38 protein-coding genes (1 of these 38 running past the window's edge) are annotated in these 51048 nt (G+C 54.6%); 12 read left to right on the plus strand and 26 right to left on the minus strand.

Annotation, left to right across the window (positions count from 1 at the left end; all coding sequences use genetic code 11):
- On the plus strand, window positions 1–346 hold the 3' portion of the coding sequence (locus B3075_RS02740; RefSeq protein WP_290489368.1) for a YifB family Mg chelatase-like AAA ATPase. 1190 nt of this gene lie to the left of the window's left edge; 346 of the gene's 1536 nt are visible here — the last part of the coding sequence; the start codon falls outside the window, past its left edge; it ends in the stop codon at window positions 344–346.
- Between the two features lie 106 nt (window positions 347–452).
- Here B3075_RS02740 and B3075_RS02745 read toward each other — a convergent pair whose 3' ends face one another.
- The 10 genes from B3075_RS02745 to lysS form a co-directional block, all read right to left on the minus strand.
- Window positions 453–1034, minus strand: coding sequence for a PEP-CTERM sorting domain-containing protein (locus B3075_RS02745; protein ID WP_290492015.1), 582 nt, complete (start codon window positions 1032–1034; stop codon window positions 453–455).
- Between the two features lie 458 nt (window positions 1035–1492).
- On the minus strand, window positions 1493–2782 hold the full coding sequence (locus B3075_RS02750) for an aminotransferase class I/II-fold pyridoxal phosphate-dependent enzyme (protein WP_094136967.1): 1290 nt from the start codon (window positions 2780–2782) through the stop codon (window positions 1493–1495).
- Window positions 2783–3045: 263 nt separating this feature from the next.
- Entirely contained in the window at window positions 3046–4293 is a 1248-nt protein-coding gene (locus B3075_RS02755; RefSeq protein ID WP_290489363.1) for a radical SAM protein, read from the minus strand.
- A complete protein-coding gene (locus tag B3075_RS02760) occupies window positions 4286–5347 on the minus strand; it encodes a radical SAM protein (protein WP_290489361.1) in 1062 nt (353 codons plus the stop codon). The genes B3075_RS02755 and B3075_RS02760 overlap by 8 nt, the downstream gene beginning before the upstream one ends.
- 70 nt (window positions 5348–5417) lie before the next feature.
- A complete protein-coding gene (locus B3075_RS02765) occupies window positions 5418–6236 on the minus strand; it encodes a hypothetical protein (protein ID WP_290489359.1) in 819 nt (272 codons plus the stop codon).
- A gap of 141 nt (window positions 6237–6377) precedes the next feature.
- The gene (locus B3075_RS02770) at window positions 6378–6812 is read right to left on the minus strand and encodes an exosortase system-associated protein, TIGR04073 family (protein WP_102735582.1); all 435 of its coding nucleotides are present in this window, start codon (window positions 6810–6812) and stop codon (window positions 6378–6380) included.
- Window positions 6813–6869: 57 nt separating this feature from the next.
- Window positions 6870–7880, minus strand: a complete 1011-nt coding sequence (locus tag B3075_RS02775; RefSeq protein WP_290489356.1) for an NAD(P)H-dependent glycerol-3-phosphate dehydrogenase — start codon at window positions 7878–7880, stop codon at window positions 6870–6872.
- Between the two features lies 1 nt (window position 7881).
- Entirely contained in the window at window positions 7882–8526 is a 645-nt protein-coding gene (gene plsY / locus B3075_RS02780; protein WP_094136671.1) for a glycerol-3-phosphate 1-O-acyltransferase PlsY, read from the minus strand.
- Between the two features lie 251 nt (window positions 8527–8777).
- The gene (locus tag B3075_RS02785; RefSeq protein ID WP_094136670.1) at window positions 8778–9563 is read right to left on the minus strand and encodes a PP2C family protein-serine/threonine phosphatase; all 786 of its coding nucleotides are present in this window, start codon (window positions 9561–9563) and stop codon (window positions 8778–8780) included.
- 16 nt (window positions 9564–9579) lie between these two features.
- Window positions 9580–11061 (minus strand): lysine--tRNA ligase, encoded by a 1482-nt coding sequence (gene lysS, locus B3075_RS02790; RefSeq protein WP_290489353.1) that lies wholly within the window; start codon window positions 11059–11061, stop codon window positions 9580–9582.
- A 308-nt stretch (window positions 11062–11369) separates the two neighbouring features.
- Between lysS and nifJ the strand changes: the two genes are divergently transcribed.
- Window positions 11370–14948, plus strand: coding sequence for a pyruvate:ferredoxin (flavodoxin) oxidoreductase (nifJ, locus tag B3075_RS02795; protein ID WP_290489351.1), 3579 nt, complete (start codon window positions 11370–11372; stop codon window positions 14946–14948).
- A 431-nt stretch (window positions 14949–15379) separates the two neighbouring features.
- Here nifJ and B3075_RS02800 read toward each other — a convergent pair whose 3' ends face one another.
- A complete protein-coding gene (locus B3075_RS02800; RefSeq protein WP_290489349.1) occupies window positions 15380–15817 on the minus strand; it encodes a cupin domain-containing protein in 438 nt (145 codons plus the stop codon).
- Window positions 15818–15941: 124 nt separating this feature from the next.
- Here B3075_RS02800 and B3075_RS02805 point away from each other — a divergent pair, with 124 nt between their 5' ends.
- Window positions 15942–16262, plus strand: a complete 321-nt coding sequence (locus B3075_RS02805) for a winged helix-turn-helix transcriptional regulator (protein ID WP_094136664.1) — start codon at window positions 15942–15944, stop codon at window positions 16260–16262.
- Window positions 16263–16340: 78 nt separating this feature from the next.
- On the opposite strand, the gene B3075_RS02810 is transcribed toward B3075_RS02805, so the two are convergent.
- From B3075_RS02810 to B3075_RS02820, 3 genes are read right to left on the minus strand one after another with little or no spacing between them, the layout of a single operon-like run.
- Entirely contained in the window at window positions 16341–18473 is a 2133-nt protein-coding gene (locus tag B3075_RS02810) for a glycoside hydrolase domain-containing protein (protein WP_290489346.1), read from the minus strand.
- A 53-nt stretch (window positions 18474–18526) separates the two neighbouring features.
- The gene (gene hisF, locus B3075_RS02815; protein ID WP_094136662.1) at window positions 18527–19294 is read right to left on the minus strand and encodes an imidazole glycerol phosphate synthase subunit HisF; all 768 of its coding nucleotides are present in this window, start codon (window positions 19292–19294) and stop codon (window positions 18527–18529) included.
- A complete protein-coding gene (locus B3075_RS02820) occupies window positions 19258–19593 on the minus strand; it encodes a hypothetical protein (RefSeq protein WP_290489344.1) in 336 nt (111 codons plus the stop codon). Before B3075_RS02820 ends, hisF begins: the two co-directional genes overlap by 37 nt.
- An 8-nt stretch (window positions 19594–19601) precedes the next feature.
- On the opposite strand from B3075_RS02820, the gene B3075_RS02825 reads away from it, so the two are divergent.
- Both B3075_RS02825 and B3075_RS02830 read left to right on the plus strand, forming a co-directional pair.
- Window positions 19602–21350 carry a TrkH family potassium uptake protein gene (locus tag B3075_RS02825; protein ID WP_290489342.1) on the plus strand — a complete coding sequence of 583 codons (1749 nt, stop codon included), beginning with the start codon at window positions 19602–19604 and terminating at the stop codon, window positions 21348–21350.
- A gap of 10 nt (window positions 21351–21360) precedes the next feature.
- Window positions 21361–22065: a potassium channel family protein gene (locus B3075_RS02830; RefSeq protein WP_094136660.1), complete on the plus strand. Its 705-nt coding sequence runs from the start codon at window positions 21361–21363 to the stop codon at window positions 22063–22065.
- Window positions 22066–22154: 89 nt separating this feature from the next.
- Here B3075_RS02830 and hrpA read toward each other — a convergent pair whose 3' ends face one another.
- The 3 genes from hrpA to B3075_RS02845 all read right to left on the minus strand — a co-directional run bounded on the left by hrpA (window position 22155) and on the right by B3075_RS02845 (window position 28024).
- Window positions 22155–25850 carry an ATP-dependent RNA helicase HrpA gene (hrpA, locus tag B3075_RS02835; protein ID WP_290489340.1) on the minus strand — a complete coding sequence of 1232 codons (3696 nt, stop codon included), beginning with the start codon at window positions 25848–25850 and terminating at the stop codon, window positions 22155–22157.
- A 67-nt stretch (window positions 25851–25917) separates the two neighbouring features.
- Complete coding sequence (gene ilvN, locus B3075_RS02840) at window positions 25918–26400, minus strand: acetolactate synthase small subunit (RefSeq protein WP_094136658.1); 483 nt, start codon at window positions 26398–26400, stop codon at window positions 25918–25920.
- Between the two features lie 121 nt (window positions 26401–26521).
- Window positions 26522–28024: a trypsin-like peptidase domain-containing protein gene (locus B3075_RS02845; protein ID WP_290492016.1), complete on the minus strand. Its 1503-nt coding sequence runs from the start codon at window positions 28022–28024 to the stop codon at window positions 26522–26524.
- Window positions 28025–28211: 187 nt separating this feature from the next.
- Here B3075_RS02845 and holA point away from each other — a divergent pair, with 187 nt between their 5' ends.
- Both holA and mnmG read left to right on the plus strand, forming a co-directional pair.
- The gene (gene holA / locus B3075_RS02850; RefSeq protein ID WP_218824898.1) at window positions 28212–29342 is read left to right on the plus strand and encodes a DNA polymerase III subunit delta; all 1131 of its coding nucleotides are present in this window, start codon (window positions 28212–28214) and stop codon (window positions 29340–29342) included.
- On the plus strand, window positions 29342–31228 hold the full coding sequence (gene mnmG, locus B3075_RS02855) for a tRNA uridine-5-carboxymethylaminomethyl(34) synthesis enzyme MnmG (protein ID WP_290489336.1): 1887 nt from the start codon (window positions 29342–29344) through the stop codon (window positions 31226–31228). The genes holA and mnmG overlap by 1 nt, the downstream gene beginning before the upstream one ends.
- A gap of 458 nt (window positions 31229–31686) precedes the next feature.
- Here mnmG and ribD read toward each other — a convergent pair whose 3' ends face one another.
- A complete protein-coding gene (gene ribD / locus B3075_RS02860; protein WP_290489334.1) occupies window positions 31687–32757 on the minus strand; it encodes a bifunctional diaminohydroxyphosphoribosylaminopyrimidine deaminase/5-amino-6-(5-phosphoribosylamino)uracil reductase RibD in 1071 nt (356 codons plus the stop codon).
- 521 nt (window positions 32758–33278) lie between these two features.
- On the opposite strand from ribD, the gene B3075_RS02865 reads away from it, so the two are divergent.
- Window positions 33279–34001: a hypothetical protein gene (locus tag B3075_RS02865; protein WP_290489332.1), complete on the plus strand. Its 723-nt coding sequence runs from the start codon at window positions 33279–33281 to the stop codon at window positions 33999–34001.
- Window positions 34002–34070: 69 nt separating this feature from the next.
- On the opposite strand, the gene B3075_RS02870 is transcribed toward B3075_RS02865, so the two are convergent.
- Entirely contained in the window at window positions 34071–34799 is a 729-nt protein-coding gene (locus B3075_RS02870; protein WP_290489330.1) for a LamG-like jellyroll fold domain-containing protein, read from the minus strand.
- Window positions 34800–35082: 283 nt separating this feature from the next.
- Here B3075_RS02870 and dnaN point away from each other — a divergent pair, with 283 nt between their 5' ends.
- Window positions 35083–36183: a DNA polymerase III subunit beta gene (gene dnaN / locus B3075_RS02875; RefSeq protein ID WP_094136651.1), complete on the plus strand. Its 1101-nt coding sequence runs from the start codon at window positions 35083–35085 to the stop codon at window positions 36181–36183.
- Between the two features lie 158 nt (window positions 36184–36341).
- Here the strand turns inward: dnaN and B3075_RS02880 are convergent, their stop codons facing one another.
- The 5 genes from B3075_RS02880 to B3075_RS02900 all read right to left on the minus strand — a co-directional run bounded on the left by B3075_RS02880 (window position 36342) and on the right by B3075_RS02900 (window position 40667).
- A complete protein-coding gene (locus B3075_RS02880; protein WP_290489327.1) occupies window positions 36342–36782 on the minus strand; it encodes a hypothetical protein in 441 nt (146 codons plus the stop codon).
- A 102-nt stretch (window positions 36783–36884) separates the two neighbouring features.
- Complete coding sequence (locus B3075_RS02885) at window positions 36885–37937, minus strand: hypothetical protein (protein ID WP_290489325.1); 1053 nt, start codon at window positions 37935–37937, stop codon at window positions 36885–36887.
- 609 nt (window positions 37938–38546) lie between these two features.
- Window positions 38547–39278, minus strand: coding sequence for a L,D-transpeptidase (locus tag B3075_RS02890; RefSeq protein WP_094136648.1), 732 nt, complete (start codon window positions 39276–39278; stop codon window positions 38547–38549).
- 30 nt (window positions 39279–39308) lie between these two features.
- Window positions 39309–39782, minus strand: coding sequence for a LysM peptidoglycan-binding domain-containing protein (locus tag B3075_RS02895; RefSeq protein WP_290489323.1), 474 nt, complete (start codon window positions 39780–39782; stop codon window positions 39309–39311).
- A gap of 69 nt (window positions 39783–39851) precedes the next feature.
- Window positions 39852–40667 (minus strand): TatD family hydrolase, encoded by an 816-nt coding sequence (locus B3075_RS02900; protein ID WP_290489321.1) that lies wholly within the window; start codon window positions 40665–40667, stop codon window positions 39852–39854.
- Window positions 40668–40790: 123 nt separating this feature from the next.
- On the opposite strand from B3075_RS02900, the gene B3075_RS02905 reads away from it, so the two are divergent.
- Window positions 40791–41852, plus strand: coding sequence for a lipid A deacylase LpxR family protein (locus B3075_RS02905; RefSeq protein ID WP_179218429.1), 1062 nt, complete (start codon window positions 40791–40793; stop codon window positions 41850–41852).
- Window positions 41853–42045: 193 nt separating this feature from the next.
- The gene (locus tag B3075_RS02910; protein WP_414631730.1) at window positions 42046–45783 is read left to right on the plus strand and encodes a glycoside hydrolase family 2 TIM barrel-domain containing protein; all 3738 of its coding nucleotides are present in this window, start codon (window positions 42046–42048) and stop codon (window positions 45781–45783) included.
- 187 nt (window positions 45784–45970) lie between these two features.
- Here B3075_RS02910 and B3075_RS02915 read toward each other — a convergent pair whose 3' ends face one another.
- Entirely contained in the window at window positions 45971–46657 is a 687-nt protein-coding gene (locus B3075_RS02915) for a PEP-CTERM sorting domain-containing protein (RefSeq protein WP_290489316.1), read from the minus strand.
- Window positions 46658–46663: 6 nt separating this feature from the next.
- A complete protein-coding gene (locus B3075_RS02920) occupies window positions 46664–47644 on the minus strand; it encodes a hypothetical protein (RefSeq protein WP_290492017.1) in 981 nt (326 codons plus the stop codon).
- 717 nt (window positions 47645–48361) lie between these two features.
- Between B3075_RS02920 and clpB the strand changes: the two genes are divergently transcribed.
- Window positions 48362–50944 (plus strand): ATP-dependent chaperone ClpB, encoded by a 2583-nt coding sequence (clpB, locus tag B3075_RS02925; protein ID WP_094136641.1) that lies wholly within the window; start codon window positions 48362–48364, stop codon window positions 50942–50944.
- The last annotated feature ends 104 nt before the right edge of the window (window positions 50945–51048 follow it).

The raw sequence follows: 51048 nt of genomic DNA on the forward strand, positions 1-51048 counted from the left end.
TCCCTCTATTCTGGCCTCCGCGCCTGCCGGAGAATGTTCCGCCAGTATCCGGGAACGCGTGGCGGCCGCACGGCGGCTCCAGGCCAGCAGATACGCAGGAACGCCTTTCCGCAATAATGCGGCCCTTTCCGGAAAAGCGCTCCAGAAATATTGCCGCCTGCAGCCGGAAGGACGGTCCATCCTGCTCCGCGCCGTGGAAGAGCTGGCCCTTTCCGCCAGAGCCTATGACCGCATTCTCAAGGTGGCCCGGACCATCGCGGATTTGGAAGGAACTTCCGATATTCAGGATGCACATTTGTACGAAGCCGTGCAGTACCGGGCTTTCGAACAATCACTGAGGGATTAGAGCGCCATTAATCCCTTTTCTTTCGCAGCCAGCCAAAAATTATTCTCGTGCTGAAAATAAAAAAGAGGCAGCTTTTCAGCTGCCTCCCGAATAACGAAGGTATTTACTATGAGCGTCTGCGGCGCAACAGCACAGCTCCCAGACCCAGCAGGCCCAAAGACGCGGCGGCAGGCTCGGGCACCGTTTCATAGGAAACCTGTATACCGGTAATTGTATAAGCGGAAGTAGCGGTTCCAGCGCCACCGCGCACCCCGGCGACTACCTTATACCCTTCTTCCCAGGTAAGGGGAGCATCCGACATATCCAGGGAAACTGTTGTTGTTTCCGATGTAGAAGTAAATGAAAAATCCTGTACCCTGGAGAGCTCCTCAACCAGACTGCCGGTTGAGTCATATACGGCAAGCACCATGGAATAACTGGTGATGACGGAAGAAGGAGTATTGCAGGAAAACGTAATGGAAGAAACGGAATCACCCTGCTGCGGCCCTCCAAGAACCATGGCGAAGGAATCCCCGCTAACTCCGGCACGTCCGCATAATGTAATGGTTCCTGCATTGTCCTCATTCACCCAAGCGCCTTCATTATTTATCCCCCAATTTGAAATGGAATTGTTATTGCCGCCGGCATATATTCCATTTTGCAGGTCCTTTACTTTGTTCAGAAGCTCTTGCCCTGATGTTCTCGCCATAGTGTCCGTCTGTGTTACGCTTTGCGATTCAGGAAGCTCGGCAATAACCGTAGCCGCCTGGACGGACATCATACATGCGCAACTGGCTGACAAAATATAATGATAGACTCTCATAACGCTTTGCGTTAGTTAGAGGATTGTTAATCCGCTCTTTTTCTTTGCGCAATATCAGGAGGGAAAACCTGAAACTATTTCCTTCAAGAATAGTTCGCAATATCTTATTGATTGATAATAATCAATGATTTATGAAATGATATACAGCTGTTAAAATGCAAGAAACGCAAGGAGTGGTCTCTATAAGACACTTACCTCAAAAAAGAAGTCCCCTGCCGGAATACCGCTCTTTCAATTTTTTATGTTGACAACGGATTAACAATCCGCTGTTCCTTTTATCCAATCCCTGATGATGAAAAAAGCCGCCTCAGCAACAGTGAGGCGGCTCTCTCCAAGAAGAAACTTTAACGAATAACTTCCAAAGCCTGTTTGAGATCCGCAATAATGTCTTCCGCAGCTTCCGTCCCTACGGAAAACCGGATGAGGTCAGGCCGTACGCCCGCCTCCATGAGCTGTTCATCCGTCAACTGACGGTGCGTATGGCTGGCGGGATGGAGAACGCAGGTGCGGGAATCTGCTACATGGGTCACGATAGCGGCCAGTTTCAGACTGTCCATAAACTTGATGGAACGCTCACGGCCTCCCTTGATGCCGAAGGTTACTACGCCGCAGGATTGGCCGCCGCGGAATTGCTTCTGCGCCAGTTCATAATACTCATTGGAAGAAAGCCCCGGATAATTGATCCAGGCAACATCTTCCTGCCCTTGCAGGAATTCCGCCACTTTTTGCGCGTTTTCACAATGCCGCGGCACGCGCAGGTGGAGGGTTTCCAGGCCCAGGTTGAGCAAAAAGGCGTTCTGCGGGGACTGGATGGAACCCAGGTCGCGCATGAGCTGGACAGTCGCCTTGGTGATGTAGGCGCCCTTGCCGAAGCTTTTGCTGTAGGAGAGACCGTGGTAGGAGGGGTCCGGTTCCGTCAACCCCGGGAATTGATCCCTGTGCGCCTCCCAGTCAAAGTTGCCGCTGTCCACAATCACGCCGCCTACGGCGGCGGCATGGCCGTCCATGTACTTGGTGGTGGAGTGGGTGACGATATCCGCGCCCCATTCAAACGGACGGCAATTAATGGGAGTGGCAAAGGTATTGTCCACAATGAGGGGAACGCCGTGCGCATGGGCAATGTCCGCCATTTTACGGATATCCAGCACGCAAAGCGTAGGATTGGAAATAGTCTCCGCAAAGAAAGCCTTCGTATTGGGACGGAACGCTTTGGCGATTTCCTCCGCCGGGGCGTCCTGGTCCACGAAAGTAACTTCAATGCCCATTTTCCGGAAGGTGACGGCAAAGAGGTTGTATGTGCCTCCGTAAATGGCCGCAGCGCTGACGATATGATCTCCAGCCTCGCAAATATTGAAAACGGCAAAGAAGGAAGCCGCCTGGCCGGAAGACGTCAGAATGGCGGCCACACCGCCTTCCAGTTCAGCGATTTTTCTGGCAACCGCCTCGTTGGTGGGGTTCTGGAGGCGTGTATAAAAGAAGCCGGATTCTTCCAGATCAAACAATTTTGCCATTTGTTCGCTGGTCTCATACTTGAACGTCGTGCTCTGGTAAATGGGCAATACGCGGGGTTCGCCCTTTTTAGGCGCCCAGCCCGCCTGCACGCACAGGGTTTCCGGTCTCAATTCCCGATTCATCATGCGGGGCATGCTATGCCATGCCGCCTGCCTTGTAAAGCAGGGAAAACCAGACGTATGGCCAAATCCGTCCCATTCCCCGCCGAAGCGCGCTCCCGTGTTTTTTCCCGGCATAAAACTCCCTGTCCCCGGCAAATCAGCTGCAAAGGCAGGGGCGTTTTACCTGCGCGCGGGACGCTCCTACGATGGAATGAAACGGTAATTCCGCCAATGGCCTTTTCCCGGAACCAACCGTTTTCCGGCAAATGAAGCCGGGCGCATGATTACCTGATTTCCGGCAGGGGGGTGGAAATTTCCTCTTCCGTCAGATAGCAGCCGGGATCTGATCCGTACCAGTGCCCATTGGCAAACGCGGCACGGGTGCGGAAGCCTCCGCCGCACAGGGCGAAGTGAACGCAGCGGCCGCAACGGCCTTCAATCTTTTTCTGCCGTTCCAGAGGGTCGTCAGAGCCGCGCAGCTCAGGCAGCATCTCCACCGCGGCTCCGGCCCTGGCGTCCCATAAATCGGAAAACCGGTCATTCTTCACATTGCCCAGAGTAACGGATTGCCAGAACTGGTCCGGATGCACGGCTCCCTGCGTGTCAATGTTGGCGATGCCCCGGCCGGAACTGTTCGCGCCGCCGCCATTCCACTGGAGCAGGCCAAGGGTTTCCTTCGCCAGAGGGGAGCCTTCCCGGAGCTGGCGCAGAAGCAGGTAAATGCCGTCCGCAGGCTGAGTCACAGTCAGCACTTCACGGTTTTTTCCCTCCGCTTTCCATTCCTCCACACGGGCAATCAGCGTATCCATGGCATTCCGCGCTTCTTCCTGGGTCAGGGTTTGCACTTCCACGCCGCGGCCAGTGGGAACCAGATGGTAAAAACAGACGCGCTGGATGTCGTTGGCGTCAATAAAGTCCAAAATCCGGCCCATGCACTGCACATTGTTGCGGGTCAGCGTCAGGCGCAGGCCCGTCTTCTGCCCCACTTCACTGCAAAGCCTGAACCCGCGCACCGCCTGTTCAAAAGAACCTTCCACGCCGCGGAATTTGTCATGAACGGCGCCTATGCCGTCCAGGGAAATGCCTACGTACGCCACGCCCAGTTCCTTGAACCGCGCTGCGGCCTCCGGCGTGATGCGGGTGCCGTTTGTGGAAATGGTCACCTTCAGCCCTTTCCCGGTGGCACGTTCCAGCAGTTCCATAAAGCGTGGATGCACCAGCGGCTCCCCTCCGGAAAAAAGGAGGGCGTTCACCTTGTAGCCCGCCAAATCATCAATGACCGCGCAGCACTGGTCCCAATCCAGCTCCCCCTCAAATTTCCGGGCTGAGGCATCCGCATAACAGTGTACGCATTTGAGATTGCAGGTGCGCGTAATGTTCCAGACCACAATGGGCTTGCGCACGCGGGACGAAGCCGGCGTACAGGAATCCACGGCGCCCCCTGCAAAACGGCCGTGCCCGTGGCCCTGTCCGTATCTCAAATGGTCCGCGGGCTGTTCCGCCCCTGTCCAAAGTCTGGTAATATTAATCATGGTGTTGTGAAAGCCTGGGCTGATAAGGGCAAAGGTTGTCTTCCGCCATCATGTCTCCGTAAACGGCATAGGCGCGGGACCGGGACCCTCCGCAGATGGAACGGTACTCACACCGTCCGCATTTGCCCTGCAACGCATTGTCATCCCGGAGCTTGAGGAAAAGAGGGTGTGTACGGTAGATTTCTCCAGGGTCATCCGTCCGGACGTTCCCTGCCGTCATGGGCAAAAAACCGGAGGGCTGGATTTCCCCGGTATGGGAAATAAACATAATGCCTTTGCCGTCCCGGGTGGGGATGGCGCGGCGGGCAGGCTTGCTGCCCTGGGCGCGGGCTTCCTGAAGCGCCACGCGGCGGTAATGGTGCCCTTCCGTAGTTTTAACGCCGAAGGATACCTCGCGGCTTATCCTGCTCAGTTTTTTCCAGACGGCTTCCACTTCTTCCGCGGCAGGCATTTCATCCATGGCGGCGCGGCCTGTGGGCACCAGAAGAAACACGCTCCACATGCCCGGTTTCATCTTATTCATCAGCTCCACAAAGTCGTCAAATTCTCCCAGCGTGCTCCTGGTGATGGTGGTGTTGATTTGCAAGTGCATGCCGGCTTCCTTCGCCATTTCCGCAGCCCGGAGAGTCCGTTCATATGTGTGGGGAACGCCGCGGAAAGCGTCATGGGTACTCTCATGCGCGCCGTCCAGGCTCAACGACATGCTCTGGACTCCGGCTTCTTTCAACGCACGGAAATCCGTGTGCAGCAGCCGGGCGGTAGCAGCAGGGCTCAATGCCACATGCAGCCCCTTGCCGGAAGCCGCACGGATCAATTCCAGAATATCCGGCCTCATGACCGGGTCGCCGCCCGTCAGCACCAGCATGGGAGGCCGCAGTTCCGCCAACTGGTCAATCAGGCGCAATGCCTCCTCATGGGTCAATTCATCCGGGTGGGGACGCGGCTGGGCTACGGCGCGGCAATGTCTGCACGCAAGCGCGCAAGCGCGCGTCACTTCCCAGAAAACCAGGAAGGGGCGTTCATTGAGATCTGTTTCACTAAAAACCGGGCGCATTTCTCAGGACAGTCAATTTAGAACAATTATAATTTTTGACCAGCTCAAAAGGACGTATCCCCTAAAAAGTTCACTTAACCGCCTCTTCACGGATTTTTTGAACTTCCTTAGGCAATTCGGAAAGGGAATTCACAGCTTCCTTCAAGCTCCTGGAAGCATCCGGAGAAAGCATGATGGCCGTCACATGCTTGACAATGGGCTGCATCATTTCCACAAGCTGCTGCTGCACTCCCATCAGCTTGGCCTGCTGGTTGCGGGTGAGAGGCGGCAGGGCGGCCTGTTTTTTGGCGATGTCCAGCAGAGCCTCCCGGTAACGGCCTATCTGTTCCACAGCAGCCTTGCTGGTTTCTTCATCCTTTGCCTTGGCCAGGGAATCATGAAGCTTTCTGACTTCATCCACAGTTTTGACCAGCAGGGTTTCATGCGTGTTGCCCTCCGCATCCTCCGGGAATGGCTCCGCATGCTCGGCCTTGTCCCGGGAAGCCTGCGCCAGTTCTGTCTGGACAGACCGCAAATCCGCCAGGGCCTTTTGCAAATCGGGCGTAAGCAGTCCTTCCTTCTTTAAACGGGCCAGGGATTCTACCAATTTGCCGGAAATTTTCTGCACTTCCGTCATCTGGGCAGAAACCTGAGCCTGCTCCTGGAGTGTAGCGCCGGGAAGTTCCAGCTGCCTTTTTCCAAGATCCAGTAGTTTTTCGCGCACTTTTTTAACTGTTTCCACAGCAGCGGCCGCGCCGGGTTCATCCGTCACCTTATCCAGGGCTGCCGCAATTTCATGCATGCTGGCAACGCTCTGTCTGGTCAGGGAAAGATGGGAATCCTGGGCAAATGAGGGAGCTGTCATGAAGACGGCAGCGCCCAAGCCGATGAAAGCAGCGGTTTTATTCATAATATGGAAGCCTTTCCGGCATGGAAGAATACGTTTTCCTCCCTTCCCCGTCAATGGCGGCTATTGTCAGGGCTACTGCATGAAAAAAGGGCTGCCCGCAAGCAAACGGACAGCCCTTCTGAGATTTTTAACAGCCCGGCTTTAGTCACGCTGCTGGCGTGAATACTTGTAGTAGCTCTGGAAGCTGAGTTCCGCAGGGAATTCGCTCAGACCGCCATTGGGATTGTACTCCTTGAGGCCGCTCATGCCGCAACGTCCCTGATACGGAGGCTTGTACGTGCATTTGTAAGTGGGAGCCCAGAAGGTGACAAGTTCATAGATTCCGTAGCCCATGCGCTCAAACATGGTAGCGGTGCCATCAACAATGCCTACGGAAAAACCGGCATAATCTCCTTCGCGGCTCGTCCAGTTGATGATTCCCAGCGGAATTTCTTCAACGGAATAAATAAGGTTGGCGATGGCGCGGCCCAGCTTGCGAGTGGGGGTGTATTCGGAAGCGGGGGGAGCCTGAATGTCCGCGCTGGCGACGCCAAGGACGCCGGCGGCAAAAAGAGCTGAGATGATGGCACGTTTCATACTGATTGTTTATATAGTATAATTTGTCGAGGAAAAGCAACTCAAAAAAACAGAAAATCAATCCGACTCCGGCCGGGGGTCACGCGTCATAAGTTCCGCAAGCGCTTCCATCGGCGGCTTGGATTCATAAAGAACGGAATAAACGGCGTCAATCAGGGGAGTCCTGACATCCAGCTTCCGCGCAATTTCATAGACGGAAAGGGTGTTGGGCACCCCTTCCGCCACCATGCCCAGGGTATCCAGGATTTCCTGGAGGCTTTTCCCTTCCGCCAGTCTCCGCCCCACCGTCTGGTTGCGGGAGTGGCGGGAATAGCAGGTAACGATCAGATCGCCTACTCCGGAAAGGCCCATGAAGGTTTCCCTGCGGCCCCCGCTGGCGACGCCGATGCGCGTCATTTCCGCCAGGCCGCGGGTCAGCAGAGCGGCCTGGGCGTTGTCCCCCAGATTCAGCCCTTCACATAAGCCGGCCCCGATGGCAAAGACGTTTTTAATGGTTCCGCCCAGCTGCATGCCGATGATATCCGTAGCGGAATAAACACGGAAGGTTTTGGATGCAAATATCTGCTGCGCCCAATCCGCATATTTGGGATCTTCAAATCCAATCAGGGAAGCGGACGGAAGGCCCAGGCAGATATCTTCCGCATGATTGGGACCGGAAAGCACGCCTATGGGGTTGGAGGGCAGATATTCCTGGAGGATTTCCGTCATTCTTTTATGGGTTCCCTGTTCAATGCCCTTGGTGCAGGAGACGATGACGGCATCCGGCAGCACCGGCAGGCTGCGCAGCTGCTGGGCCACGGAACGCATGGCTACGGAAGGGACCACTACCACAATAAGCTCCGCGTCCCTTACCTGATCCAGGTCGCAAGTAGGATGAATATTGGGGGCCAGAGGAAGGGCGGTTTTCGAAAGGACCGGGCTGCGCCTTGTTTCGGCCAGCTGCCTGGCCTGAGCCTCTTCCGGCGTCCACAGGACGACTTCACATTCCCGGGTCGCCAGAACCATGGAGAGGGCCGTGCCCCAGGAACCGGCGCCAATGACTGCTATTTTATGTAACCGATTCATCATCTTACTTGGACTTTTTGGAATAGAAGGAGTGCTCCGTTCCGTTGAGAAGCCTGATGATATTGGAACGGTGCTTGAGTATCACCAGCGCGCCCACTAACGTGAAAAAGGCGACGTAAAGTATCTGGGGGGAAACTGCCCCGGCCTGGCAAAGCGGATAAATCCACCATCCGGCGGCGATCATCACCACAGCGGCCACCAGGCTGGCCAGGGACACGATGCCGGAGATTCCCATAACCACCAGCCAAGAAGCCAGAGCCACACAGGCCACCACCGGATTGAGGGCAAATAAAACCCCCGCGGTTGTCGCTACGCCTTTTCCTCCCCTGAATTTCAGGAAACAGGTGTAAGTATGACCGAGTATAACCGCGAAACAGGAGAGAACGACCAAAACGTTGAAATCCCAGCCGCCCGCATCCCCCGTCAGGAACGGCAGCCAGTTCAAAGCGCCGAATACAGGAATGAATCCCTTTAAAAAGTCCAGAATGAAAACGGAAAGGCCCCATTTCCAGCCCAGCACGCGCCACGCGTTGGTAGCGCCTATGTTGCAGGAACCTTGCTGCCTCAGGTCAATTCCTTTGACTCTGCCGGCAAGGTAGCCGAACGGAACCGCTCCAATCAGGTAATAGAAAACTATCCAGGCGATCATGTTGTGTGGATTGTATTCTACCCCTCCGCCGGTCAAATGACAATGGGGAAATCAATTCCGGCCCAGTTCTTTCCGGAGGAGCTGCTCCCGTAAAAGAGCTCCATGCCTGAAGCTTCCTTCAACTCCGCATCTTCAGCATTCTCCGTCTCCCTGCCTGCGGAAAAAGCCTTGTTCAAAGCGCAATAAAAACAATACGGACATTTTCCGCCCGTACAAAACCATGCTCCCGCATTTCCTTTGCCGGAATCAGCTTATTTCGCGCCCGCACAGGGTTTTCGCATGACAGCGGCCCAGACGGAGGCATTATCCTGCTGGGGCTCCAGCATATCTTTCACCTGTTCCATGATAGTTTCCACCAGCTCCCGGCTGGAACAATCCCTGGCCTTTTGAAGAGCCAGGAAAGAAGGTTCTCTCAACAGCTCGCTCCAAACCTGCAGGCCATCCGAACAGGCCAGCACCGCATCTCCCGGATGCAGAAGCAGGGGCATGGCGCTGATATCCACCAGTTCCATGGGGCCGCCCATGACGGCGGAACGGAGAACGGAACGCTGCCGAAGCGCGCCTTGAAGGGACATTTTCCCTTTCCGGTAAAGGCAATCCGCAATCGGTCTCATGGAATGGTCTTCATTCAGGCGGTCCATGCGGAAACTGTCTGCCCCGCTCCATAAATAAAGGGGGGAGTCCCCCACACTGATCCACCACAGGAAATGGTCGCGGATGAAGACGGCCAGCAACGTGGTCCCGGATTCCTCCGGTTCCTTCTGAATGGCGGCCAACGCCCTGTTGGCCGCATGCAGAGCAGCCGTTAAACGTTCCGGGATATCCTCTATGCCGCTTTCCGCAAATACTGCGGCAAATTCCTGCGCTACCACACAGGAGGCGCGATCCCCGCGAAGATGCCCTCCCATGCCGTCGCACACAATGCCCAGCGTCCCGCCGGCTGCGGGAAGACTTTTAACCACGTCTTCCTGTTCGCGGCGTTTGCCGATCCATTGGGCGGAAGCGCAATCCAGAATATCCAGGGTGCTGGAAGCCATGCAACGGTGGTTTGGATTAACTGTCCTTACGTTTCAGCTGCGGGAAGAGCAACACGTCGCGGATGGAGGAAGCCCCCGTCAGCATCATGACGACGCGGTCGATACCGATGCCGATGCCGCCTGCGGAGGGCATTCCGTATTCCAGCGTTTCAATGAAATCATAGTCCACACGCTGGGTCTCCCCGGCAGCCTGGTGCTCCAGGCGTTCCTTTTGCACGTCAGGATCGTTCAATTCCGAATAGCCGGGGGAAATTTCCTGCCCGTTGATCACCAGTTCATAAACGTCCACCACATCCGGATTTTCCCGGTTCAGTTTGGCGAGGGGGACCAGATCCTTGGCCACGTGGGTAACGAAGCAGGGGTTCATGGTCTTTTCCTCCACCAGTTTTTCATAAACCTGCTGGGAAACGTCCACATCTTTCATATCCGGGCTGATTTCCACTCCCAGCTCTTCACAGCGGGCGCGGCGCGCTTCGGGGGAAATGTCAAACCAGTCTTCTCCCGCCACGCCGCGGATCAGGTCCTGATAGTCGGCGCGTTTCCAGGGACGGGTGAGGTCGATGGTGTAAAGCACGTTGCCCTCCGCGTCCTTGTGGTCAATCTGAAGGCCCCCGCAGAATTTTTCCGCCAGATGGCAGATGAGTTCCTCCACCATATTCGCCATGGTTTCAAAATCGCCGCAGGCGCAATAGGCTTCCAGCATGGTGAATTCCGGGTTGTGGCGGCGGTCAATGCCTTCATTGCGGAAGCTGCGGTTGAGTTCGAAAATTTTGGTGAAGCCGCCCACCATCAGACGCTTGAGGAAAAGCTCCGGGGCAATGCGCAATGTCAACGGCATATCCAGCGCGTTATGGTACGTTTCAAACGGCTTGGCGGCGGCGCCACCGGCCACATCCTGAAGCATGGGGGTCTCCACTTCCAGATACCCGCGTTCCTGGAGAAAGCGACGGATTTCCGCAATCATGAGGGAGCGCGTAACGAACAGGGAGGCGCTTTCCTCATTGGAAATAAGGTCCAGGTGGCGCTTGCGGTAGGTGACCTCCTTGTCCGCCAATCCGTGCCATTTGTCCGGCAGGGGGCGGAGGCTTTTGGAAAGAATGGTCAGTCCGGATACCTTCACGGTAGGTTCTCCGGTACGGGTCAGGAACGTGGTTCCCTTAATGCCGACCCAGTCCCCGCGATCCAGAAGCTTCCAAAGCTTCCAGGTAGTTTCATCCACCTCATTCTTATGCAGGAACCCCTGGATTTTCCCCCGTACGTCCCCAATGACGAAAAACTGGGACTTGCCCATGTCGCGAATAGCCAGAAGGCGGCCGGCGACGGCTACCTGTTTGTCTTCCTGGAAATCGGCTTTCAACCCGGCGGGAGTGGTGGTCACGTCAAATCTTGCGCCATAGGGATCAATTCCCAGCTCGCGGATTTTGGCGAGCTTGTCGCGGCGCACGGCAATAAGTTCGGATTCCGTCGTGGTCGGATGTGCCTGCTGTTGTTCGGACATAGTGCGGGGATTCTAAAGGCTTGCTTCCGTTTTGGCTAGCGCATTGTCAGGCAGAGGAGCATTTTTGACAGCCGGGGTTGATCCGGAACACGCCCCGGCCTTCCCGCCGCTCTTGCAAAAAGCCCGGACAGAACCACATAAAACACGATATTCAAAGGAATTGAAAAGAAACTGGTCTTATTATTAAAAAATGACCCGCAAAACCCCACATACGCATAATTGCTTTTACCTTTGGCATCAGACATGTTATAAATATCCTCGTTAAGACGCACCTTATTTATCAATCTTATAACTATCCGTGCAGACTTATGAGTGATCAGACAACCGTAACTTACAGCACGATTGACGCTAACGAAGCCGTAGCCTCCGTAGCCTATCGTTTTTCTGAAGTCATTGCCATTTACCCCATTACACCATCTTCTCCGATGGGCGAATCAGCTGAAAGCTGGGCCGCCGTCAACAAGAAGAACCTGTGGGGCACCGTTCCCTCCGTGGTGGAAATGCAGAGTGAAGGCGGCGCGGCAGGCACCGTTCACGGCGCCCTCCAGACCGGAGCGCTGGCAACCACGTTCACCGCATCCCAGGGGCTCCTGCTGATGATCCCGAACATGTTCAAAATCGCAGGGGAACTGACTCCCGCCGTGTTCCACGTGGCCGCCCGCTCCCTGGCCTACCAGGCCCTCTCCATCTTCGGCGACCACAGTGACGTGATGAGCGCCCGTTCCTGCGGATGGGCCATGCTGTGCGGCTCCTCCACCCAGGAAGCGGCGGACTTCGCCGTCATTTCCCACGCCGCCACGCTGGAATCCCGCATTCCTTTCATCAACTTCTTTGACGGTTTCCGCACGTCCCACGAAATCGGCAAGATTGCAAACATCACGGACGACACCCTGAACGGCATGATCAAGCAGGAATGGCTGGATTCCTTCCGGGAACGGGCCCTGACTCCCGATGCTCCCGTCCTGCGCGGCACTGCCCAAAACCCGGACGTTTACTTCCAGGGACGTGAAACGGTCAACCGTTTCTATGAAGCCACCCCGGCCATTGTCCAGAACGCCATGGACAGGTTCGCGGAACTTACCGGCCGTTCCTACCATCTGGTGGACTACACCGGCGCTCCGGACGCCGAACGCGTCATTATCCTGATGGGATCCGGCGCTGAAGCCGTGGAAGAAACGGTAGAAGCCATGATGACCCGGGAAAACGCCAAAGTGGGCGTGCTGAAGGTGCGCCTGTTCCGTCCCTTCCCCGCCGCCGAACTTGTCAAGGTGCTTCCCGCTACGGTCAGGAAAATTGCCGTGCTGGACCGCACTAAGGAACCCGGCTCCCAGGGAGAACCGCTCCACCAGGACATCATCCAGGCCCTCTTCGACGCCCAGGCCAACGGCACGCTGCCCTTCACCGACGGCATGCCCAAGGTGGTAGGCGGACGCTATGGCCTCTCCTCCAAGGAATTCACCCCCGCCATGGTCAAGGGCGTCTATGACAACCTGGCTCTGGACACTCCCAAGAACCATTTCACCATCGGCATCAACGACGACGTGCTGGGAACCAGCCTTCCGTATGATGAAGATTATTCCACGGAAGCGGACGACGTGACGCGGGCCATGTTCTTCGGCCTCGGGTCCGACGGCACCGTGGGCGCCAACAAGGACGCTATCAAGATCATCGGCCAGCATACGGACCTGTATGTGCAGGGCTACTTCGTATACGACTCCAAGAAATCAGGCTCCTCCACCATTTCCCACCTGCGCTTCGGCCCCCGTCCGATCAAGTCCACATACCTGATCACCAAGGCAAACTTCCTGGCTCTGCACCAGCCCTCCCTGCTGGATCTGTTCGATTTCCTGAAGAATGCCGCCAACGGCGCCACTTTCCTGATGAACAGCCCGCATCCTGCGGACAAGCTTTGGGACACGCTGCCCGCCCGCATGCAGCAGCAGATTCTGGACAAGAACATCAAGCTCTACACGATTGACGCCTTTGCCGTAGCGCGTAAGACAGGCATGGGCGGCCGCATCAACATGATCATGCAGACCTGCTTCTTCAAGCTGGCCAGCGTGATTCCCGCGGATGAAGCTATCGGCTACATCAAAAAGGCCATTGCCAAAACCTACGCCAAGAAGGGGCAGGATGTTGTTGACAAAAACATTGCCGCCGTGGACGCCACGCTGGAAAATCTGCATCAGGTGGACACAACCGGCAAGACTGTCAACGGACACGCCATTCCGTCCGCCATGTCCCCGGACGCTCCGGACTACGTCCAAAACATCCTCGGCAAGATGATGTGCGGCGAAGGCGACAGCATCCCGGTCAGCCAAATGCCTGTGGACGGCACGTTCCCGAACGGCACGTCCCAGTACGAAAAGCGCAATCTGGCCCTGGACCTGCCGGAATGGGATCCGACCCTTTGCATCCAGTGCGGCAAGTGCACCGCCGTTTGTCCGCACGCGGTCATCCGCAGCAAATTCTTCTCTCCTGACGCCCTTGCGAACGCTCCGGAAGGGTTTGAATGCCTGGATGCCAAGCATCCGGACTGGAAGGGAGAAAAATTCGTCATTCAGATTTCCCCGAACGACTGTACGGGCTGTACGCTCTGCGCGGACGTCTGCCCCGCCAAGAGCAAGACGGACCCGACGCACAAGGCCCTAACCATGGTTCCGGCCGGGAAGATTCACGACAAGGAAGAAGCCAACTGGAACTTCTTCCTGAGCCTTCCGGACGTGGACCGCACCAAGGTAAAGACGGATAACATCCGCTCCATGCAGGTGCTGCGCCCGCTGTTCGAATTCTCCGGCGCCTGCGCCGGCTGCGGTGAAACCCCGTATGTAAAAATGCTCTCCCAGCTCTTCGGCAACCGCCTGGTGGTAGCCAACGCTACGGGCTGCTCCTCCATTTACGGCGGCAACCTGCCCACCACCCCGTGGTCCCATGACTCCGAAGGACGCGGCCCCGCCTGGGCCAACTCCCTGTTTGAAGATAACGCCGAATTCGGTCTTGGCTTCCGCGTCTCCCTGGACAAGCAGATGGAACATGCCATTGAGCTTCTTCATGAAGCCGCCGGCGTCGTGGGCCAGGAACTGGTGGACCGGATACTGTCCAATCCGCAGAAGGATGAGGCGGACATCGCCCAGCAGCGTGAAAACATTGAAGAACTCAAGAAGAAAATCGCCGGCAAGCCGGAATGCGCTCGTCTCCTGACCCTTGCGGACAAACTCGTCCGCAAGAGCGTGTGGATTCTGGGCGGCGACGGCTGGGCCTACGACATCGGCTACGGCGGCCTGGACCACATCCTGGCCAGCGGACGGAATGTGAAGGTGCTGGTCATGGATACGGAAGTATACTCCAATACCGGCGGCCAGTGCTCCAAATCCACCCCGCGCGCCGCAGTAGCCAAATTCGCCACGACCGGCAAGCCCGGCGTGAAGAAGGATCTGGGGCTCATGGCCATGACTTACGGCAACGTGTACGTGGCCTCCGTCGCCCTCGGCGCCAAGGACGAACACACGCTGAAAGCCTTTGTGGAAGCGGAAGCCTATGACGGCCCGGCTCTCATCATCGCCTACTCCCACTGCATCTCCCACGGCATCAATATGGCCAAGGGCCTGCAGCAGCAGAAGGCATGGGTGGATTCCGGCCGGGTTCTGCTCTACCGCTATAATCCGGACCTGACCCGCCAGGGCAAGAATCCGCTGATTGTGGAAGGCAAGGGCCCGAAGGGCGATCTGCGTGATGTGCTGCTCAGCGAAAACCGCTTCAAGCTTCTGGCGAAGACCAATAAGGAAGGATTTGAAAAACTCCTTGAAGAAGCCCAGAAGGATGTCTGGCACCGCTGGAACCTGTACCAGAGCATTGCCGGCATGGGTGCCGACAAGCCCGCAGAATAAGGCAAAGGCCGCTTAACTTCAACGCCCCTGTCCGGTGTATCCGGCAGGGGCGTTTTTTACTGCCGGATATTTCATGGGAAACAAACCATGAATATTTGGGAAGGGCCGTTTTTCCACCATGAAGCCGTGCAAGCAGGCTTTCCGAGCCAGAGCCGCCTTCCCTGAAAACCGGAATTCAGTCTTTCCACCCCTGCAACACAGAATAAGAACGCCCTATTATAGGGCTCCATTTCCGAACGGAGGTTCTAAAGGTCTTCCAATACAGCCGCAGCCTCCGATGCCGGCTATGCCCAGGGCAAAGGCGAGCACTTCATGCGGCCAGGGAAATACCGGTTCCCTCGCGCCCTCCCACCAGAAAAGCGCGGCCCTTCTTTCCTGCGGGCCGCGCCAGCGGAGAAACCGGAAAAAGGCGTTAAAGCAGGAATGCCTCTTCAAGATTCCCGGAAATGGTGCACACCGGAGGAAGAGCATACCATTCCGGATGCCGTATCCGGAAAGTGGACCACATCGGGCGTCAGGCGGGTGCCCACATCCAGATAAACCAGCTTCTCCGTTGCGGATCCGTTGCGGATAACATGCGCTCCCTCCGGGCTGGCGGGGAATGCAATCGCATCCCCTTCTTTCAAACTTATTTCACCCTCAGGAGTACGCACAACGGCATGGCCCCTGATGATATAAAATACCTCTTCATTCACTTCATGGTAATGATAGCCATAGGCGTACGCCCCCGGCTCCACTTCCACGAAACTGGCCGCACATTTTCCGGCATCCGCTTCCTGAATGACGGGTTTTACCGCAAAGGAATTGCCGTTCCGGCTGATAACCTGAGGCTCCGCCTCCCTGTAATTGGCTGTGATGATCTTGTTCATGGCATTATCTGTTGATGCTTGCCGTAACGGCAGGCGCTTATTAAAATAGGCGGCAACATTCTTTCTGTAAAGTAGGCAGAAAATAGTGCCCTAGGTTCCTGAAAGAAACCATCTCTTAAAATAAATGACTTATCATATTTCATCATGTCCTGTTGAAACGACTCTCCAACTGATTTCCTCCCGCTGGAAAGTGCTCATCCTCCGTGATCTGCTCCAAGGCACCCGGCGGTTTGGAGAGCTCCGCAAGTCCGTTGGTCCTGTGACGCAGAAGGTCCTGACCGCGAACCTGCGTTCCATGGAAAAGGATGGTCTCCTTACGCGAAAGGTGTACGCTGAGGTGCCTCCGCGCGTGGAGTACACTCTTACGGAACTGGGACGAAGCCTGCGACCTATCCTGGCCTCCATGGAGGAATGGGGATCGCAATACCAAAGAAGAAACCGCTGATTCCCCCTGTCCGGCGTCTGAACCAAGCTCCCGGAAAGAGATGGAAATGCAGCGGTTTCTTTTTCCTCCGCGGAAAAGTCAGCGGGAAATTTCCGCCGTTTTACGGATAATTTCACGGGCTTTCCGCACATCATCCTCATGGGAATTCCCACGGCTTTTTTCCACGGTAAAGAGCCTGGAAAGCTCTTCATCCATGCGGGCTACGGCGGCTTTCGCCTTGGGATTTTTCGCGGCCCGGGCGCGCAGGATATTGACCTTTTCAAATTCTTCCAGGCCATCCCGCAGTTTTTCAAACCGCAGGGAACTGAGATTGCCGGGATAAACCAGGTAGCAGTCTCCCGCGGGCCAGTTACCAAAATCCGTTTTCTCAAACGGATTGCGGTTCCAGGAATTATAAGCCCATCTCAAAAAGCCGTCCAGATGATTGGCGGCCGCAAAGAGGGGAAGCCATTCCGCCTCCGCCAGCGGGGAAATAGTGAAGGTGTTGGGCTTTTTGGGATGAACACAGACGTAGAACGTCGTCTTTTTCCCTTCCTTCTTGCGCTGCGCCAGCAAATCGCCCGTGACCGTGCCTGCATGGTCAATAACGGGAGAGACGTCATAAACGTCCCGGGTCATGGCCGTAGGCCGGTTGACGGCGGAAACGATTTTGAATTCCGGGGCATACTTGTCCAGCACGTTCTTGGCCGCTTTGACCATTGCGTCCGGCCGTTCATCCAGTCCGATGCAGGTTTTGTCCAGCCATCCTTTGCTCTTGACGTGTTTGCGGAAATCCGTCAGGAAAGGCCCCCAGATAGCTTCGTAAGAGGGATCATTCGGTTTAAGGTCCAGAAACTTGTACTTTCCGGTCGCCTCATCCAGATAACGGATTTTCATGTTCCAGGGAATCATGGTGTAGCAGGATATCTGCCCCTTGACGCCCACCTCGTTCATCATGAAAGAAACCCACTTGTCAAAATTGGCGTAATTCCAGCGCATGGTTCCGTTTTTGCCTCTGACCCATTCAATCATGGGCGGGAACCAGTCATAAGTCTGGGCATTCCAGGCTTCATCAATCAGGGAGCATGTAATGGCCTTCTGCCCGGCGTCCGCCAGCCTCTTCATCACCGGTTTCATCAGCGCGAAATGCTCCGGAGACCACGGTTCCACATCATGCCAGCGGGCCACGGCCTGCGGATGCTGCCACAAGTCCAGATGAACTTGCCAATGGGCGGGAGCGGGCAGGGATTCCGGCGCCACCTCCAGAATTACCGGCACGCTGACGGGAGAGCCGCTTTCAGCGGAAACCACTATTTTTCCTTTGTACACGCCGGGTTTGGCAGACGGGGGTATATTGACTTCCACCCACACCGGACGCACGCCTCCGGCCTGCAGATCGCAGCTGTTTTCGCTGCCGATGATATCTGAAATCAGCCTGTTGCCGCCCCTGGTGTAGCGTATCATGGCCGTCCGGACAGGGATAACCTGTCCGGCAGCGTTTTTTACCCCGGCGCAGGAGGCCGATAACTGGGGCTGCGCCCGGGCAGACCAGACGGCAATCTGCCCGCCGGCGCGTTCGCCTCTCCAGCCGGAGAGACGCACGGCATCCTGAAGCATTTCCTGCCCGGGAGCGCCGTTGTAAGGAATACGGTCATAATCCTTCACCGCTGCAGCTTGCAGGCTCAGGGCGGCATCGGGGCCGTACCCTTTGATTTCCACCAGGTGCCCCCCCTTATCATTGCCGGCGCTATTGTCTAAAAAAGTGATTTTAACGTAACGGACCGTCTGCGGATTGAATTTGAAGGGAACGCCTTCCGAAGTGGCGGCAATGCTGTTGGAAGACTGATCCGCCAACATGTTCCAATTCTTCCCGTCTTCGGATCCTTCTATTTTATATTTGTAAATGCGCCCTCCCTCCCAATAGGGCCATACATGCAGGGCGGAAAGTGTGCGGGGTTTTCCCATATCTATCTGAAGCCAGACGGGAATGTCCTCGCAACCCCAGTATTTGCCGGCGTTATTCGCCTGCCCGTCCACGGCCAATTCCGGACGGTCACTGCCGTAATGACCGGAAGCGGTTACTTTGGCTCCGGCAAATAAATTACCCGCATCGCTTGGGGTTCCTGCGGAAACCAGGGCGGGTTCATACAGGGGATGCCTCTCCAGGGACTGGGCCTGGACAAAAGACGTTAAGGCAATGGCGGAGCACAGAGGGAAAAAAAGACGGCGCATACTTTATATATACGCCGGAATTCCCTTTTCTTTCAAAAGAAAAATCATCGCCGCTATTCCGCCAGAGGACGTACGGGTATCCCTTTGGAAGCAAAGTAAGCCTTGGCTTCCGGCACCGTATATTCCCCGAAGTGGAAAATGGAAGCCGCCAGCACGGCATCCGCCTTTCCTTCCACCAGCACATCCACCATGTGGTCCAAATTACCCGCTCCCCCGCTGGCGATTACCGGAATGCGCACCGCACTGCTTACGGCGCGGGTCAATTCAATATCATAACCTGTTTTGGCCCCGTCCGCGTCCATGCTGGTCAATAAGATTTCCCCGGCCCCGCGGCGTTCCGCCTCCACGGCCCATTCCACGGCATCCAGCCCCACGAACTTCCTTCCCCCATGGGTGGAAACGCCCCACTTGCCGGAAGTCTGGCGTTTGGCGTCAATAGCGACGACGATGCACTGGCTCCCGAAAGCCGCCGCACCTTCATTAATCAATTCCGGCCGATTGATAGCCGCCGTATTCAGGGAGACCTTGTCCGCACCCGCCAGAAGCATTTCGCGCATATCCTTCACGGAACGGATGCCGCCGCCCACCGTCAGCGGCATAAAACAGCATGCCGCCGTGCGGCGCACAACGTCCGCCATGGTGGCACGGCCATCGGAAGAAGCGGTAATATCCAGAAAAACAAGTTCGTCCGCCTGCTGGGCATCATACGCCCTGGCGCATTCTACCGGATCCCCGGCATCCCTCAGATTGATGAAATTGGTCCCCTTGACGACCCTGCCGTTCGTTACGTCCAGACACGGAATAATTCTTTTAGCCAGCACGGCCCTATCAAGCCATCACGGCCGCTAAAGGAAAAGCCTAAAATACGGCTTGCCGCGGGATGCCTTTTGATAAAAAATCTCTCCTTTTTGACCTGATGCCCTTTTCGGCAGCCCTGCCGCCCGTATACGCCAATAAGAAAAATTGATTGAAATTTATCAATCCCATTAACCCATTTTCCAGCGGCCCTGCCCCGCCGTGAAACAACGCAGCGCGGCATCCGCCCCTTCTCGCCCGCATGTATAAAACGGCCTAAGAGCTTTTCTTCCCATGCCCAGGTGGTAAACTCCGCATCAGGCATCTCCATCCATGACTACCACACGCTCGGGATTCACCAAACTTGCAGCCGTCTGCATTGCCATTCTTCTGGGGGCGGTGGTCTGGGAGCTGGGATGGCCCCTGACGCGAACGGAATATGAATGGTCACGCCTGATTGCAGCCGTCGCCACGCTGGGCCACCTGACGGGCATTCTGGGATCCTATTTCCGGAAGGAAATCAACCGCCCTTCCCTGAGGCTCCTGATTTTCCAAATCGCCAGCTGCCTCATGATTTTCCTCCTGATTGCCAGGGAACAACAGGAAGCGGGATACATGAGGTTCACGGAACTTTCCCGCCTGGTGATTACGGCCGGGCTGATTGCCATTCCCACGCTGATGTCCCTGACCAGGATTTTTGAATGGCTGGTGGGCAAGCAAAAGAGAGGCCGGCCTCTCATGGCCCCCGCCATGCAGTTTGTAACCTCCCTGGGTGTGGTCATTCTGGCAGGCGCCGGATTGCTTCTGCTGCCTAATTCCACATATCCGGGTATTACGCTCAGTTTTACGGATGCCCTGTTCACCAGCACCAGCGCAGTATGCGTCACCGGTCTGAACACCGTAGATTTTGCCCATACTTTCACCCCGCTGGGAGAACTGTTCACGCTTGCCCTTATCCAGATTGGCGGATTCGGCATCATGACGTTCGCCTACTTCGTAGCCATGGTGGCGGGCCAGGGTTTTTCCCTGAGGGACCGCGTGCTGCTGACGGATCTGCTTGATGAAGACAATCTGGGAGCCGTCGTCTCCTTTATCACCACTATTGTGGTCAGCACGCTGTTCATTGAACTGTGCGGCGCCGTCCTTCTTTATTTCTCCTGGGAAGGGAAGGACATCAACCTGATGGGGGAACCTTTGTGGTGGCATTCCCTGTTCCACTCCGTTTCCGCCTTCTGCAATGCGGGTTTTTCAACTTTCCCGATGAATTTGATGGAACCGGGCATACGCCTGTGCCACAGCGGGCAGGCGGTTATCATGGCGCTGATCATATGCGGCGGCCTGGGATTCGGCATTTACAAGGAAATCAATTCACGTCTGGCGAACCGCTTCTTTTCCAAACACCGCCGCCTGCACATGCAGTGGACCCCTTATTTCAAGCTGGTGATGATTTCCACGGGGATTCTTCTGGCGGGAGGCGCCCTGGCCATCTTCGCCGTTTCCTCTCCCCATGCCGCGGAACCGTTGTGGGAACACCTCTGGATTTGTCTTTTCGACAGCGTTACGGCCCGCACGGCGGGATTCAACATCAGTGATTACAGCCGCTATCTGCCCGCGGCCAGCCTCATTATGTGCGGTCTGATGGTGGTGGGAGGCAGCCCCGGCGGGACGGCAGGCGGCATGAGAACCACTACCTGCGCCATTGCGGGCGCGGAAATACTGCGCATCCTCCGCGGCAGGGATCATGTGGAATTTTTCCGCCGCCGCATTGACCAGCGCACCGTAGCGCGCTGCGTGATTACCGTAGTAGTCTCCTGTGCCTGGATTGGCTGTTTTACCGTCCTGATCTGCGCCCTGGAGCCCTCCATGAGCTCGCTGGATATCTTCTTTGAAAACTGCAGCGCTTTTGCTACGGTAGGCGTGTCGCGGGGCATCACCCCAGATTTAAGCGATCCTTCCAAATATCTTCTTATCATCAACATGCTCGCCGGCCGCGTGGGACTCTTCGCTTTTCTCATTGCGCTGGCCGGCGCCCCCACTCCGCGGCATTACCGCTATCCATCCGTCAAAATCCCGTTAACCTGAATATACCGTTATGAGATACACCGTTATCGGCCTGGGCCAGTTTGGACAGGAACTCTGCACAGAACTTTCCGCCCGCAATATTGAAGTAGTGGCTGTCGCCTCCACGGATGAAGAATTGGAGCAAATCAAGGATCTGGTGACCTATGCCGTGGTGACGGATTACACTAATCCGGCCGCTTTGCGTGAATTGGAACTGGACGACCAGTCCGCCGTCATCGTCGCCATCGGGGACAGTTTTGAAGAAAATCTCCTCGTCGTCACGCACCTTCAGAAAATGGGCGTCCGCTATATTTACGCCCGCGTCATGAGTCCGGTGCACGAACATATTTTAAGCCAGATGAATGTGTATGCGCTCATCAACCTGTCCCGCGTGGCTTCCAAGCAGCTTGCCAGCCAGCTGGAATCCCCGGAATTCCTGCGCGTGTCACCCATGGATGAAAACCACAGCATCGTGGAAATAGCCGTGCCGCGCATCTGGGTGGGCAAGCTCCTGCGGGATGTGGGTCTGCGCACGGAACACCACCTCAACCTGCTCACCATCCGCCGCGGGGAAGCCCAGACTCCGCAGGGCCGCCGGGAAATCCTGTCCATCCCGCGCATTCCCGTCATCGGCACTCCTTCCCCGGATCTCATTTTTGAAGACCACGACATTCTGGTCCTGTTCGGCAAGGAAACAAACCTGATTGAATTCGCCCAATTATCCAAGGGATTGTAAACCATTCTCCGCAAGTAAACTGGGGGGGGTACTCCTCCCCATTTCAGAAAAACGGCCAAGCTGCCTTACCAGTCAGCCGCCAGTCTGTTTTACTGGTTTGATAACGCCTCAAAAGAAGCTATCAGACGTTTTTCAGAGACGCGGCCTTTGACGGAAATGGCGGGAGCGAAAATGGCCAGGCGGTATTCTTCCAGCAAATAACCGTATTGCATCCAGCGCAGGTCTCCGGCATGTTCCTCCAAAACCTGACGCCAGGGAAAATAGACGCGTTCAAAGAGGTCCAGGCGTTCCAGCTCCCTGGCAAGGGGTTGCTGGCCGATGCGCCTGATGCGCTCCGCAATTCCCTGCATGTACCGTTTCAGGTCCGGCAAGCGTTCCGCTCCATGCGCCCACAGGAAACGGGGGCGCAATAACCAGTCAAGCTGGCGCCGAAGGTCAGCCGTGATGCGCTCCGTATGGCGCACGCCCTTTTGCAACGCCATAAAGTCTCTGACGGCATGTTCCGTACCTGCCACCAGTTCCCATATATCCGCCACGTTATGCGCCGCATCAAAAAGGTTTTGCCGCAGATTCATTTCCGCAGCAGCGAATTGTTCCGCCGTGCGCGGCAAAGGACGGCCCATAGCTGCCTCCGCGGCAACGTCCACGAGGTCTTCCGCATTGGTAGACGGTTCCCGTCCGAGCATCTGGAGAGAGAGCTTTCCTTCCATCTTCAACGGAAATTTTTTGCGGAGATGGTTAAGCTGGTCCGTCTGGCGCAAGCGCATGAAACGCAGGCATCCTTCCCGGTGGGATTCCGCAGCGCGCAGTTCATCCTCAAAAACACGGACGCCCACGGATGCGCCTTCATCCACCAGAGCCACATAACCCGGCCTTCCCGCCACATCCACCGTGTATTCCAAATCTCCGCAGAGCCATTCCCTCATGCCGGTTACGGACATGATATCCTCCGCTGTTTTCTGGAACCGGCGGGAAAGCTTTTTACCCAGGCGGTTATTCAGTTCCGCAACATCCGTGCCCATGGCAAGCTCTTCTCCTTCATCATCGCACACCCATATTTTCGTAACCAGCTCCGCAGGAAGACGGTTCATATCAAAAAAGGAGGGCGCGCAAAATTTTCCCGTTTCCACTTCCACAAATTCCGCCAGTTTCCCTGCCAGCGGTCCATCCGGTTCCAGGCCATGCCTCAGTTCCGCAAAGCAGGCTGCCTTTTGGCTGATGGGTTGGAGAAAGACGCGCAAATCCTTGGGAAGAGTGCGCAGCAGACATTCCGCCCGCTGGGCCAAATGGCCCGGAACCCCCCACTCCGGCAACCATTCGGGAATATCCGGCAACTGGTCAATGTGAACGCCCAGGGTCACGCCGTCATCTTCCGCGCCGGGATCGTTCTGGTAATACACGACGTATTCCGCGCCGTTACAGGTGATTTCATCCGGAAAACCATCCAGCAGATCTTTCCCCCAGAATTCGTACATGGCTTCCTGCGGCGGAACATGCAGAGCTTCCGGGTTTTTCTTTTCCACACCGGCGGCCCATCGCAAAAAGGCCCTGGCCGTACAGCAGTCCGACGGAACAAGCCTGTTAAAGAATTCAAAAACTCCTTCCTCGCACCAGACCTGGTCCGGGCGGCGCAATTTCAGTTCTATCTGCCGAACTTCCTCCCGGAGCGTTTCCAAATGCCTGATACAGGCGGGTTTCGCACGGAAACCGCCGCCCAACAGCCCTTCGCGTATCATGATTTCCCGCGCATGGACGGGATTGATACGGCCATAGTGCACACGCCTGTTATCAATGATGCGCAAGCCGCCGCACACGATGCGTTCCACGGCGTAAACGGCGCCCTGTTCCCTGTCCCACCGCGCTCCGGAATAGTGTGATTCGCACAGATGGGGCGCTACCTGTTCCACCCATTCCGGTTCCAAAACGGAGGCGCGGCGCATCCACAGGCGCGTGGTGTCCACCAGCTCCACGCCCATGACCCACTCACTCCTTTTTTTACGACGGAACAGAGCAGAACCGGGAAAAATGCCGAAGGAACGCCCTCCGGCGCCGCGATATTCCCGGTTGTCTGCATCCCAAAGGCCGAACTGGCGCGGAACGCCCGCCAGAATGCTCCGGTGAATCATGGCAAAGGAAGCCTGCCGCTCCGCTTCCTCTTCCAAAGGGGAAATCTTGCATTTCAGGGTTTCCCTGACCAGCCTGGAAAGGTCTTCCCATAAATTGAACCATTCCATCATGCGGTTGAAATTGAGGAAATTTTTCCCGCACCATTTCCGAAGCTGGTTTTTGCGCCAGCGCTTTCCTTCCCGGAATTGCCATGCCGCCTTCCACAACTTGAGCAGAGACAGGAAGTCGCTGTCTTCTTCCTTCCACTGAGCGTGGGCCTGGTCCGCTTTCTGAACGGCATCCGCAGGGCGTTCGCGGGGATCCATGACGCCCAGGCCGGCTACAATGACCAGCATTTCCGGCAGGGCCTGTTCATGCTGCGCTTCCAGCAGCATGCGGGCCAGCCGCGGGTCAATGGGCAACCGAGCCAACTTCCTGCCTACGGGCGTGAGCTGCCGGGCTTTGTCCAGGGCGCCGATCTCCCGCAAGGCGCGGTAACCTTCCGTCACCAGTTTGGATGAAGGAGGATCCGGAAGAGGAAACTCCGGCATTTCCGGCAACCCCAGGTCTTTCATCCGGAGAAGCGCTCCGGCCAGTGCGCTGCGCCTGATTTCCGGATCCGTAAATTCCGGCCTGTCTTCCCAGTCCTTCTCACTGTACAGGCGGATGCACACGCCTTCGCATACACGGCCGCAACGGCCGGCGCGCTGGCGGGCGCTGGCCCTGGAGACGGGTTCTATCTGAAGCCGCTGCACTTGGCGCGCCGGGCTATAGCGGCTGACGCGCGCCAGGCCGGAGTCAATCACATAAATGATGCCGGGGATTGTCAGGGACGTTTCCGCCACATTCGTAGCCAGCACAATGCGGCGGTATCCCCGCTCCGGATGAAAAATCCTTTGCTGGTCCGCCAGGCCCAGCCTGGCGAACAGAGGAAGAATGCGCGTATTCTTCAGATTCCGGCCTTCCAGTTTTTCCGCCACTTCACGTATTTCCCGTTCTCCGGGAAGGAAGACAAGCACATCCCCGCGGTCGTCCAGAGTATCCAGCCAATCCACGGCACGCGCCACATGAGCCGGGAGTTCCTCATCGTCATGCAGCGGCGGCAGATAGTGGAGATCCACCGGATAAGTGCGGCCTTCTACCTGAATAATAGGCGCGCCTCCGAAGAATTCGGAAAACCCTCCGGCATCCAGCGTCGCGGAACTAATGACCAGCCGCAAGTCCCTCCGCCTGCCCAGCAAAAGCCGCAGATACCCGAGCAGAAAATCAATGTTGAGGCTGCGTTCATGCGCCTCATCCAAAATCAGGGTATGATATTGGCGCAGATCCGGATCATGCTGCGTTTCCGCCAGAAGAATCCCATCCGTCATGAACTTCAGGCGCGTATCCGGCCCGGTTTTTTCCTCAAAGCGCACCTGGTAACCCACCAGACCTCCCAGGTCGCAGTTTAATTCTTCCGCCACTCGGCGGGAAACGGAAGCAGCAGCCAGTCTTCTGGGCTGGGTGCACCCTACTCTGCCCTGCGCCTCCCCGGCAAGCTCCATGGCCATTTTGGGAAGCTGAGTAGTCTTACCGGAGCCCGTCTCCCCCACTACGACAATGACCTGATGCTCCCGCATCGCCGCCAGAATGTCATTCCGGCGGCGGGAAATGGGGAGATCCGGATAAGTAATGTTCATGATAAAGAGAAGAAAAAACCCTGCAAGAACGTCCTGCAGGGTTGAAGAAGAAAGCCTGAAGGTTCTTTTACTGACAGGGTTTGGGGAGGGCGATGCGACCGCTCCGGGTCAGCATCTGCACATCATAATGCTCAATGAGGGACAGGAAACGGTCTATCTTGTGCTCGCCGCCTGTCACTTCAATGGTCAGGGCCTCCCGCGTGACATCCACAATGTGGGCGTCCAGTATCTGGCAGAACTCAATGACTTCATGCCGCGTGGCGGAATCCACGCCTATGCGGGTCAGTACCGTTTCCCGGTACACATTGTCCGTATTGCGGAAATCTACTACTTCCACCGTGTTGACCAGTTTTTCCAGATGTTTGATAATCTGGTCCAGAACATCCTCCTTTTCGCGTACGACGATGGTCATCCGTGAAAAGCGCGGGTCCTGGCTAGGGGCAACGTTCAACGAATGAATATTGTAGCCCCGTCCACTAAACAAACCGGCAATGCGGGCAAGCACGCCGAATTTGTTTTCAACAAGTACGGAGATAGTATGACGAGTCATAATTTAATTTCTTAAAGGTGATGCATTGTAAGCGCTTTTGACTGCCAGTCAAGCCTGCGGACGGCGATGCCGGAAAACGTTTTCCCGAACGGAGATTCCGGCGGGAACCGCTCAGGCCGGATCAAAGCTCGTGCGGTATAATGGCGTTGCCTTCTGTCGCCTCAGGGATGCGGGGAAGCAATGTTTTTTCAGAAACAGGGCGCGCATCCACTTTCACATTGAATTGCTGCCCGTCGCGGGAAACGGTCAGCAACGCCGGCCCTTCCCTAAGGGCTTTGACCAAAGCTTCCTTGGTGCTGACACTCTGGTGATTTACGGCAAAGACCATATCGCCGGCCTGCAATATCTGCCCTACGGATTTCTTCGGATTCACCTGAATGACCAGCAGTCCCCGGGCACCGATAGACTGCTCCTCCGCAGTCAGTTCACGCAAATGCATTCCCACTCCTTCCATGAAGTCTTCCCAAGGAGAAGGAACATTCTTTAAAATACTGTCTCCCACCTTCAGGGTGACGTTCATCTTTTGCCCCTTGCGCCAGATTTTCAGCCGGAACTTGTCGCCGATGGAAAGATTTTCAATGCGCTCCTTCACTTCCTCATCCGTCTGGATGGGAACTTCGTTGAAACTCAGTATTACGTCACCCGTTTGAAGACCTGCCTGCTCCGCCGGAGAGCCATGATTCACGATGTTGATGACCGCGCCTCCAGCCTCATGGTAATCCAGGAAGCTGCGAAGCGGAGGAGTATTGCGCACAATGTCCAGTCCCAGATACCCTTTCATGGGTCGTCCATGCTTGCAAATCTGCTCAAAGCTGTGCATCACCAGATTGGAGGGAATGGCAAACCCAATGCCGGCGTAATTTTTCTCCACGTTGGGAAGCACCGATTTGTTGATGCCGATGACCTCCCCGCGGATGTTGATGAGGGGGCCGCCTGAATTCCCCGGAAAGATGCTGGCGTCCGTCTGGATCAAGTTAATGCCGGAATCCACCAACTTGCGTTCACGGGAGCTGATAATGCCGCGGGAAACCGTCGTGCCCAGCCCATAGGGATTGCCGCATGCCAGGACAATCATGCCGGGCGCAATTTCATCACTGTTGCCGAACGGAAGGGGGGTAAAGGTCATCGGGTTTTCCACCTGCAACACGGCAATGTCCAGTTCCGGGTCCACTCCCACCAGACGTACGGAAACGCTTTTCCCATTACTCAGCGTAACGCGCAGAGCATGCTTGTTCTGAATGACATGATAAGCGGTAATAATATGTCCTTCTTCAGTAACAATGACGCCGGAACCCAAACCATGAACCGTCAGCCTTTTTTCAATCATGGAATCACCGTCCTCGGAAGGCTGTGGAACGCTTGTCACGCCTGTAGTATCTATGCTGACCAATACCCGTTCCACCAACCGGGCAACGCGTGAATATTCCTCATTGAGCTGGTGCAAAACAGGAATATCCTCCTTCTTCAGTTCAGGCTGCTGGGCCAGGGTAAACACCTCCGACCGGAAGGAAACATTTTTCTCCGTAACACGGCTGTTCCATCTCCAATAGGCAACGGAGACCACGGTCATCATAACCGTCATCATGATGACAAGTAAAGCCCGTGTCCATATGGTCGATCTCATGGAAATGCCCTGCCGTAATAACGATCAAACGATTTGCGGCTTGATCACAAGGGGATGCCTGAAAACGGAGCCCGTCAAGCTTCAGCCGCTTTTTGACATTCCGATTCCATTGATACTATTTAAGCCTTTTCTCTTCAAATGAAAAAACCTGCAAATGACAAATACGCCTTTCAACAAACCGTACTTTATGATATCATGCGGTTACGGTTTTATGGGTTCCAGCGCTTTACAACAACAAGCCATTCATCTCGTCTTCGGCACGGATGAAGGAATGGTGCGTGAAAAGGCTTCCGGCATTTTTGCCGCTCTGACGGAAGGCACGAACGAATTTTCCCATGAAATTCTGGAAGCGGCCTGCGGTGATTCCGATGAAGCGGCTCAGGTGGTACGCCAGGTTACGGAAGCTCTGCGGACCCTCCCATTTTTTCCGGGACGCAAAGTAGTCTGGATGAAGAACTGCAATTTTCTGGGAGACTCCGTTACGGGACGTTCCTCCACTACGGAAGCGGCTCTGGACTCCTTCAGGCAATTGCTGGAAAGCGGCCTGGGGCCGGACGTCCTGCTGCTTATTTCCGCCTCCGAATTTGACAAGCGCCGTTCCTTCAACAAATTCCTGCTTCAATCCGCCGTGTCGGAAGAATTGAACAAGCCGGACATCACCAAAGCAGGATGGGAAGGCAGTTTAATGCCCCTCATTAATAAGGAAACGGCGGCGCGAGGCATGAATTTCGATTCCGCTGCCCTGGAACTGTTCATTCACCGCGTCAGCGAATCCTCCCGCCAAATCATTTCTGAAATTGAAAAACTGGATCTTTATCTGGGAGCGGGCAGACGCACCGTAATGCCGGAGGATGTAGAGCGCATGGTTCCGCTGACGCGTACAGGCGTTATTTTTGAAATTTCCCGGGCTCTGGAAAACAAGAAAAGCGACGCGGCTATCTCTCTGATTGACTTTCAACTGGAACGCGGTGAAAACGCCATCACCATCATGCGCGCCGCATTCATCCCTACTCTAAGGAATCTGCTGGCCGCCAGACTTTTATGTGACGCATTCAACCTGAAGCCCACCAATTTCAAGGAATTTACGGCCCGCATTTCTTCCCTGCCCTCTTATGCAGCCGCGTTAATTCCCCTGAAAAAAGACGGCTCTCCCAATGCTTACCCGCTTTTTCTGGCGGCGCAGAACGCTTCCAAATTCAAAACGGAACGGCTGAAGCAAACTTTGAAAGAATGCATGAAGGCAGATAAAGCCCTAGTGTCCTCCTCTCTTGATCCCCGCCTGATTCTGCATCGTCTTGCCATCTGTTCCGCATCCTGATGAACTCCTCCTCTTCTTCCGTTTTCCCCCTGTTTGACGTTCTCGTCGTCGGCGCCGGGCACGCAGGTATTGAGGCGGCGCTGGCAGCATCCCGTCTGGGGTGTTCCGTCGCCGTCCTGACCCATAACCTGGATACCATTGGGCAAATGTCCTGCAACCCGGCTATCGGGGGACTTGCCAAAGGGCATATCGTCCGGGAAATAGACGCCCTGGGCGGAGCCATGGGATTGAACACGGATGCCACCGCCATTCAATTCCGGATGCTTAACGCCTCCAAGGGGCCCAGCGTGCGCGCTCCCCGCGCCCAGTGCGATAAAACAGCCTACCGCACAAGAATGAAAATGGTTCTGGAAACCGACCCGGGCATACGCCTGTTTCAGGGAGATGTGGTCAGATTGCTCGTCAACGGGGAACAACAGGTAACGGGAGTTGTTACTTCTCTGGACTGCGCCATTCATGCCCGCAGCGTGATTATCTGCTCCGGGACATTCATGAAGGGATTGCTTCATGTAGGCCTTCAGCACATAACAGGCGGCCGAATGGGTTGCGCTTCTTCCAGCCTTTCCGCCGATCTTGCCATGCTGGGTTTTCAGGTGGAACGGCTTAAAACGGGAACTTCTCCCCGCGTCAATGGAAAGTCCATTGACTTTTCCGTCTGCGAAATGCAGCCTGGAGATACTCCGGAAGCCCTGTTCAGTTACCGTTCCCGCGATATACTGAAACGTGATTCCGAACCTTTTTGCACTTTGAACACATGGGGAGATGCAAATTTCCGGATGAAGCAAATGCCCTGCTGGATCACCTACACCAACCAGGCGACGCACGACATTATCCGGAAAAATTTAAAATTCAGCCCTCTTTACAGCGGTATCATTGAAGGCGTAGGCCCCCGGTATTGTCCCTCCATAGAAGATAAAATCGTGCGCTTTGCGGAAAAAACGAACCATCAGGTATTCCTGGAACCGGAAGGCCGCAGTACGGAGGAATTCTACCTTAACGGAGTTTCCACTTCCCTGCCCTACTCCGCTCAGTGCGATTTCATTCATACCATTCCCGGTTTGGAAAACGCGCAGCTGATCCGTCCGGGATATGCGGTGGAATATGACTTCTGTCCTCCTACGCAATTGCATCCCACACTGGAAACAAAACTGGTGGAAAACCTGTACTTTGCAGGTCAAATCAACGGCACATCCGGCTATGAAGAAGCCGCGGCGCAAGGTTTGATGGCGGGAGCGAACGCCGCCCTGAAAACCCTGGGCAAACCTTCTCTGGTGCTGCGCCGCGATCAGGCTTACATCGGCGTCATGATAGATGACCTCGTTACCAAGGGAACCGATGAACCTTACCGCATGTTCACCAGCCGGGCAGAATTCCGCCTGCTGCTGCGCCAGGATAACGCAGACCTGCGGTTGGCCCCTCTGGCTTTTGAAACGGGCCTTATTACCCGTGAAACGGCCCGAAAAGCGGAAGACAGGAAAAACGCCATTGATGAAGGAATAACAAAAGCAGCCGCCCTCAAACACGAAGGGGTTTCTCTCTCCACATGGCTTAAAAGGCCCGGCAACGACTGGACCCTATTGCCTGAAGAACTGAAAAAAATGTTCCACGTGGAACATTTGGATGCCATTGCCACGGATATACAGTACGAAGGGCATATTGAAAGGCAGAAAAAACAGGCGGAAAAAATCATACGGATGGAAAATAAAACTATTCCCGCCGATATTGATTACGAACATGTCCACGCCTTAAAAAAAGAGGCTGTCATCAAGCTGGGCAATATACGTCCCGCAACTATCGGACAGGCCTCCCGCATTCCCGGAATTACCCCGGCAGATATTGCCCTGTTGCTCGTGCATCTGCAAAAACGCAGCAGGCAGCAAACATAATATCCTGTGCCTCTTTCATTCAGAAATTTAATCTGAGAGATATGCGGAGCCTGGATGATGGGAAAAATATGACAGAAGCTTCCCTGATCCGTATATGATCCCATTGTATCGCCCTGCCGTTATTGCGCGGAATTGATAAAAGAGATTCAATCCTGTTCCCTGAATCCTTTTTGTGCGACAGCAGATCCTCTTTCCCTCTAAGTAATCATCATTCCTCTGCCTGTTGCAAAAAGAAATGGAATTATCCCTTGAGTATTATTGAATACCGGTCTCTCTAATTGATCGATTTATCCATTGTGAATCATTGACATACTGTCGATAACAAAAAACAGCATGAGAAAATTACTCCAAGAAGTAAGGGGAGCAAAAAGAACTGAATAGTAAAATCTACCCGGAATGAAAGTTACTTTCCCAAGTCTCAAATTCTTCAGATAATTAATAGACAAAGCCCTCGCCCATTAACGGTAACAGATATCTCCCCTGATGCACACATCATCTCCAAAGGTATTCACAACAGGCTGTTCAAGACAGGCTTCATGCTCCAGAAACGGACCGGACGCTACGCCGTCCGCACCGCCGCCGATAATGATGGGAGCATAAAATCCCACCCACTCATCAACCAAACGGGCTTTCAAGAATTCCCGGACCAGACAGCCTCCCGCTTCCAGCAGGAGAATCCCTATTTTTTTATTAGCATATAATTTTTTTAATAATTCCAAATAATTAAAAACATTCTCCACAATCAAGGTGCGGTCACGAAATTCATCCGTCAAACAAATGGAATCCGCAGGTATGGAAGCGGCATCACGGGTCAGAATAATACGCCAGGGTTGTTCCTTGAGGGGAGAAACAGCACGATCCGGTTTCCTAATAGTCAGGGACGGATTGTCCAGACGAACGGTATTCCCTCCGGTGAGAACCGCATCGCATTCGGCACGCAGGGTATGTACAAAAGACCTGGATTTTTCATTCGTCAGCCATTGGGAGCGTTCCGGACTGCGGGAAATGCGGCCATCCAGAGACATGGCGCTTTTCGCAATTACCCAGGGACGTCCTTCCAGCATGTTCAACCTGAATCCCCGGATTAAATGATCGCATTCCTTTTTCAGAACCCCGCGGGTAACCTTGATGCCGGCCTGCTCAAGAATATCAGCCGCAGCGCCGCGGTGCTTGGGATTGGGGTCTTCCGAACCATAAACCACCCGTTTGAAACGACATTGCAAAATAGCATCTGTACAAGGCGGCGTTTTTCCGAAAGTGCTGCATGGTTCCAGAGTAACATACAAAGTTGAATCCGCGAACAGGGCTGCATTGCCTCTCGCCGCTCCGTCAGCAATGGCCTCTCTTTCCGCATGGGGCAAACCGGCTTTTTTATGAAATCCTGAACCGATTACCCGGTTTTCATGTACAATGACCGCTCCCACGCAGGGATTCGGGCTCGTAAGTCCGATCCCATTTGAGGCCAGTTTTATGGCCATCCTCATCCAACGGTCATCCTGGTTTTTCGTATTCACGCCGTTTTGTAGCATGAAAACCGGAAGAAGGACAATCACGTTGTGTGATTGAAGAATATTAGGTTTAACAATATTAAATTCCTTCTTCTTCTACCGTGTGTCTAGTGTGAATAAGATTTCAATTTGCTGAAAATGAAAGCATTAAACATCATTCCAACTGTTAATAAATTTGGCCTGCAAAAATGTGGATAACATCTGAATAAGTTATTCACATCATATTCGCAGTTAATTGGCTTATTCTTTCACAGGGTTATTGGCAGGCGCGGCTGTAAAACAGATTCGCGCATTCCTCCTTGCAGAGGCCACGGAGGAAAGCATACCATTCTTTTGTGAAGGTTGCCAAATTGATTTATATTTCGGAGAGGGATCATACTTTTCCCGCTACAAGCCCTGAAGCGCCCTTCCACGGCTTTTCTGTGGCTGGAGTGAATATAGCCGCCTACTGCGCTGCCCGCCTTCGGGAGGCGGGTTTTGAAGCGGTTTTCGATCCAGAAACTCCGGTTTGGGAAGAAAAAGGAGAAATCATAGAGGTGTCCATGCATGATTTTTCCCCGGAGGCGGCCATATGGCTTGCCTCCTGCAGGGCAGGGGAGGCAAGGAGTGAAGAGGGGTATTTGCTGGCCCGGAAAGGCGGGGAAAGCGGATTGACGCGGGTATTCACGCGGAGGGAGGCAGCAATAGAGCGTCTCGTTTATCCCTGGGATCTGCTGGAATGGCAGGAAAAAGTGATGGAGAAGATGGAATGGGAGAATTTCTCCGGGAGGGAAGGGGTTTGTGTTATGGGGGCGCTCCGGGTGGGGGACGGGACCGTCATCATGCCGGGCGTGGTTGTGGAAGGGACCGTATGGGCGGGAGATGGCTGCCGCATAGGGCCTAATTGCCATTTGAGGGGTTATGTGTCTCTGGGGAATAACTGTGTAGTAGGGCAGGGAGTGGAACTGAAAAATTGTATTATCGGCGACGGCACATTGATCCCTCATTTGAGTTATGCGGGGGATTCCATCATTGGCAATGACGTTAACTTCGGCGCCGGAACGGTATGTTCCAATTTTCGCCATGATGGCGGCGAACACAAAATGATGGCGGGCGGGAGGCTGGAATTTACTGGAAGAAACAAGCTTGGAGCCGTCATTGGAAGCCATGTGCGGCTGGGCGCCAATACCGTTGTTTTGCCGGGGCGGGTTCTTTCTCCCGGTACCTGGACCAGGCCGGGGGAAATATTCACGGGGGACGTGAATGGCAGAATGGAAATTTCCTGAATGCCGAAAAGGCCGCATGCGGAAAAACGTCTCCCGGCATGCGGCCTTTGGTGAATGGTTAAAGTTGCTTCAGCAGCACCGGCGACGGCGCATCATCAGGGCGGCCAGCCCCAGCAGGCCCAGGGAAACCGTGGATGCTTCCGGCACGGGAAGCACGACGCCGTCGTAAAATTTGATGTTGTTGACATCCAGAGTGCCGTTCATGGGGCGGGTATTTCCGAAAGAAGCCCCAAACTGGGAGCCTGTCAGGGCAGGGGAGGACGGATTCCACTCGGTGATCGTACCTGCCAAAGCGCCGTTGACGTAAATGGAAAGAGTTTGGGAGGAAAGATCGGAAATGATGCTCATATTATTCCAGTTGTCCTGCTGGAGATCTGTCCAGGTCAACCCCGTGTTGATATTTCCGCCGGTTTGGCCGCCGAACCCCTTGTTGTAGAAGTAAAGTTCTCCGTTGTCAGTGAATTCCAGCACCATGCTGTTGGATTCTCCGGAGACCGTCCCATTGGTGTACAGGCTGAAAATGTCTTTCCACCCGTTGCTGGTGGAACTCAGGTTTTTCAGGTTAAAGCTCACGGTAAAACTGCCTGTGATGCCCGTTATGTTTGCGTTATAGGGAGTGCCGGAACCGCTGCCGAACGTGGCGTAATCATTGCCGGAAGTGTAATTGAAGGAGCCGTTCCAGTTGGGGGCGGTTATTTGTGCTCCTTCCGCAGTCCATTCCCAGGAATAGACAGGAGTAGCCGCGTGGGCCATGCCTGCCGCTGCCAGTAAAGATAAAATAATCAATGAGCGTTTCACGGAAATTTTGAAATATGGGTTACAATCAATCCGATAGGAGGGCAGCGGATTTCTAATCCGCATAAGGATATTGAAGAAATCTGATTCCCTGGAATGGATTTTTAAGAATGCTTAAATAATCTAAAAAACCTATTCATGCAAGATATGCCCGGAGAAATTACATATTACTATATATAGTATGCTTTTAAAAAAATACTGCCAAATATTAGGGTTTGACGGAGAAATGGCTTGAACTATGAAAGGCGGTTATGAGAAGATGCGAGGCAGATAAAAGCACAGACACATGAAGTTTACCATTTCCAAGCAAGTATTTCTCGACGGGCTAAGACAGGTTGCCAGCGTCGTGTCTTCCAAGACGACGCTGCCTATTCTTTCCAACGTCAAGATTGAAGCTGAAAACGGCCAGGTACGTTTTACGGCTACCGATCTTGACGTATGCATTACTGGCGTAGTTCCTGCGAATGTGCTGCGTGAAGGCTCCGTGACCCTGCCCGCTAAAAAGCTGGTGAGCATCATCAGCGAACTTCCTGAAGCCGAAGTTCAGGTGGATGTCAACCAGCGCAACCAGGCTGCTGTGGAATGCGGCCGCTCCCAGTTTAAGCTGAACGGCCTTCCGGCGGATGAATTTCCGGAATTGCCGTCCTTTGAACAGGCAACCGTGTACCAGGTGGACCAGAATGTATTGCGGGACTGCATCCGCCGCACGGAATATGCTATTTCCACGGATACGACCCGCTACGTGCTGAACGGCATTTCCCTCTCCTTCCGCAACGGCAAAATGACCCTGGTGGCCACAGACGGCCGCCGTCTGGCCCTGGCGGAAACCGCCCTGGAATTCCCGGAAGAACAGCAGCTGGACGCTATCCTGCCCACCAAGGCTGTTGGTGAACTCCGCCGCCTGCTGGATGAAGTGGGAACCGCCACCATCCGTTTCACCCGCAACCAGGCCGCTTTTGAAATCAATGATACGTTACTGATCAGCAAGCTGATTGACGGCAATTACCCGAACTACCGCCAGGTAATCCCGACGGACTGCAAGGAAAGCATTGAACTTCCCTGTGGAGAACTGCTGGAAACGGTGCGCCGCGTCTCCCTCCTTTCCGTGGACAAGAGTACGAACATCAAGCTGAACTTCCGTGAAAACGAGCTGGAAGTGGCTTCCAGTGCGGAAGGCGTGGGTGAAGCCCATGAATCCATGACGATCACTTATGCCGGAAGGCCGCTTTCCATTTCCTTCAATCCGGATTTCTTCATGGCTCCCCTGAAGACGATGGCCGGGGATACGATTATTACGCTGAATCTCATTGATGAAATGAGCCCGGGCGTCTTGAAGATCGGAGATGAGTTCCTGTATGTGCTCATGCCGATGAGATCTCCCAATTGATTTTGGTGGCACAAAATCGTTCATACAGAGGAACAGGCGCCGTGGCAACATGGCGCCTGTTTTTTTTATTTACTGAAAGTGAAGGAGATAAATATGTTATTCACACAAATGTTCTACGTGGAACATTTTTTATTTTCCATTACGGGAAAACTGTAATATCACTCGCTTAACAGCCCAGGAGGAGCGAACAAGTCCGGAGCGAGATGAAAGGGATAAGAACCGGATGCCTGAAGGATGGCTTCACGAACGGAGGTCATGGAATGGAAACAGGAGCGTTCCACATTCAGAATACGTCCGTCCTTCAGTTTGATCATCAATCCGGGTTCTGCTTCATTATTTGGAGTGCATCCTATGCGTTCAATTAATTCCCACGGTATTTCCCTGCGTGAAATGCTGTTGCCCCAGAGGATGGAGGAAGAAGTGATTGTGAGAAAATAAGGTCTGCCCAGGATAACGGGAAGCCACAGAAACAGCAGAAGAAAGCCGAAAAGAAGGTTCCACCAGCCGGAACCGAAAAAAGCCCAGGCCAGACCGCACCCCAGGGTTGCGAGGATTTTCCCTCCCAGCTGATAACTGCGGTAGAAGTAATAAGTATTCATGAGTTGCGAAGTCAATAAAACATCAGACTGACCATGGAACGCTAAGTTCCCAACCGTACTCTGTACGATACCGCTTTGTTCCGGAAAAGACAAGGTGATAAGTCAGGAAATCCAGTCCAGCATTCCAGACGGTATGGAACCGCAGGAACGTATCAGGGAAAGAAAACGTTCTTCCATTTCCGGCGGCGGTGGAAAAAGACCCGGCAAGGCCCGGCCCGCAACAAGTTCCAGGGCGCCCTGGTTGTGAAGAGCCAGGGGAGGATCAATGTAACGCATTTGCGTAGGATCCGGCAGAATAAAATTAAGAGGGCGGCCTTCGTTCAGCAGGCGGTTCTTTGGAATTTCCGGCCCCCATTCATCCTCCACGCCCATATTGGCAAGCAAAATGCCGGAGGATAAGAGTATAGCCGGGTCAATAAGCCCTGACATGGCATTCCGCTTACCTGTAGCCGTAACGGCGCAGAAAGCACGCCTGGTTGCGTCAGTAAGGGCCGCCTTGTCCTTTGCCTGCACAAAGGAGGCGGAAGACAGAGGTTTTTTCTCCACATCCGCTACAATGACATTCAGTTTCCGGTTGAGAGCATGCAGAGCTATTCCGCGGCCGACTTTTCCATATCCAATGACCAGCAGAGTTTGCCCCTGTTCGTTTTTTATTCCAAGAGCGTCCAACGCCCGGAAAAAACTTTCTCCGGTCCCAAGGCAGGTTTCTATCTGTTTAATCTTTCCGGCGTCCACCATCCACACGGGTTGTGGACATGCCGCATAGCGTTCCGCGCCTGAGCGGGTCAATTCCACATATCCGCAAAGACTGGGGACATGGCTGAGCGCTCCGGCACAGTCCATGACTACATCATAAGGGCCGCCTGCCCGTTCCGCTTCCACCACGGGAATTCCATACTGCCCCAGCAATACGACTGTATCCGGATCATGGGGCATTACCGGAGAGATCGCTACTGTCAGCTTCGCTCCTGCGGCCAGAAGAGAAGCGTATTTAGCGCAGGTATTCCGGAATACGGGAGAAGCGTCAATAATCCGGCATCCTTCCAGCGGGCGACTTTCCGACCACGTTTTATATTGATGCAGGAGAACGGGAAATTCTTCCTGCCGATAAAAGGGGAACAAATTTTCCAGAATGCGCTCCGGAGATACAGGCATAACAACAATTCAGGGGTTCTTGCAGAAGAAGGTAATCCCCATCCTGCCGTTTTCCCAGAAAAACTTTGTCAACAAAACATCTTTTGTTGAATGGTTGTTAAAGGCTGTAGCCGGTTCGTGGAAGACAAACTGTTAAGTTGTCAATGTCCGCTTGCAGGTATTCTATGCGCGTGCAGTGGCATGATTGAGAAAAATCTTTTTAACGGCGTCCTTCACTTATTTAATGCGGGAGTGATTTTCTTTTTGTGATGAAAGCAGCATCAGCAGAGGGATTCATATGTTATTATGGGGCAATGCCGTCGCTTCCGATTCCATGACCGACAAGTATTCCGGTCTACCGCTGTTCCTGCTGGCATGCTGAGCATTCCGAATAAGGTGGTTGGTTTTACCCGGTCGTTTTATCCGGCATTTTTATTTGCCCTCCGATGAGGATTACAAAACGCTTCTTTTCGTTGTATGGCCCGCAAAAATAGTGCAATAATTCAGGAAAGATAATTTTTGTACGTTATGCTTATGCCTCGGAAAAAACGGCATGGAAAAAAGGACTGCTTTTCAGGCAGCCCTTTTTAAAATTAGGTGGTGTTTTAAAGGGAGCATTGCTCCGGCAGGCTATTGTTTGCGGCCTCCGGATCCCTGTTGTTGTGCGGGAGGGATTTTCTGCGCTTCCGGCACGGGCAACGGCGTTTTCCGGATGGTAACGGGCGTTCCTATGCTGGTTTGCCTGTAGAGGATTTCCGCAACATTTCGCGGCAGACGGACGCAGCCATGAGAAACAGGATGCCGCCGAACTTTTCCTACATGCAGGCCCAGGCCCGCATTGGTAAGCCTCTGCCAGTAGGGCATGGGAGAGCCGTCAAAACGGCCTCCTTCCGGTACGGGATCCGTGGATTCGGCATTGTAGTTAATGCATTTGCCTTCGGCATCATACATTTTGCCGTAGAGGTTGGAGGCGTAGTCTTCCTTTTTGGAGATCACAGTATAGTCTCCCGTTTTAGTCGGATAGGCTTTGACGCCGGAGGAGAGGGGGAAATCCATGGCGACCAGGCCATCCACCAGATACTGGCCCCGCTGTTCGTCCAGGCAGACGAAGATTTTCCGGGATTTTTTCGGCTGGCGGTTCAACAGGGTGTCGTCCTTATAGACGTCGTATGTTTTCCGGTAGTCCTTGCGGGCCACGAAATGAGCGTACGTAGAAGGATGAAACGGGTTTTTATACTCCGGGACGGATTTGTCCACGGTGCGCGGATCCGGCAGGGCCGCATGGCCCGTGCCGGAGTGGGAACAGGACATCCACCCCATGAGAACCACGGGGAAGACGGCCAGGAGAAAGAGAGGCTTCATAAGTGGTGAAACCGGGAGGGGTTTCCCGGATTACTTGGAACGCGGGATTGTCAGCTTCTGGTTGATGTGAATCAGATCGGACTTAAGGCCGTTAGCCCTCTTGAGAGCCTTGACGGAGGTGCCGTTCCTGCGGGCGATGGCTCCCAGCGTATCGCCTTTCTTCACGGTGTAGGTGCGGGCCTTGGGAGCGGATTTACGGGAGGAGCTCTTTCTGGCAGCTGCGCTGCGGGAGGATTTGGTGCCGGACGTGCTCTTCCGCGCGGATGATTTTTTAGTGACGGAAGGTTTGGCGGGAGGATTGTAAGCGTAGCTGGAAGAATTCTGAACCGGGCTGTAATGGCCGGATTCGTAAGCGGGATCAGAGCTTTCCGCGATCCACGGCGGGATTTCGCCGCTGGCCGGTTCTGCGGTGTCATAGCCGGCCGTGGAGGAATTCTGGGTGGAGCAGGAAGAGAAGGGCAATACCAGCGCAACAGCGCAGGTTAAAATAAATGGCGTTTTCATGTGTGCCCTGTTCATACTAATTTATGATTTCGGATTCAAGGCGGCAGCGCGGATTGTCGGGATTTTTTTTCAGACCTTGCCCAGATTATAAAAGGTTTCCGCATTTCGGGTCGTCACATGGGCCAGGTCTTCCAGGTTCATGCCTCTGGCAGCGGCGATGAACCGGGCTGTATGAATGAGATGGGCGGGTTCATTCATGCGGCCCCGGAGGGGTTCCGGACTGAGGTAGGGGGAATCCGTTTCCAGCATGATACGGTTTTCCGGGCACCAGCTTGCGGTTTCCGCCACTGCGGAGGCGTTTTTAAAAGTAGCCACTCCGGTGAAGGAGACCATGCCGTCCAGTTCGTCAAAGATTCGCGTGGCCTGAGCGGCATTTCCGATGAAGCAATGAAAGACGGGACGCACGCGGCCCGCGTAGTTCCGGGCAATCGCCAGGGCGTCCTCAAAGCTTGCGGAGCCTTTCCGGTCCCGCGTATGCAGGACGATATTGAGGCCCAGGCGCGCCGCCAGGTCAAAATGCTGTTCCAGCATATTCTGCTGAAGGCGGCGGAAATTTTCCTGCTCCCAGCCCGGGGGGGGAACATGGAAATAGTCCAGCCCCGTTTCCCCAATGGCGGCTAGGGGAATGTCCTGCGCTATCTGGAAAAGACGGTCCGTCCAGCCTTCCGGCGTTTCATGGGCATCATCCGGATGGATGCCCAGCGCGCAGAAGACTACGCCCGGGAACTGGCGTGCCCATGCTATATTCATCTCCCAATCATCCGGCCGTGCCCCCAGCGTAATCATGCGGTCAGTGTTTGCCTGAAGGGCATGCTGAACGTAGGTTTCCCTGCGGGACTGGTCGAATTGGGAGGAGGCCAGATGGCAATGCGTGTCAATGATCATGGCATAGAAACCCCGGAAGGGCAGGGGAAGTTTGTGGATATTTGCCGGCTTTGAAAAGAGCAAACGCAGGGCATGCCTGATTTTTCCTTGCCACACGGAAGTGAAACGCACAAACTGCCCCGCATGAAATGTACGGCTTTGTGCATGTGCGCCGCCCTGTTGCCGGTGGCTTCCCTTCAGGCAGGAACCCAGCAGATGGAAGCTCCGCAGGAGGGCCCCGTTATCAGTTTTCATCTGGAAAACGATATGTTCGTGGGAGATGATGACAATTATACCAACGGCGTCCGGTTTGCCTGGATGTCCGGCACCACATCCCGAAGCCAGACTTTTTCCGGCATGCTGGGGACGGTTCTGGGGGGTACGAATGCTTCAGGTTCCTGGCGCCGGTTCATGGGAATGGACGGTTCTCCCAATTTGCGCCAGCAGTGGGGACTTGACTTGACTCAGCTTATGTATACTCCGGAGCAGAAAGCCACCTATCCCCTGTACAACCAGCATCCCTATGTGGGAAGCCTGACGTTGGGGCTTACTTCTCTGGTTAAGAATGAAGACAGGGCCAATTCCCTGGAATTGCAGCTGGGTACCACGGGCACGAATTCCCTGGCGAAAGGCTCCCAGCATTTTATTCATAAACTGTGGGGTATGGAGCAATGGCCCGGCTGGGCCAACCAGCTCCCCGGAGAGATGACCGCCAATTTGTTTTTCAAGCGTTATTACCGCCTGCGCGGACTGGAAAAGCGCTACGGCTCTGGTTTTGAAACGGACGCTCTGGCTTACTGGCACGCAGACGCCGGCACAGTAATGGTGCAAGCGGGGGGCGGCATGTCTTTCCGCTTCGGCTATAATCTGGGCAATACTTCTCCGGAGAACAGCATTCGCGGCGCGACCAGCGCCGCGCCTCCCTTCGTTTACAACAGGACGTCCGTTTCCAACTGGGGGTACTACGGTTATCTTCACGCCGCCGTGCGGGCCGTGGCCCATGACCTGTATCTGGATGGCACGGTGTTTCGTTCCTCCCCCAAGTATGTGAACAAGTATCCTGTGGTGGGAGAATGGGGCTATGGCTTCGGCCTCCGGTACAAGCGCTCAGAGTTGCTTTTCGGCCTGCATTACATGACCAAGGAGTACACCCAGCAGGAATCCATGCAGTGTGTGGGCGTTCTCCAGCTCCGGCATACTTTTTAACGGCTGCGTTTGCAGGCCGCGCATAAACGTGACAGCAGCTTGCAAAGGGCAAGTTTGCTGTTAGAATTAGAATTGCGGATTCGTATGTAACTGGACAATCCGTTTGTGCATATCAACTCCGACACATATTGATTTCATGAGAACGACCAGATCCTGGCTTTTATCCTGTACCGCGCTGGCGGTAGGTTCCGTCATGTGCGGCCTGGGAGCACCGGGCGATTCCGCCACCACGCCAGCCCCTACAGGGCTGGAATGGGAACAGGAACAGAACCTGCATTTGAATAAGGAAGCGCCAACCGCCTTCTTCGCGTCTTTCAGCGATTTGCAGTCCGCCTTGAAAGTGCTGCCGGAAAACAGCAAATGGCGCAGGTCCCTGAACGGTCAGTGGAAGTTTCACTGGGCGAAGGATCCCCAGAGCCGCCCGGCCGATTTCTACAAGCCGGATTACGACGTAAAGGACTGGAAGGAGATTAAGGTGCCTTCCTCCTGGCAGACGCAGGGTTACGGCACCCCCATTTATTCCAATCAGCCGTATCCCTTTGAACGCTCCTGGCCTTATGTAATGAAGGAGCCTTCCAACAAGAATTACACGTCCTACAAGGAACGGAACCCCGTAGGTTCCTACCGCCGCACCTTTGAAGTGCCTGCGGATTGGGACGGTAGGGAAGTGTACATGCAATTTGACGGCGTGGATTCTTTCTTCTACCTCTGGATCAACGGGCAGTATGTAGGTTTTTCCAAAGATTCCCGAAATCCGGCCCGTTTTGATATCAGCCCCTACCTTAAGAAGGGGGAAAACGTGGTGGCCGCAGAAGTGTACCGCCATTCCGACGGAGCATATCTGGAATGCCAGGACATGTTCCGCTTGTCCGGCCTTTTCCGCAATGTTTCCATTTTCGCGCTGCCCAAAGTTCACATCCGCGACTTTTTCGCGCAGACTAATCCGGTGGACCAAAGGGATTGGGCCCTGAATATTGACCATGCCAAACCGGGCACCGTGAACGGTGATTGGCGCCTTCAGGTGGATGTGGATGTACGCAATCTGTTTCCGGCAACGGAAAAACTGGATGGCTGCACGGTTTCCATGGCCCTGTATGACGCTGCCGGCAAGCTGGTGGAACCTGTCAAGCCCAAGGACGCGCCATATGACGGCGTATTGGAAAAGCGCTTGCGTCTTACCGGCATGAAGGATTTTAAAACCTCCCTGCTTGGCATTTATTCCAAACCCAGGCTATGGTCCGCGGAAGATCCCAACCTGTACACCCTGGTACTGACGCTGAAGCGTGACGGGAAAACGGAAGAAATGGTTTCCGCCCGCGTGGGTTTCCGCAATGTGGTGATTAAGGACAGCGTGTTCCTGGTGAACGGCCAGCCGGTGAAGGTAAAAGGCGTGAACCGCCATGAAAGCCATCCGGAAACAGGGCATTACGTGACTCCGGAGCAGATGGAGGAAGAAGTGCGGATGATGAAACGCGCCAATATCAACCATGTGCGCTGTTCCCATTATCCCGCGGATCCTTATTTCTATTACCTCTGCGACAAGTACGGCATTTACGTGCAGGATGAGGCCAACATCGAGTCCCACGGCTATTACTATGGCAAGGAGTCCATTTCCCATCCCATTGAGTGGATGCCGGCCCACGTGGACCGCATCATGGCGATGGTGGAGCGCAACAAGAACCATCCCTGCGTGATTATGTGGTCCCTGGGGAATGAAGCCGGCCCCGGCCAGAACTTCCGCACTGCGGAAAAGATGGTGAAAGCCAGGGACATGTCCCGCCCCACCCATTACGAACGCAATAATGACATTGTGGATCTGGGGTCCAACCAGTACCCGTCTGTGGACTGGACGCGTTCCATGGCGGGCAACAAGGATTTCCCCAAGCCTTACTATATTTCCGAGTACGCGCACAACATGATGAACGCCATGGGCAACCTGGCGGATTACTGGGAGGCCATTGAGTCTTCCGACCGCATTATGGGCGGCGCTATCTGGGATTGGGTGGACCAGGGCTTGTACAAGACCCTGCCGAATGGAGAAAAGATGCTCTGCTACGGCGGCGATTTCAACGATCATCCCAACAGCGGCCAGTTCGTGTTCAACGGCACCATCCTGTCGGACCGCACGCCGGAACCGGGTTATTTTGAAGTCAAGCATGTCTATCAGAATATTTCCACATCTCTGACGGACGACGGCAGGATTTCCATCTTCAACAAGAATTTCTTTACGGATCTTTCTCCCTATGACATTACCTGGACCCTGACGGAGAACGGAAATGTGGTGGCTGAAGGCAAGCTGGACACGCCTCCGGCCGGACCCAGAGAAAAAATCGTGGTTCCCATTCCGGACATTCCCCAGTTGAAAAACCGGAAACCGGGGGCGGAGTATGCTCTGCGTATAGGCTACAAGCTGAAGAAGGACAAGGAGTGGGCCAAGAAGGGGTACGAATTGGCCTTTGACCAGCTTCAGCTTCCCGTACAGGGAGATCTACCTTTGTTCAAGGCCCCTGCGGGCAAAGTCAGCCTCAGCGCGGACAAACATACCGTTTCCGGCAGGGATTTCTCCGTTCAGTTTGACGCGGCCACCGGAGAACTGGCTCAGTTCACAGTGGACGGCAAGCCTCTGTTCAAAACGCCCATGGCGGTGAACGCCCTGCGCGCCGCCTCCAGCAATGAGCCGGGCGTCATGGCCAAGAGCATGGCTAACGGCCTCCGTGAACTGAAGCATGAACTGCTCAGTTACGAAGCCATTGATAACGGCGACAGCGTCACCGTCAAGCAATCCGTCAAGGTGAGCGGCAAACAGGCTGAAAACATCAGCGGCTACGGCGATACCAAGACCACCATCACGGCCAGGAAGCAACCCCTGAACGATACGAACACCCATTTCATCAATAATCTGGAATGGACTATTTACGCTGATGGAACGGTTGTCTGCCAGTCCGTGCTGCTTCCGCGCGGCAATCCCCTGGAGCTGCTGCGCCTGGGATACGAGCTCCAGTTGCCGGCGAATATGGACAACGTAGCCTATTATGGCCGCGGGCCGGAAGAAAACTACGCGGACCGCAAGAGCGGCATGCCTTTGGGCGTGTATAAAACGACGGCCTGGGATTCTTTCTTCCCGTACGGCAGACCGCAGGATTGCGGCAACCATGAGGATACCCGCTGGGTGGCCGTTACGGACGACAAGGGGCGGGGCCTGCTTTTCGGTTCCGTGGGCGCGCCGTTCGCTTTCTCCGCTCTTCCGTATACCACCACGGATTTGATTCAGGCAAACCACCCCGTGGAACTGCCGAAGACGACGGATAAGACCGTGCTGGTTCTTTCTTCCGCCACGCGCGGTCTGGGGGGGGCTTCCTGCGGTCCCGGCCCCATGGGCAGGGACATCATCAAGGCGAACAAGCCTTACCCGATGTCCTTCTTTATGCGGCCCATTACCGCCAAGTCCTACAAAGGTGAAATCCGCGTGCCTGCGGCCCGGCTGGATATGACCATGCTGGCCCGCACGGACAAGTACACGGTTAAAAGCGTAACCAGCCAGGAGCAGGGCGAAGCGGACGCCGAATTCGCCATTGACGGTGATCCCGGCACTTTCTGGCACTCTGAATACAATAAAACCGTGACCAAGCATCCGCATGTGCTGGCCGTGGACCTGGGTAAGGAGCGGGAATTCTCCGGAATTACTTATCTTCCCCGCCAGGATGGCAACAACAATGGCCGCGTGAAAGATTATTCCGTGGAAGTGAGCGCGGACGGAGAGAAATGGCAGCCTGCCGCCAAGGGTTCCTTCCCCGACAGTGCGGACCTCCAGGAAGTGAAATTCCAGGCCCCCGTCAAGGCGCGTTATTTCCGTTTCTCCGCCCTCAGTGAGATGCAGGGGCGGGATTACGCCGCCGTAGCGGAACTGGATATCATTCCCGTTAAGAAATAACTCCCGCGGTTTTCACTGCGTGAACAGACGCCCCGCCGCTTTTCCAGAGCGCGCGGGGCGTTTTATTGCCGGGCACTATGGGTATTCTGGCGGGAAATGCAGAGGGAAATGGAGTACGAATAGTTGACGGCACAAAAACCTCTGTACAGAAAATACCCGTACAGAGGTTTGACGAAAGAGGAAACTTTTATTTCCGTTTACGGCGTACCATTAGGGCTGCCAAGCCCAGCAAGCTCATGGTGGTTGTTGCGGGTTCCGGAATCAAAAGCTGGATGGTATTGTTTTCCAGATTGATATTTCCCAGGATGCATTCCGTATAGTAGTCAAGATCGTTTATGAGAGCCTGCTCCTTGGTCGTAAGCCACAGATCGAACGGCTCGTTGCCGGATATCTTTATATTATCATAATTAAGCAGACTGTCGCTGGATGCGTTTTTAAAGACAAAAAAAGCTGTTTCTCCATCCTGTCCCGTCACCATTAAATAAACGGGGGATGTCGGGGTATAAGAAGAATAATCTCCAGACAAATTAAAGCTGCCGTCAGTGACGCTGCCATTTTGCTCTTCAGGTATATTTGTCAGCGTGCTGGTGAAATTGTTCTGCATGCTCATCAGATCACTGTATTCCAGTTGATCCTGTGCATACGAATTACCTTGTAAGTTCCATTGCCGGCTAGTCACATCATAACTCCAAGTATTTCTGTTGAAGGCGCCTAAAACAGCATTGCCTGCATTCAGCGGATTTCCGAGGGAATTGGTTAGGGAATACGCGGAGGGATCATCATTGCTGATATTGAAACTGTCCGCCAGGGCAATCCCTCCAGAAAAGAGAGCGCAGGCGGTAAAAGCATTGGTGAAAAGGGAGCGATAGAGCATGGCTGGTTATTTGTTGGTTTGATGTTTGCTGGACACCGTGATGTAGGAAGGTGTCTTGGAAGATTCATAGTAGATGGAAAAAACTCCATGGAAAGGGACGTTGGAAACATCCTCTCCATTGTCTTGACGTTTCCAAGAACCGTTGTTGTTGACGACCTTGACCATGGCATTCTTGCCATCTGCGGGAATGTTGATGACGGCGTCATCAGGCAATTGCAGAGCTGTTTCAGCCAGGGTCTGGGAAAGGGGCAGGCGGGTGTGAAGAAGGGAATTGAATGTGGGAACGACCAGCTTCTGGTTCTTCAGGGATACTTCCCCAACGACCACAGCTGTAACATCGGAACCGGCCTTGCGCGTAATAGTCAGGGGTTCATGGCTGAACACCGGCATGCCGCCGATATTTTCCGTAGATCCCCTCCTTCTCCATTCGCTTCCGGAGTAATAAGCGGCAAGCTTGGTGGTTGTGGAATTAAAGATGTTAACGGTGTCTGCAGACATGGCGGAGCCGCTTTTCAGGCCAAACTGGTTGTCCACGCCAAGAATATCATCCAGAGTGCGCGTTTTGCGCAGAGCGTATGAATCGGGGGGAGTTCCCTTTCTTACCAGATCGGAAAGAAGGCGGTCATCCACTTTAATGGAATGTTCCGTCCAGCAAGATCCCGGTTTTTTCCATCCATCCCGGTTTAAGGGAAGAGCCATGACTTCATTGCCGAAGTGAAGAACCAGCACATAGGCGGAGTTTTCATTCATCAGGTCGTTGAAATTGACGTCCGGATCCGTGATGGTGACTTTATTGCCGGAAATGGCAATGTTGTCTTCTTTGAGGGTGTGCTGTACCAAGGCTTCCGGATGCACCCCTAAACCCAGATAACCCGTTGCTTTGGCGTACAGGGGTGTTTGGATATAGCCGCAGGGCGTACTGTAAGCCGTTTCCGCATGCAGGGAGGCGCTTGCTGCCGAAAGCAGCACGCATGTGCAAAGAGACACTGGCAGACAGTGTGCCGGATTGATAAACATTAACCCATTAAAAAGAAAGGGAATCGTTTGTCAATTAGGAAAGGAAGGAACATTTCCGTTCTTCATTTGTTAAACTTTTTCCCGGACAGAGGAAGCCTCCGGTGTGTCCGGGGATACGCCCGGGATTTAAAACATTAGGGAGGATGGTCGCCGTTTTTTTCAATTCCCCCGAAACAGAAGCGGGGAAAACGTAATCAACGTGATGACCTTGAACGCAGCGCTGGATACATTGTTCCCGATGGGCGGGATGTAATTGACCGCCCCGGTCCGGAGAATATCCTGGCGGAAAAATCGTCCGGCATTAGCCGGTGCCTTGGTCCCGCGTCTTTCTCCGGTTATCGGGGCGGTTTTCACACTGGATTTTTGTCGGTTTGGTTTAATCAGTTGAAAGACAGGGACAGCGGATCGGCAGTCGTGCAATATCCTCTCTTTGGTTTTTTAGACTGATATGAAGTTTCTTCAATCCTGAATGAGATTATTTGCAAATAATCTTCCCTTAGCGGCATGAACATATCGGCACCCTCACCGCTTTCCGTCAGCTCAAGGCGGACTTTCCAATAATTCGTTGAGCGTACAGGTGATATTGCGGGGGATCCGAAGGGGTAAAAAATTTTTAGATAACAGGAAAAATCCTGTTTTTCCATTCAACGGTTGGAGTTATTCTTATGTCTAAAATACCAACATACCATGCTTAACAATCTAACAACAAAATTTCAGGAAGCGCTGATGCAGGCGCAGCAAACTGCAGGCCGGCTTGGAAAACCGGAAATTTCCTCTCTGGACGTTCTGGTGGCGTTGCTGGAGCAGGAAGGCGGAATTCTTTCCCCTATTCTCCGCAAAGCCTCTTGCGATCCGGGGCTGCTTCTCCAGGCAGCCCAAAGGGAGGTTTCCCACGAACCTACTCAAAGCGGCGCCACCACGCAGCCGCAGATGGGGCGTGACCTGGCTACCGTCATGCAGGCTGCGGAAGAGGAACGCAAAAAGCTCAAAGATGACTACCTCAGCGTGGAACACTTCATGCTTGGAGCGTTGGACACGCAAAACAAAGTGCACCAGTTGACGGACACCTTTGGGCTGACCAAGGATAACTATCTGGCCGCCATGAAGGAAGTGCGCGGCAACCAGCGCGTGACGGACGACAACCCGGAAGGCAAATACCAGACGCTGGAAAAATATGGGACGGACCTGACGGCCCGCGCCCGCGCCGGTAAAATTGACCCCGTCATCGGCCGTGATACGGAAATCCGCCGCGTTTTGCAGATTCTTTCCCGCAGGACGAAAAACAATCCCGTCCTGATCGGGGAGCCCGGCGTTGGCAAAACCGCCATTGCGGAAGGTCTGGCGCGGCGCATTGTCAACGGCGACGTGCCGGAAAGCATGCGCAACAAGCGCATTGTATCCCTCAACATCGGCTCCATGCTTGCCGGAGCCAAATATCGCGGTGAATTTGAAGAACGCTTGAAATCCTTCCTTAAGGAAGTAACGGATTCCAACGGTGAAATCATTCTGTTTATCGATGAACTGCACACCATCGTAGGCGCGGGCGCCAGTGAAGGGGCGGTGGATGCCTCCAACCTGCTCAAGCCCGCCCTGGCCCGCGGGGAACTGCGGACCATCGGCGCGACAACACTGGACGAATACCGCAAATACATTGAAAAAGATGCGGCTCTGGAGCGCCGGTTTCAGCCCGTCATGGTCTCCGAACCCAGCGTGGAAGATACCATCGCCATTCTGCGCGGCTTGAAAGAACGCTATGAAGTCCACCATGGAGTGCGTATTACGGACGCTGCCATCGTAGCGGCGGCCACCCTTTCCGACCGTTATATTTCCGACCGTTTTCTGCCTGACAAGGCAGTAGACCTGGTGGATGAAGCGGCAGCCCGCCTCAAAATTGAGCTGGACTCCATGCCTACGGAAATTGACCAGATTGAACGTGAGGCCATGCAGCTTGAAATGGAGCGGCAGGCGCTGGCGAAGGAAGAAGACGCCGACAGCAAGGCCCGTTTGGAAAAAATCACCAAGGACCTGGCCGACTTGAAGGAAAAATCCGGTTCCATGATTGCCAAATGGAAAAGCGAAAAAGAAGTGCTGGACGCCGTCCGCAGGGAACAGGAAAAAATAGAAACCCTCAAACTGGAAAGCGAAAGGGCCAAACGTATGGGTGACCTGACCCGCGCGTCGGAAATCACCTATGGCGAACTTCCGGAAGCCCAGCGCGCCCTGACGGAAGGCAAGGAAAAGCTCAGCAAAATGCAGAAGGAAGATGGGGGACTGCTGAAGGAGGAAGTCACGGAAGGAGACATTGCCAAAGTGGTTGCCACCTGGACCGGCATTCCCGCCGCCCGTCTGCAGGAAGGGGAGCGTGCCAAGCTGGTGCACATGGAAGAGCGTCTGGGCGCCCGCGTAATCGGGCAGAAACAGGCCGTTAAGGCCGTATCCGACGCCGTGAGACGCGCCCGCGCCGGGTTGCAGGATGAAAACAGGCCCATTGGCTCTTTCCTGTTCCTGGGACCCACCGGCGTGGGCAAGACGGAACTCAGCAAGGCGCTGGCGGAATTCCTCTTTGACAGTGAAAACGCCATCGTCCGCATTGACATGTCCGAATACATGGAAAAACATTCCGTCGCGCGCCTCATCGGGGCGCCTCCCGGATACGTGGGGTATGAAGAAGGCGGTCAGCTCTCTGAAGCCGTGCGCCGTCGTCCGTACTGCGTGGTTCTCTTCGATGAAATTGAAAAGGCCCACCCGGACGTCTTCAACGTATTGCTCCAGGTGCTGGACGACGGCCGCATTACGGACGGCCAGGGTCGTACGGTTGACTTCCGCAACACGGTCATCATCATGACCTCCAACATCGGCAGCCAGTACATCCTCAATGAAGCCAATGCGGAACAGAGGGAAGCCAAGGCTCTGGAAGCGTTGCGCGGCCACTTCCGTCCGGAATTCCTGAACCGCATTGATGAAATCATCATCTTTGACCGGCTCACGGCGCAGGAACTCAAGGGCATTGTGGACATTCAGCTTCAGCGTGTCCGCAGGCGTCTGGAAGCCAAGGGCCTGTTTTTGCGCATGACTCCGGAAGCTACGGCTCTGGTGGCGGATCATGGTTTTGATCCTGTGTATGGAGCCCGTCCTCTCAAACGGGCCATTCAGCATGATCTTCTGGATCCGCTCAGCCTCAAGCTTCTGGAAGGAGACTTCCCGGAAGGAACGGAAATCGTGGTGAGGGAAAAAGACGGCAAACTGGACTTCACCAAGGAGAAAAAATAACTGAAAAGCATGCTTGCCGGTATATTGCCGGGAGCGGACAGGGGCGCGGCATTAGCTGCGCCCCTGTTTATTGTTCGAATGGGAGGGTAGCATTTTTTTGGTGA

The organism is Akkermansia sp. UBA7090, from assembly GCF_002493465.1.
In the GTDB taxonomy this organism is placed as follows: Bacteria; Verrucomicrobiota; Verrucomicrobiia; order Verrucomicrobiales; family Akkermansiaceae; genus Akkermansia; species Akkermansia muciniphila_A.

Excerpts from the sequence above, each read along its gene's own strand:
- B3075_RS02745 (WP_290492015.1), bottom strand. The coding sequence starts at position 1,034 with ATGGCGAGAACATCAGGGCAAGAGCTTCTGAACAAAGTAAAGGACCTG.
- B3075_RS02750 (WP_094136967.1), bottom strand. The coding sequence starts at position 2,782 with ATGAATCGGGAATTGAGACCGGAAACCCTGTGCGTGCAGGCGGGCTGG.
- B3075_RS02755 (WP_290489363.1), bottom strand. The coding sequence starts at position 4,293 with ATGATTAATATTACCAGACTTTGGACAGGGGCGGAACAGCCCGCGGAC.
- B3075_RS02760 (WP_290489361.1), bottom strand. The coding sequence starts at position 5,347 with ATGCGCCCGGTTTTTAGTGAAACAGATCTCAATGAACGCCCCTTCCTG.
- B3075_RS02765 (WP_290489359.1), bottom strand. The coding sequence starts at position 6,236 with ATGAATAAAACCGCTGCTTTCATCGGCTTGGGCGCTGCCGTCTTCATG.
- B3075_RS02770 (WP_102735582.1), bottom strand. The coding sequence starts at position 6,812 with ATGAAACGTGCCATCATCTCAGCTCTTTTTGCCGCCGGCGTCCTTGGC.
- B3075_RS02775 (WP_290489356.1), bottom strand. The coding sequence starts at position 7,880 with ATGATGAATCGGTTACATAAAATAGCAGTCATTGGCGCCGGTTCCTGG.
- plsY (WP_094136671.1), bottom strand. The coding sequence starts at position 8,526 with ATGATCGCCTGGATAGTTTTCTATTACCTGATTGGAGCGGTTCCGTTC.
- B3075_RS02785 (WP_094136670.1), bottom strand. The coding sequence starts at position 9,563 with ATGGCTTCCAGCACCCTGGATATTCTGGATTGCGCTTCCGCCCAATGG.
- lysS (WP_290489353.1), bottom strand. The coding sequence starts at position 11,061 with ATGTCCGAACAACAGCAGGCACATCCGACCACGACGGAATCCGAACTT.
- nifJ (WP_290489351.1), top strand. The coding sequence starts at position 11,370 with ATGAGTGATCAGACAACCGTAACTTACAGCACGATTGACGCTAACGAA.
- B3075_RS02800 (WP_290489349.1), bottom strand. The coding sequence starts at position 15,817 with ATGAACAAGATCATCACAGCCAATTACAGGGAGGCGGAGCCTCAGGTT.
- B3075_RS02805 (WP_094136664.1), top strand. The coding sequence starts at position 15,942 with ATGACTTATCATATTTCATCATGTCCTGTTGAAACGACTCTCCAACTG.
- B3075_RS02810 (WP_290489346.1), bottom strand. The coding sequence starts at position 18,473 with ATGCGCCGTCTTTTTTTCCCTCTGTGCTCCGCCATTGCCTTAACGTCT.
- B3075_RS02820 (WP_290489344.1), bottom strand. The coding sequence starts at position 19,593 with ATGCCTGATGCGGAGTTTACCACCTGGGCATGGGAAGAAAAGCTCTTA.
- B3075_RS02825 (WP_290489342.1), top strand. The coding sequence starts at position 19,602 with ATGACTACCACACGCTCGGGATTCACCAAACTTGCAGCCGTCTGCATT.
- B3075_RS02830 (WP_094136660.1), top strand. The coding sequence starts at position 21,361 with ATGAGATACACCGTTATCGGCCTGGGCCAGTTTGGACAGGAACTCTGC.
- hrpA (WP_290489340.1), bottom strand. The coding sequence starts at position 25,850 with ATGAACATTACTTATCCGGATCTCCCCATTTCCCGCCGCCGGAATGAC.
- ilvN (WP_094136658.1), bottom strand. The coding sequence starts at position 26,400 with ATGACTCGTCATACTATCTCCGTACTTGTTGAAAACAAATTCGGCGTG.
- B3075_RS02845 (WP_290492016.1), bottom strand. The coding sequence starts at position 28,024 with ATGAGATCGACCATATGGACACGGGCTTTACTTGTCATCATGATGACG.
- holA (WP_218824898.1), top strand. The coding sequence starts at position 28,212 with ATGATATCATGCGGTTACGGTTTTATGGGTTCCAGCGCTTTACAACAA.
- mnmG (WP_290489336.1), top strand. The coding sequence starts at position 29,342 with ATGAACTCCTCCTCTTCTTCCGTTTTCCCCCTGTTTGACGTTCTCGTC.
- ribD (WP_290489334.1), bottom strand. The coding sequence starts at position 32,757 with ATGCTACAAAACGGCGTGAATACGAAAAACCAGGATGACCGTTGGATG.
- B3075_RS02865 (WP_290489332.1), top strand. The coding sequence starts at position 33,279 with ATGCATGATTTTTCCCCGGAGGCGGCCATATGGCTTGCCTCCTGCAGG.
- dnaN (WP_094136651.1), top strand. The coding sequence starts at position 35,083 with ATGAAGTTTACCATTTCCAAGCAAGTATTTCTCGACGGGCTAAGACAG.
- B3075_RS02880 (WP_290489327.1), bottom strand. The coding sequence starts at position 36,782 with ATGAATACTTATTACTTCTACCGCAGTTATCAGCTGGGAGGGAAAATC.
- B3075_RS02885 (WP_290489325.1), bottom strand. The coding sequence starts at position 37,937 with ATGCCTGTATCTCCGGAGCGCATTCTGGAAAATTTGTTCCCCTTTTAT.
- B3075_RS02890 (WP_094136648.1), bottom strand. The coding sequence starts at position 39,278 with ATGAAGCCTCTCTTTCTCCTGGCCGTCTTCCCCGTGGTTCTCATGGGG.
- B3075_RS02895 (WP_290489323.1), bottom strand. The coding sequence starts at position 39,782 with ATGAAAACGCCATTTATTTTAACCTGCGCTGTTGCGCTGGTATTGCCC.
- B3075_RS02900 (WP_290489321.1), bottom strand. The coding sequence starts at position 40,667 with ATGATCATTGACACGCATTGCCATCTGGCCTCCTCCCAATTCGACCAG.
- B3075_RS02905 (WP_179218429.1), top strand. The coding sequence starts at position 40,791 with ATGAAATGTACGGCTTTGTGCATGTGCGCCGCCCTGTTGCCGGTGGCT.
- B3075_RS02910 (WP_414631730.1), top strand. The coding sequence starts at position 42,046 with ATGTGCGGCCTGGGAGCACCGGGCGATTCCGCCACCACGCCAGCCCCT.
- B3075_RS02915 (WP_290489316.1), bottom strand. The coding sequence starts at position 46,657 with ATGCTCTATCGCTCCCTTTTCACCAATGCTTTTACCGCCTGCGCTCTC.
- clpB (WP_094136641.1), top strand. The coding sequence starts at position 48,362 with ATGCTTAACAATCTAACAACAAAATTTCAGGAAGCGCTGATGCAGGCG.